General features: G+C 60.3%; 55 protein-coding genes (1 of these 55 cut by a window edge). 21 read left to right on the plus strand and 34 right to left on the minus strand.

Annotated features, from left to right (window positions below):
- Window positions 1-2: 2 nt before the first annotated feature.
- Complete coding sequence (locus ACR0E6_RS13700) at window positions 3-1271, minus strand: sulfotransferase family protein (protein WP_480584308.1); 1269 nt, start codon at window positions 1269-1271, stop codon at window positions 3-5.
- A gap of 190 nt (window positions 1272-1461) precedes the next feature.
- Here ACR0E6_RS13700 and ACR0E6_RS13705 point away from each other — a divergent pair, with 190 nt between their 5' ends.
- On the plus strand, window positions 1462-2196 hold the full coding sequence (locus ACR0E6_RS13705; RefSeq protein ID WP_480584494.1) for a sulfotransferase family protein: 735 nt from the start codon (window positions 1462-1464) through the stop codon (window positions 2194-2196).
- 59 nt (window positions 2197-2255) lie between these two features.
- On the opposite strand, the gene ACR0E6_RS13710 is transcribed toward ACR0E6_RS13705, so the two are convergent.
- Window positions 2256-3173 carry a LysR family transcriptional regulator gene (locus ACR0E6_RS13710; RefSeq protein ID WP_480584310.1) on the minus strand — a complete coding sequence of 306 codons (918 nt, stop codon included), beginning with the start codon at window positions 3171-3173 and terminating at the stop codon, window positions 2256-2258.
- 85 nt (window positions 3174-3258) lie between these two features.
- Here ACR0E6_RS13710 and ACR0E6_RS13715 point away from each other — a divergent pair, with 85 nt between their 5' ends.
- Window positions 3259-3906 (plus strand): class I SAM-dependent methyltransferase, encoded by a 648-nt coding sequence (locus tag ACR0E6_RS13715; RefSeq protein ID WP_480584312.1) that lies wholly within the window; start codon window positions 3259-3261, stop codon window positions 3904-3906.
- 85 nt (window positions 3907-3991) lie between these two features.
- On the opposite strand, the gene ACR0E6_RS13720 is transcribed toward ACR0E6_RS13715, so the two are convergent.
- The 20 genes from ACR0E6_RS13720 to ACR0E6_RS13815 form a co-directional block, all read right to left on the minus strand.
- Window positions 3992-4894, minus strand: coding sequence for an FAD:protein FMN transferase (locus tag ACR0E6_RS13720; RefSeq protein WP_480584314.1), 903 nt, complete (start codon window positions 4892-4894; stop codon window positions 3992-3994).
- The gene (locus ACR0E6_RS13725) at window positions 4891-5406 is read right to left on the minus strand and encodes a nitrous oxide reductase accessory protein NosL (RefSeq protein WP_480584316.1); all 516 of its coding nucleotides are present in this window, start codon (window positions 5404-5406) and stop codon (window positions 4891-4893) included. Before ACR0E6_RS13725 ends, ACR0E6_RS13720 begins: the two co-directional genes overlap by 4 nt.
- Window positions 5403-6224 carry an ABC transporter permease gene (locus tag ACR0E6_RS13730; RefSeq protein WP_480584318.1) on the minus strand — a complete coding sequence of 274 codons (822 nt, stop codon included), beginning with the start codon at window positions 6222-6224 and terminating at the stop codon, window positions 5403-5405. The genes ACR0E6_RS13725 and ACR0E6_RS13730 overlap by 4 nt, the downstream gene beginning before the upstream one ends.
- Window positions 6221-7114 carry an ABC transporter ATP-binding protein gene (locus ACR0E6_RS13735; protein WP_480584320.1) on the minus strand — a complete coding sequence of 298 codons (894 nt, stop codon included), beginning with the start codon at window positions 7112-7114 and terminating at the stop codon, window positions 6221-6223. The genes ACR0E6_RS13730 and ACR0E6_RS13735 overlap by 4 nt, the downstream gene beginning before the upstream one ends.
- Complete coding sequence (locus ACR0E6_RS13740) at window positions 7104-8360, minus strand: nitrous oxide reductase family maturation protein NosD (RefSeq protein WP_480584322.1); 1257 nt, start codon at window positions 8358-8360, stop codon at window positions 7104-7106. Before ACR0E6_RS13740 ends, ACR0E6_RS13735 begins: the two co-directional genes overlap by 11 nt.
- Window positions 8361-8362: 2 nt before the next feature.
- Window positions 8363-10270 carry a TAT-dependent nitrous-oxide reductase gene (gene nosZ, locus ACR0E6_RS13745; protein ID WP_480584324.1) on the minus strand — a complete coding sequence of 636 codons (1908 nt, stop codon included), beginning with the start codon at window positions 10268-10270 and terminating at the stop codon, window positions 8363-8365.
- A 14-nt stretch (window positions 10271-10284) separates the two neighbouring features.
- Window positions 10285-12408: a 4Fe-4S binding protein gene (locus tag ACR0E6_RS13750; protein ID WP_480584496.1), complete on the minus strand. Its 2124-nt coding sequence runs from the start codon at window positions 12406-12408 to the stop codon at window positions 10285-10287.
- Window positions 12409-12452: 44 nt separating this feature from the next.
- Window positions 12453-12914 carry a DUF2946 family protein gene (locus ACR0E6_RS13755; protein WP_480584326.1) on the minus strand — a complete coding sequence of 154 codons (462 nt, stop codon included), beginning with the start codon at window positions 12912-12914 and terminating at the stop codon, window positions 12453-12455.
- Window positions 12915-13004: 90 nt separating this feature from the next.
- A complete protein-coding gene (locus tag ACR0E6_RS13760) occupies window positions 13005-13268 on the minus strand; it encodes a hypothetical protein (protein WP_480584328.1) in 264 nt (87 codons plus the stop codon).
- A complete protein-coding gene (locus ACR0E6_RS13765) occupies window positions 13225-14748 on the minus strand; it encodes a cytochrome D1 domain-containing protein (RefSeq protein ID WP_480584330.1) in 1524 nt (507 codons plus the stop codon). Before ACR0E6_RS13765 ends, ACR0E6_RS13760 begins: the two co-directional genes overlap by 44 nt.
- Window positions 14749-14824: 76 nt before the next feature.
- Window positions 14825-16039 (minus strand): heme d1 biosynthesis radical SAM protein NirJ, encoded by a 1215-nt coding sequence (nirJ, locus tag ACR0E6_RS13770; RefSeq protein ID WP_480584332.1) that lies wholly within the window; start codon window positions 16037-16039, stop codon window positions 14825-14827.
- Window positions 16040-16042: 3 nt separating this feature from the next.
- Complete coding sequence (gene ahbB / locus ACR0E6_RS13775; RefSeq protein WP_480584334.1) at window positions 16043-16525, minus strand: siroheme decarboxylase subunit beta; 483 nt, start codon at window positions 16523-16525, stop codon at window positions 16043-16045.
- Window positions 16522-16971 carry an Lrp/AsnC family transcriptional regulator gene (locus tag ACR0E6_RS13780; RefSeq protein ID WP_170622473.1) on the minus strand — a complete coding sequence of 150 codons (450 nt, stop codon included), beginning with the start codon at window positions 16969-16971 and terminating at the stop codon, window positions 16522-16524. Before ACR0E6_RS13780 ends, ahbB (ACR0E6_RS13775) begins: the two co-directional genes overlap by 4 nt.
- Entirely contained in the window at window positions 16968-17957 is a 990-nt protein-coding gene (gene ahbB / locus ACR0E6_RS13785) for a siroheme decarboxylase subunit beta (RefSeq protein WP_170622472.1), read from the minus strand. The genes ACR0E6_RS13780 and ahbB (ACR0E6_RS13785) overlap by 4 nt, the downstream gene beginning before the upstream one ends.
- A 3-nt stretch (window positions 17958-17960) precedes the next feature.
- On the minus strand, window positions 17961-19106 hold the full coding sequence (locus ACR0E6_RS13790) for a cytochrome D1 domain-containing protein (protein WP_480584337.1): 1146 nt from the start codon (window positions 19104-19106) through the stop codon (window positions 17961-17963).
- Window positions 19106-19384, minus strand: coding sequence for a c-type cytochrome (locus ACR0E6_RS13795; protein ID WP_480584498.1), 279 nt, complete (start codon window positions 19382-19384; stop codon window positions 19106-19108). The genes ACR0E6_RS13790 and ACR0E6_RS13795 overlap by 1 nt, the downstream gene beginning before the upstream one ends.
- Window positions 19385-19505: 121 nt before the next feature.
- Window positions 19506-20267 (minus strand): uroporphyrinogen-III C-methyltransferase, encoded by a 762-nt coding sequence (cobA, locus tag ACR0E6_RS13800; RefSeq protein ID WP_480584339.1) that lies wholly within the window; start codon window positions 20265-20267, stop codon window positions 19506-19508.
- Window positions 20268-20452: 185 nt separating this feature from the next.
- Window positions 20453-20854 (minus strand): plastocyanin/azurin family copper-binding protein, encoded by a 402-nt coding sequence (locus ACR0E6_RS13805; protein ID WP_170622469.1) that lies wholly within the window; start codon window positions 20852-20854, stop codon window positions 20453-20455.
- Window positions 20855-20908: 54 nt separating this feature from the next.
- On the minus strand, window positions 20909-22693 hold the full coding sequence (locus tag ACR0E6_RS13810) for a NapC/NirT family cytochrome c (protein WP_480584341.1): 1785 nt from the start codon (window positions 22691-22693) through the stop codon (window positions 20909-20911).
- 122 nt (window positions 22694-22815) lie between these two features.
- Window positions 22816-24492 (minus strand): cytochrome D1 domain-containing protein, encoded by a 1677-nt coding sequence (locus tag ACR0E6_RS13815; RefSeq protein WP_480584343.1) that lies wholly within the window; start codon window positions 24490-24492, stop codon window positions 22816-22818.
- A 235-nt stretch (window positions 24493-24727) separates the two neighbouring features.
- Here ACR0E6_RS13815 and ACR0E6_RS13820 point away from each other — a divergent pair, with 235 nt between their 5' ends.
- The 7 genes from ACR0E6_RS13820 (at window position 24728) to ACR0E6_RS13850 (ending at window position 31423) form a co-directional block, all read left to right on the plus strand.
- Window positions 24728-25909, plus strand: a complete 1182-nt coding sequence (locus ACR0E6_RS13820; RefSeq protein ID WP_480584345.1) for an NnrS family protein — start codon at window positions 24728-24730, stop codon at window positions 25907-25909.
- A 98-nt stretch (window positions 25910-26007) separates the two neighbouring features.
- Complete coding sequence (locus ACR0E6_RS13825; RefSeq protein WP_170622465.1) at window positions 26008-26457, plus strand: c-type cytochrome; 450 nt, start codon at window positions 26008-26010, stop codon at window positions 26455-26457.
- A 16-nt stretch (window positions 26458-26473) separates the two neighbouring features.
- Window positions 26474-27841: a cbb3-type cytochrome c oxidase subunit I gene (locus ACR0E6_RS13830; RefSeq protein ID WP_170630743.1), complete on the plus strand. Its 1368-nt coding sequence runs from the start codon at window positions 26474-26476 to the stop codon at window positions 27839-27841.
- Between the two features lie 5 nt (window positions 27842-27846).
- The gene (locus tag ACR0E6_RS13835; RefSeq protein ID WP_480584348.1) at window positions 27847-28656 is read left to right on the plus strand and encodes an AAA family ATPase; all 810 of its coding nucleotides are present in this window, start codon (window positions 27847-27849) and stop codon (window positions 28654-28656) included.
- 9 nt (window positions 28657-28665) lie between these two features.
- Window positions 28666-30588 carry a nitric oxide reductase activation protein NorD gene (locus ACR0E6_RS13840; RefSeq protein ID WP_480584350.1) on the plus strand — a complete coding sequence of 641 codons (1923 nt, stop codon included), beginning with the start codon at window positions 28666-28668 and terminating at the stop codon, window positions 30586-30588.
- The gene (locus ACR0E6_RS13845; RefSeq protein ID WP_480584352.1) at window positions 30585-31133 is read left to right on the plus strand and encodes a cytochrome c oxidase subunit 3; all 549 of its coding nucleotides are present in this window, start codon (window positions 30585-30587) and stop codon (window positions 31131-31133) included. The genes ACR0E6_RS13840 and ACR0E6_RS13845 overlap by 4 nt, the downstream gene beginning before the upstream one ends.
- A gap of 5 nt (window positions 31134-31138) precedes the next feature.
- Complete coding sequence (locus tag ACR0E6_RS13850) at window positions 31139-31423, plus strand: cytochrome C oxidase subunit IV family protein (RefSeq protein ID WP_480584354.1); 285 nt, start codon at window positions 31139-31141, stop codon at window positions 31421-31423.
- 53 nt (window positions 31424-31476) lie between these two features.
- On the opposite strand, the gene hemA is transcribed toward ACR0E6_RS13850, so the two are convergent.
- On the minus strand, window positions 31477-32700 hold the full coding sequence (hemA, locus tag ACR0E6_RS13855; RefSeq protein ID WP_480584356.1) for a 5-aminolevulinate synthase: 1224 nt from the start codon (window positions 32698-32700) through the stop codon (window positions 31477-31479).
- 183 nt (window positions 32701-32883) lie between these two features.
- Here hemA and ACR0E6_RS13860 point away from each other — a divergent pair, with 183 nt between their 5' ends.
- The gene (locus ACR0E6_RS13860) at window positions 32884-33585 is read left to right on the plus strand and encodes a Crp/Fnr family transcriptional regulator (protein ID WP_170622458.1); all 702 of its coding nucleotides are present in this window, start codon (window positions 32884-32886) and stop codon (window positions 33583-33585) included.
- 47 nt (window positions 33586-33632) lie between these two features.
- On the opposite strand, the gene ACR0E6_RS13865 is transcribed toward ACR0E6_RS13860, so the two are convergent.
- Window positions 33633-34460, minus strand: a complete 828-nt coding sequence (locus tag ACR0E6_RS13865; RefSeq protein WP_480584358.1) for an ion transporter — start codon at window positions 34458-34460, stop codon at window positions 33633-33635.
- Between the two features lie 228 nt (window positions 34461-34688).
- On the opposite strand from ACR0E6_RS13865, the gene ACR0E6_RS13870 reads away from it, so the two are divergent.
- The 3 genes from ACR0E6_RS13870 to ACR0E6_RS13880 are packed head-to-tail and all read left to right on the plus strand — an operon-like array spanning window position 34689 to window position 40161.
- Window positions 34689-35876 carry a POTRA domain-containing protein gene (locus ACR0E6_RS13870; RefSeq protein ID WP_480584360.1) on the plus strand — a complete coding sequence of 396 codons (1188 nt, stop codon included), beginning with the start codon at window positions 34689-34691 and terminating at the stop codon, window positions 35874-35876.
- The gene (locus tag ACR0E6_RS13875; RefSeq protein WP_480584362.1) at window positions 35837-36916 is read left to right on the plus strand and encodes a hypothetical protein; all 1080 of its coding nucleotides are present in this window, start codon (window positions 35837-35839) and stop codon (window positions 36914-36916) included. The genes ACR0E6_RS13870 and ACR0E6_RS13875 overlap by 40 nt, the downstream gene beginning before the upstream one ends.
- Before the next feature lie 41 nt (window positions 36917-36957).
- Complete coding sequence (locus ACR0E6_RS13880; protein WP_480584364.1) at window positions 36958-40161, plus strand: hypothetical protein; 3204 nt, start codon at window positions 36958-36960, stop codon at window positions 40159-40161.
- A gap of 67 nt (window positions 40162-40228) precedes the next feature.
- Here ACR0E6_RS13880 and ACR0E6_RS13885 read toward each other — a convergent pair whose 3' ends face one another.
- Window positions 40229-42553 carry a fatty acid cis/trans isomerase gene (locus ACR0E6_RS13885; protein WP_480584366.1) on the minus strand — a complete coding sequence of 775 codons (2325 nt, stop codon included), beginning with the start codon at window positions 42551-42553 and terminating at the stop codon, window positions 40229-40231.
- A 130-nt stretch (window positions 42554-42683) separates the two neighbouring features.
- Window positions 42684-43520: a nitroreductase family protein gene (locus tag ACR0E6_RS13890; protein ID WP_480584368.1), complete on the minus strand. Its 837-nt coding sequence runs from the start codon at window positions 43518-43520 to the stop codon at window positions 42684-42686.
- Between the two features lie 117 nt (window positions 43521-43637).
- On the opposite strand from ACR0E6_RS13890, the gene ACR0E6_RS13895 reads away from it, so the two are divergent.
- From ACR0E6_RS13895 to ACR0E6_RS13930, 8 genes are read left to right on the plus strand one after another with little or no spacing between them, the layout of a single operon-like run.
- Window positions 43638-44354: a succinate dehydrogenase/fumarate reductase iron-sulfur subunit gene (locus tag ACR0E6_RS13895; protein WP_480584370.1), complete on the plus strand. Its 717-nt coding sequence runs from the start codon at window positions 43638-43640 to the stop codon at window positions 44352-44354.
- Window positions 44354-44701: a succinate dehydrogenase gene (locus tag ACR0E6_RS13900; protein ID WP_480584372.1), complete on the plus strand. Its 348-nt coding sequence runs from the start codon at window positions 44354-44356 to the stop codon at window positions 44699-44701. The genes ACR0E6_RS13895 and ACR0E6_RS13900 overlap by 1 nt, the downstream gene beginning before the upstream one ends.
- A complete protein-coding gene (gene sdhC, locus ACR0E6_RS13905) occupies window positions 44698-45051 on the plus strand; it encodes a succinate dehydrogenase, cytochrome b556 subunit (protein WP_480584374.1) in 354 nt (117 codons plus the stop codon). Before ACR0E6_RS13900 ends, sdhC begins: the two co-directional genes overlap by 4 nt.
- Before the next feature lie 2 nt (window positions 45052-45053).
- Entirely contained in the window at window positions 45054-46808 is a 1755-nt protein-coding gene (locus tag ACR0E6_RS13910) for an L-aspartate oxidase (protein ID WP_480584376.1), read from the plus strand.
- A gap of 14 nt (window positions 46809-46822) precedes the next feature.
- Window positions 46823-47227, plus strand: coding sequence for a hypothetical protein (locus ACR0E6_RS13915; protein ID WP_170622447.1), 405 nt, complete (start codon window positions 46823-46825; stop codon window positions 47225-47227).
- Entirely contained in the window at window positions 47224-48180 is a 957-nt protein-coding gene (locus ACR0E6_RS13920) for a fumarate hydratase (RefSeq protein ID WP_480584378.1), read from the plus strand. The genes ACR0E6_RS13915 and ACR0E6_RS13920 overlap by 4 nt, the downstream gene beginning before the upstream one ends.
- Window positions 48177-48401 carry a DUF6434 domain-containing protein gene (locus ACR0E6_RS13925; RefSeq protein WP_480584380.1) on the plus strand — a complete coding sequence of 75 codons (225 nt, stop codon included), beginning with the start codon at window positions 48177-48179 and terminating at the stop codon, window positions 48399-48401. The genes ACR0E6_RS13920 and ACR0E6_RS13925 overlap by 4 nt, the downstream gene beginning before the upstream one ends.
- Window positions 48398-49063: a fumarate hydratase C-terminal domain-containing protein gene (locus ACR0E6_RS13930; RefSeq protein ID WP_480584382.1), complete on the plus strand. Its 666-nt coding sequence runs from the start codon at window positions 48398-48400 to the stop codon at window positions 49061-49063. Before ACR0E6_RS13925 ends, ACR0E6_RS13930 begins: the two co-directional genes overlap by 4 nt.
- A 7-nt stretch (window positions 49064-49070) precedes the next feature.
- Here ACR0E6_RS13930 and ACR0E6_RS13935 read toward each other — a convergent pair whose 3' ends face one another.
- From ACR0E6_RS13935 to bhcA, 8 genes are all read right to left on the minus strand, one after another.
- Window positions 49071-49691: a glutathione S-transferase family protein gene (locus ACR0E6_RS13935; RefSeq protein ID WP_480584384.1), complete on the minus strand. Its 621-nt coding sequence runs from the start codon at window positions 49689-49691 to the stop codon at window positions 49071-49073.
- Window positions 49692-49726: 35 nt separating this feature from the next.
- Window positions 49727-50470: a sulfite exporter TauE/SafE family protein gene (locus ACR0E6_RS13940; protein ID WP_480584386.1), complete on the minus strand. Its 744-nt coding sequence runs from the start codon at window positions 50468-50470 to the stop codon at window positions 49727-49729.
- Window positions 50460-51356: a LysR family transcriptional regulator gene (locus tag ACR0E6_RS13945; protein WP_480584388.1), complete on the minus strand. Its 897-nt coding sequence runs from the start codon at window positions 51354-51356 to the stop codon at window positions 50460-50462. Before ACR0E6_RS13945 ends, ACR0E6_RS13940 begins: the two co-directional genes overlap by 11 nt.
- A gap of 100 nt (window positions 51357-51456) precedes the next feature.
- A complete protein-coding gene (locus ACR0E6_RS13950; protein ID WP_480584391.1) occupies window positions 51457-52299 on the minus strand; it encodes a fumarylacetoacetate hydrolase family protein in 843 nt (280 codons plus the stop codon).
- Between the two features lie 151 nt (window positions 52300-52450).
- Entirely contained in the window at window positions 52451-53431 is a 981-nt protein-coding gene (gene bhcD, locus ACR0E6_RS13955) for an iminosuccinate reductase BhcD (protein ID WP_480584393.1), read from the minus strand.
- Between the two features lie 24 nt (window positions 53432-53455).
- Window positions 53456-54619 carry a 3-hydroxy-D-aspartate aldolase BhcC gene (gene bhcC / locus ACR0E6_RS13960; RefSeq protein ID WP_480584395.1) on the minus strand — a complete coding sequence of 388 codons (1164 nt, stop codon included), beginning with the start codon at window positions 54617-54619 and terminating at the stop codon, window positions 53456-53458.
- 10 nt (window positions 54620-54629) lie between these two features.
- Window positions 54630-55604, minus strand: coding sequence for a beta-hydroxyaspartate dehydratase BhcB (gene bhcB / locus ACR0E6_RS13965; RefSeq protein WP_480584397.1), 975 nt, complete (start codon window positions 55602-55604; stop codon window positions 54630-54632).
- 10 nt (window positions 55605-55614) lie between these two features.
- Window positions 55615-56652 carry the 3' portion of an L-aspartate--glyoxylate aminotransferase BhcA gene (gene bhcA / locus ACR0E6_RS13970; protein WP_480584399.1) on the minus strand. The gene runs 153 nt beyond the window's last position, so the window shows 1038 of its 1191 coding nt (coding positions 154-1191); the start codon falls outside the window, past its right edge — the gene reads right to left on this strand; it ends in the stop codon at window positions 55615-55617.

The following is a 56652-nucleotide window of genomic DNA, read 5'->3' on the forward strand; positions in this document are numbered from 1 at the left end:
CGCTAGGCCTTACCAACGCGCTTTTTGAGAGACTTTCTGATCTTGCGTAACCGATCCCGAAGAGATCGTCGATTTACCTTGATCGAAGATGCAACCACTTTCGTCAGCGGTTGTTCCAGTTGCTCGCGCAGTAGATTTACCTGCTCTGTCTTCAGGTCCAGCGCGGCGGTCAACGACGCGACGCGACGGTTCAACTCGCTGCATTCCCGGTCGTAATTGCCAACGATGAAGTTCAGCATCGGTGATGCTTCATCAAGCTCTTGCCGGACACGGGCAATTGTCGCCAGCGCTGTGGGTGCATTCGGGTCGTGTTTCAGCAACCGCAGTGCCTCGTAGACATCGCTGGTCCATCCGTGGGTCAGATCGTTGTGAATGACATCTTCGGGCGTGCGGGTGTGGTTGCGCAGGGAGGTGCTTAGAAATTCATCAATTTCCGGGACAACTGTCTGCAGATCGTTTGGATAGGAAAGTTGCGAATGTTCTGCCGCCATCGTCAGGGTTGTGACCGGGTCCGAGATACAGTCTTCATATGCAATAAAGGCGCGCTGCATCCCATCCGTGTCAGACACCGCATCCAACATATATCTCAGCCAAAGCAGACAAGCATTGGTTTCCGAAAGCGCGTTGCGCTTGACCAAAGACGCGATGACCTCCAGCGGGTTGCGAACCGTTATCACGGCGGTCATCGGAACCTGATTTTCCAACGCTGCGCGGTAATGAGGCACCAGCCTGCAAATCCTGGGTTCTTTCAGAACGACAGGTTGACCCGCAGGAAACTCATCGGCGAGCAGTGCCCTGATATCCTGCTCGAAATTCTGACGGTCTTCCGCGCTGACCGTTTTCAGCTTGCCAGGGCTCCAGTCCGCCCATGTCAGGTCAGCACCGTTCAGATAACGGTCGTTCAATCTGGCGACGGGTTGGCTTTCCCAATGTCCGCGTCTGTTCGATGCATTTCCTTTGATCAGCGTTTTCGGCAATGCATACCCCAAGAGGTTGAGCACCCTGGTCACAGAGGAACTGCCGCTGCGATGCATACCTAGAACCAGTACAATATGTGAAGGAAGCGGTGCGTCGGTCATTCTGAGTAAACTCGCTTGAGATTCTGAGCTTCGTTGGGGTGGATGCGTCGGCCCGACAGGGTTACCTTGATACCTGAATTGAGGAAATAGGGTGCCATGCTTGGTTATTTTGCCGTCCGGGACTGCTTCCGAATTTTGGTCGGTACTGATCTGAGCACATCGGCCTCGAAAATACCGGCTGACCTTAATCATCAAAGGTAAACCAAATCAAGCGGTGGATGATGTTGCGGCGCTGGCCGTATCACAACGTGATTTGATCCTGTTGCTTTGGTTGCTTTTGCCTCTGGGCCTACAGATAACGCAGACGTAGAACAGTTGTGAAACCGTCCTGCCATCGCCTTCAGCAAAAAGTGGGGTTCTTTTGAAAAGTTCATCAACGCGGTTGCCAAACCTTCTTTTAGTCGGTGTTCAAAAGTCAGGCTCGACCTGGATGCATGAAGTGCTGTCTTCGTCACGGCATATATTCGGGTCCGCCAAGAAAGAGGTGAATTTCTGGGGGCGGGCCGACTGCGCTTCGCGGCTTGATGAATACCGCGCGCATTTTCCCGTCCGCGAAAAGCCCGGTGCCGCATATTATCTTGAAAGCACGCCACATTATTTTCAGGCACCCAATGTCTTTGTGGATATTGCCAGTCAGATAAAAGGTGCAGTCCCGGATGTGCGTCCAGTGGTTATTCTACGCAATCCAATTGATCGCTACCGGTCGGCCTTCACGCATCACATTCACAAGGGTCGGCTGGACTACACACCCGAAATCGATCTGATGACAGATGACCACATTATGCTGTCAATTGGTTTGTACGGACGTATCCTAAGTCATTGGAAAACGGTGTTTCCTGACATAATAGTTTGCCGCTATGATGATCTGAAAGATAACCCGGCTGCCGCGATCAGGCATCTTTTTTCCAAGCTGAAGATCCCGTGTGACATCTCGCTCGACACGCTGTCGGATCCGATTCACACCAGTGCGCACAAAGTCAAAAAGTCCGGCTGGCCCGCGCCACCGCGTCTTACACCCGGGCTGCACAACAGGCTTGTGGATTTTTATCGCGAAGACATTCTGACCCTGCAAAGCCTTGTGCATTTTGACGTAACAAGTTGGCTAAAGACGGCCTAGAAATGGCGTCGTCCTTGAGAGATGTAGTACGCGTTTCTCAGAACCGTCAATAGTTTCAATCACACCTTCCTACCTGCCTTGCCGCCGAGTTGCTCGGCAAGCAGGTCAAAGACAAACCGGATGCGTCGTGCGGTGTGCAATTCGGAATGCGTGGCCAGCCAGATTGGAAAAGTGAAGGGGTCCCGATCAGGAAGTACGCGTTCAACTCCGGGCGTCATGGCGGCGACGTCGTCTGACATGACACTCACGCCCAGCCCCTGACGCACCAGTTCCCAGGACACAACACCGGTTTTTGACCCCATCTGAAAGTTCTTTTCGGTAACCGGAACCCCGGCCGGATTGAGGAAGCCGATCATTGTGCGCACTTCGCCGAACCCGACGAAGTCCAGCTTGGCAAGTTCTGCTTCGGTTTTGGGCCGACCCACCTGATCCAGGTAGGAAGGCGCTGCATAGAAATGCGCTGTCGCCTCGGCCACCAGTTTCGCGATCAGGTCCGGCTGCATTGGGCGTACATGTCGGATCGCAATGTCGGCCTCGCGTCGCTGTATGTCTCGCAGGTCATTTGCGGCGACCACATCGATCTGCAGCCGCGGCGCAAGTTTGCGTATCTGTTTGAGGATAGGCGGAAGCTGGTAGGCGGACATGACGTCCGACGCGGTAATCCTGACCTGACCTTCAATGGTTTTGGACTGGCTAGTTGCCGTTATCGAAATCCGGTTTGCGACATCGGCCATCTCTCGCACATGCACCAGCAATTCTTCACCGGCGCTGGTCAGGTTCAGCGTTTTGCCGACCCGTTCGAACAGGGTGACGCCAAGGGATTGCTCAAGCGCTGCAACCTGACGGCCCACGGTGGGTTGGGTTTGTTCAAGCACGCGCGCCGCCGCCGAGAAAGACCCCATTTCAGCCGTCGCCAGAAATGAGCGCACCTGGTTCCAATCGAAATTGATCGCCGTCCAGTTCATGCAATAATGCATAACACTTCTGCAATTCGAGGCAATTCCATATATCTGTGTTTAAGTTTAGCAGGCGCAAAACACCCTTTTACGAAAGAGACGCATTATGGCCGCACGAACCACAGATGCCGCATTCTGGAGCAGGATATCCCGCAAATACGCATCCGATCCAATTCGGAACATGGACGGGTATCTTAAGACGCTGGAACGCACGAAATCCTACCTGAAACCCGATGACACCGTGCTTGAGATCGGCTGCGGCACCGGGTCGACGGCGCTGTTGCTCGCCCCTCATGTCGCCCACATAACCGCCACGGATGTGGCACCGGGAATGATCGAGATCGCCGGGGAAAAGCTTGAACGCGAACGCTTGCAGAACGTCACATTCCAAGTGGCCGAGGTTCTTGATCATCCCTCGGACCATGCGACATATGACGCGGTCCTGGCGCACAACCTGCTTCACCTGCTGCCGGATCTGGACACGGCGCTGGAGCATATTTCGTCACTGATAAAACCCGGTGGTCTTTTCGTTTCCAAAACGGTCTGCGCGCCAAGTGGTGGCGGGTTCAAATACGCGATGATCCGACGCGTCGCGATCCCGTTGATGCAGGCCGTCGGAAAAGCGCCGTTTGTAGAGTTCTTGCCAGCGGCGACCCTTGAACAAAAGATGGCCGCCGCGGGGTTTGAGGTAATCGAGACCGCAGATCAATTCGGAACGTTGCCAAGCCGCTACATTGTCGCGCGAAAGCGCTGATTGCGTTGCGGCTTTCAACCACAAGGCAAAAGCGACTGGGTGGGCGACGGTGCTGTTCTGTTAGGGATGTGTTAAGCCCATCAAATCAAATCTGCATCTCTAGCCTTGCGCCCGGAAACTGTGACAGAACCGCGTCGATCATGTTTTCGGGAAGCGCGCACAATGCCGTCGATAATCCGTCGGCCATCGCCGCACTGGGCGCGGACACCGAAATGGCGCGGTGAACCAAACCTTCGCCCGTTGGGTTCAGGATATGCCCGTGCCCCCCGGACAGCGCCATTGTCGAAGGGGCCGAGGTTGCGACGGCGCGGTCCTGCAGACCGATTTGGCGGTGCACACTCCCTTCCGGGCCCGCCAGCCCAACTTGCCATGGGCGGCCATCGCCGCGTTGCCCCTCGGCGCGGATTTCGCCCATGTTGACCAGAACATCCCGTAGACCGAATGATTTCAGAAGGTTGGCCACGCGATCCGTAACCTCTCCTTGCGCCACGCCGTTTAATGTCAGCGCGGAAAGACCGGGGGAAGGCAAGTGTATCTCTGTCGCATTGACCGAGACCTTGTGCCAGCCAATCGCGCGCCAAGCAGCCTCGCGCGTGGATGCGTCTGCGTTGTTGGCCAAGGCCACCCACAGCGGTTGAACGGTGGGGTCAAATGCGCCGTCGGACGCAGTGTGCAGGGCCGTACACAAGCCGAGCAATTGCAGCATCTCGGGCGATGGGGCCGACAGGCGCCCGTCCTTGTTCAGACGGCTCAGTTCCGCCTCGGGGCGGTACAGGCTGAAGATATTTTCAAGCCGGGCGACTTCGGCGGTGACAGCGGCGAAGATGGGGGCGGCGTCGGCCTTGTCCAGCCCGTTCAGGCGCATACTGGCCTGCGCCCCCATTGCGATGCCGCGCCATTCGGCGAAACGATCGGTCGCAGCCTTTGCCGGAAACGCGGCGCAAGCGGCTGAGATGGTCAGAAAGCGGCGACGGGTCAGGGTAGTCATGCGGGTGTCTCCAGCGCGAGGTCCAGATCGACAGGCCCCAGAACTTCGGTGTCAGGAATGTCGGACAGCGGGAGCGCAGTGCCGCCATATTCTGCAATAAAGCCCTGGGCAGCGGCGGGATCGCCAAAGGGCACCACTTCGCGCGCGCCCATGCCGCCAGCGACGTTGGCCCCGACCACAAAGCTGGCACCCTCGGCGTCGATCCAGTTGGAAATTCCGGGTTGCCGCCAGCTGGGGGCGACGCTCATGTCGCTGACATAGACGGCGGTGATTCTGGCGTCCCGTTCCGGGCTTTTGAGATAGGCCACCATGTCGCGTACCTGGGCAAAGAACAGCGGTGTGGGGTAGCCTTCCAGATGGATCTGCCCCTTGGGGCCGCCATGTTCGGCGATGTTCATCTGGCAGAAAAAGCTCAGCGCGTCCGGGGTCAGATCGACCGGGTCGGAGGCCTCGGCCACCTCTTCCTTGCAGGCGGTCAGGGCGATCAGGGCGATCAGGGCAAGGCGTTTCATGGCTCAACCCTCCGGAAGGCAAGGCGGGCGAGGGCGAAGGCGATCACCGGCCAGATCAGCAAGGATGCGGGTGCGGCCCAGACGGGCAAGGCCTGCGCGGCCCCGGTCATGCCAGATGCCATGGCGACGCCCTCGGTCGCGGCGATGTTCCACAGTCGGAAAGCGTCGGCCGGGTTGGCTACCATCACCCAGGGAAAGACGGATTGGGTGAAGCTGCCGCCCTTGTCCATGACGACGGCCCCCAACAGGCCCAGATCATAGAGGACGACAAAGACCAGCCAAAGCCCGGCCGACAGACCCGCCGCCGCCGTGGCCCCCTTCGCCAGGGCGGACAGCAGGTATCCCAGCGCCAGAAAGACAGCGCCCAGAAGGATGGAAGTAAGGATCAGGCGCACCAGCGCCATCAGGCTTTCCGGCCCCGCACCGCCAAAGAAGGCTGCCACCGCGCCTGCGGTGCCGAAACCGATGGTCATGGCAAAGGCCAGCGCCGCCAGATGGGCGGAGAATTTGCCCAACAGGATTTCTCCGCGGCCCGCCGGGTAGGACAGCAGCAGCGACAGGCTGCCCCGGTCCACGTCTCCGGCGATGGCGTCGAAGGAAATCATCAGCGCCAGCAAGGGGGCCAGATACACCGACAGTGTGGTCATCGATGCGACCGAGACTGTCAGCATGTCGACGCCCAGCGTGCCGGTTGGGGCGCTGCCCGCGAAGGTCAAGGCCAGTGCAAACAGCACCATGATCAGCGTGGCGACCAGCAGCCAGCGGTTGCGGCGCAGGATCAGCATCTCGGTGCGGGTGATGGCGAGGAAGCGGGTCATTGCAAATCCTCCTGTGCGTAATGGCGATAGAGGTCTTCCAGCTTGGGCGGAGTCATCTCGACATCCGCCACCGCATCACCCAGACCGGCGATCCGGCGCAGGGCTTTCATCTTGTCGTCGGGGGTGCAGAGCAGTTCGACCGACGCGCCATTTATCCGGTTGCCGCCCAGTTCGGCGGCCAAGGCGTCTGGGTTCGCGCTGGCGCGCACCTTCAGGCGGATCGGCAGACCGGCCAGCGCCGACAGGTTGTTCAGTGTGTCGTCGGCCACCATCCGGCCCTTGCGCATGATCGCTATGCGGTCGGTTCGGGCCTCGACCTCGGTCAGTGCGTGGGACGCGATCAGGACGGCGGTGCCCTGTGCGGCCAACTCGTCGATAATGGCATAGAGGTCCTGTCGCGAAATCGGATCAAGGCCGGAGGTCGGCTCATCCAGCAGCGCCACTTTCGGCTGGCCCAGCAGAACCTGCGCCAGACCCAGACGTTGGCGCATTCCTTTGGAATAGGTGCCGATCCGGCGATCCAGTGCATCGCTGAGGCCAACCCGCTCCAACAGGCCGGGTACATCCGCCTTCGCGCCTGAAAGCTGCGCGAACAGTGTCAGTTGCTCGCGTCCCGTCAGCGCCGGGTGGAATGACACTGCCTCGGGCAGATAGGCCGTCTCGCGCCGCGCCTGAGCACTGCCAGGGGTGGCGTCCCCGATCCGAATTGCTCCGCCATGGATCGGCGTCAGGCCGAGGATGGATTTGATCAGGGTCGACTTGCCCGCGCCGTTATGGCCCAGCAGCGCAACGCGCTGACCGGCGGCAAGAGACAGGGTGATGTCGTCAAGAACGCGGGTCTTGCCACGGTCCTTGCAGACTTGGTCAATCGTCAGGGCCTTATCCGTCATGAGGCACCTTTTTCATAGCTGGGGGTTCAGGGGCTTGCATCAAAGGGTTGCTGTCCATCACACCGCCCGGCAGCAGCGCCGGGAAGGCTGATTGCGACCAGCGCACCAGCTGCACGGCGGGCGAGCCGAGCAGCAATTTGGCTGCGGGTTGGGTCCACAGCACATGGTCCATTGAATCGTTGGGGCGATACGGGGCATCGGCCACGCCGTTGCCATCCACATCATAGGCGGCGAAATCGGACCAATAGTTTCCACGCCCGTCTTCTGACCACTCGACCCATTTGGTCGAGACATATTTCACCTGCGTCCGGTTCCCGACAAAGGCATTGCCGACGATCCGGTTGCGTTCACTGCCGGCGGTAAAGTGGATGCCGATGCCGCAGCCCTGGAACCAGTTATCGGTGAAATCGTTCTTGTTCGAATTATACAGGAAGGTGCACTTCTCTTTCGCACCTTTCACAACATTGCCGGTGATGACGCTCTTGTTGGCATAGTTCAGCATCACGCCATGTTCGCGGTCGTCAATCGAGACGTTGTCGGTGACTTTGACGTTCGATGTGAACATCACCGCATAGCCCAGATCGTTGCCGATCGAGACATTGTTGCTGACCTCGGAATTGTCGGCATACATATAATGCACGGCAAAGCGCAGATCGCGGAACAGGTTGCCGGTGAACAAGTTCATCTTCGAAGAATTCACGAAAATCCCATCGCGGCCAAACTGAATGTCATTGTCGGCGACAACGGCACCCGGTGCGTTCCAGACATAGACCCCATTGCCGCGCGCGTTCATGTGGCGGTCCTGCCGCCCCTCGATCCGGTTGCGGCGCACGATGCTGTCCTTGGCCCCATGGATGTCGATGCCATAAAGATTGCCCAGCAGCACATTGTCCTCGACCACCGGCGCGTGGGCCGTTTTGGTCAGCTGGATGCCGCTGTCGATCCCGTCATGGTCCGAGCCAGAGCCGATCACCGTCAGCCCCCGCAGGGTCACGCCCGGTCCGGTCACGGTGATGACGCTGCCCTCATCCTGTCCGTCAATGGTGGCCAAGCCCTGCCCGTCGATTGTGACGGGCCGGTCCAGAACAAGCGTCTCGGTGTATACACCGGGGCTCAGGCGGAGGGTGTCCCCATCCGCCGCCTGCGCCAGTATTTCGTTGATGGCCCCCGCCCGGTTGGGCACATCCCAGTCCGCCGCCCAAAGGGGCGAGCCGAGCAGGAGCGGTATGAGCAGGGACCAACGCATGATTACGCGCTCCGCGGCTCAACGAACATCCGGCCGCGCATTTCCATGTGCAGCGCGTGGCAGAACCACTGGCAATAGAACCAGTGCACGCCCGGGCGGTCGGCAATGAACGTGACCGAGGCGGTGGCCTGCGGCGCAACCTCCATCGCGATGCCGAAGTTCGACAGGCAGAAGCCGTGGGTCACATCGTCCACATCATCCAGGTTGGTGACATAGACCGTCACTTCATCGCCCTGCTTGACGGTGAACTTCTCAAGGCTGAACACCGGCGCGGTCGAGGTCATGTAGACCCGCACCTTGTTGCCATCCCGGATCGGCTCCTCGGCGCCTTCATCCAGATCGACACCATCGGCGGCGGCCTGCTGGCGTGCCTCTTCCCACATCGGGTCGTTGCGATCCCAGACATTGACCGGGTTAACCTTGGACCGGTGCACAAGGATCGAATCGTGCGGCTCGGCGAAGGTCGGGCCGTCATGGACCACCTTCATCTTGTCGCCCGAGATGTCGATCAACTGCTCGTTTTCGGGCTTCAGCGGACCCACGTTCAGGAAGCGGTCTTTCGAGAACTTGTTCATCGAAATCAGCCACTTGCCGTCGGCTTCCGCAGTCTCACCCATCGAGGTCGAGTTGTGGCCCGGCTGATACTGCACGTCCACCTTGTCGAGGATCGGATCAACGTCGGCACCACCAAAGGCTTCAATCGCTTTGGCGATGTCCCATTTCACCACCTGGCTGTCCAGGAACAGGGTGGTATAGGCATTGCCCTTGCCGTCAAACGCGGTGTGAAGCGGGCCAAGACCCAGCTGCGGTTCGGCCACGATGGCCGAGCGCGGATCGGCGTTGTCGGCAAACAGCGCGTCGACTTTTTCCACATCGATCACGGATACCGTCGGCGACAGCTTACCATTGATCATGATGTGTTTTTTGTCGGGTGCTGCGTTCACACCGTGCGGCGAGTTGGGGATCGGGATATAGCGGGTCAGGTTGCCACCTGCCTCCTTGCGCCCGTCCACGACCTTGACACCGTTCAGCTCCTGATAGTTGCCCGCAGCAATCGCCTCTTCGATGCCTTTGAGGTTGAACACGACCACATGGTCCAGCTCATTCTCGGTCATCTCGGCCAGGTTCATACCCATTTCCGAGTTATACGAGGTCGAGAACGCATATTTGCCCTGATAGTCGCAGTCGGTGTTGTCGAGGTTGCCCGACACCATCACCTGCCATGCGACTTCCATCGTGTCACCGTCAATGGCGGTAAAGATGTTCACATATTGCGACGGATCGTCGAGGATCTGACCGTCATTCACCAGCGGTGCTTCGTGTTCGCCATTGGCGAAGACATAACCAGTGCGCGGGAATTTCTGCGGACGCAGGCCGTGGATGTCATGCGCGTTCGGGATCTCGATGATCTTGTCGCATTTCATCACGTCACAGCGCACACGGGCTACGCGGGTGTTGGCCTTGTCGTTCATGAACAGATAGCGGCCGTCATAGGTGCCATCGGTGAACGACATATGCGGGTGGTGCAGGTCGCCATTGTCATAGGTGACCTTGCCGTTTGCGGCCAGAAACTCCTTGGTTTCGGGCAGCAGACCTTCGGTCAGAACCTTCAGCGATTCATTGGTCTGACCCCAGCCGGTGGCCGAGCAGCGGTTGAACACCGGCACCCGCATCAGCTCGCGCATCGAGGGCACACCCAGAATGCGCAGCTCACCGGTCTGACCCGAGGACCAGAAGCCGTAATATTCGTCCAGCTCACCCGGCTCAAGATGCGCATTCGCGGCGGCACTCGCCTCGCGCGCGGTCATCAGGGTCGAGCCCAGCCCGGTCCCGGCAATCACGGCACCGGTTGCGGTTGCGCCCAGCATCCCGCGGCGTGTGATGTTCAGTTTCTTGTCATGTTCCGACATGATCGTCCCTCCTTTTAGGAAACGGTTTGCGGTTTGGCGTTCGGATGGTTCGCCGGTGGTTGTCCGAGTGGGGTCTTCATCTGGACCGACCCTGTCTTGGCCCGCCGTTTCAGCTGGCGGATAACGACGGGACATTTGTCCTCGGACTGATAGAGCACCTGACAATGCAGGCAGGTGACGCACTCGTTCGGATTGATCTCACCTGTGGGGTGGATCGCCTGAACGGGGCATTCATTGGCGCAGGTTTGACAGGGGCTGCCGCAATCGGGATAGCGGCGCAGCCAGTCGAACATGCGGATACGGGCGGGGATCGCCAGCGCCCCGCCCAGCGGGCAGAGGTAGCGGCAGTAGAACCGTTCGATGAACAGCCCGATCCCCAGCAGCAGCAGCGCAAAGACGACAAAGGGCCAGTCGCGCATGAATTTCAGGATGATCGCGGTCTTGAACGGCTCGATCTCGGCATATTTCTCGGCCAGCGGGATCGAGACAAAGCTGAGGCCGAAAAGACCAAGGAAGATCATGTATTTCGCAGGCCACAGGCGTTCGTTCAGGCCCCAGGGCAGGGTCCATTGCGGCACCTTCAGCGCACGTGCGCTCTTGTTGGTCAGTTCCTGCAACGCGCCGAACGGGCAGAGCCAGCCGCAATAAGCACCCCGGCCCCAGAACAACAGCGCGGCGGCGACGGCGAACCATTGGATAAAGACCAGCGGATCCAGCAGGAAGGCATCCCAGCTGAACCCGGTGCGCAGGCTGCCTGCCAGCGCCATCAGGTTGACCACGCTCAGCTGTGCATTGGCGTACCAGCCGATGAAGAACAGGGTCATAGTCAGGTATCCGATGCGGAACCAGTAGAAGACCCGTGCATTCATGGTCGCGTGGAACTGGAAGAAGAAGGTGGCCGTCAGCACCAGCAGCATGACGCCCAGAACCGCGATTTCGACCGTGCGGTCCTTCCAGATACGCTGCCACAGGGCGGCTTTGGCGGCAGCCTCGCCGGTGGCGTCATCGACCACGACAGGGGTGGCGACCGGCAGCAGATACTGTTCCGGCAGTTTGTAGCCCAGATCGAAGGTCAGAAAGGTCTTTTCAACCGCGCCTACGGCGCGCTGGACCAGCAGTTGCAGGCGGAAGGGTTCAGCCGGGTCAAATTCGGCATCCGCAGGGATTTTGAAGATGTCGAGTTCAGTAAAGCTGGGTGCATCTGGCGCGGCCACTTCACCCAACCGGCGCTGCTGGCGGTCGAAGAACCGCACCGAACTGTCGCCCTGGATCAGTTGAATCCGGTCGAAAATCCCGCCCCGAACATAGCCCGAGCCTTTGAAACTGTACGCTCCGCGCCCCAGCACCAGAATGGCCTGTTCGCCTTCGTCCAGCCAGTTCACAAGGTTCTGGTATTCGGCCTCACCCAGCAGCGATTTGCCGATGGACGGGACCGAGACCAACGCCATGTGCATGTCGATGAAAGTGTCATCCGGTTCGCCCGGTTCGGGGCGTTTGATGGCGCGCTGATCGCCCGTGGCCTCAAACGCCGCGTTGACTTGCCCGATATCCAGCGTCAGCCGCCGAACCGAGCCGTCGCCGGACAGCGTGGTCCAGTCGTAAACCGCATCCTGCGCCATATCGACTTCGCGCTTCGGCCCATCGGCCAGCACGGGGGACAATCCACCCAGACCCAACGCACGGGCCACTTTGATCCCGCCGCGCACAAGGCTGTCGTCGATCACCATGATCGTGACGGTCGCGCCCGAGATGATGTCGAGGTCATGCCCCTCACCCCCGGTCTCGGCCTCAACCTTGAGGTCCAGACCGGCATAGCCTTCGGTCAGCTCAACCATGCGCGAATTTGGGATGCCGATCAGAACGATGGGTTCCGAGTGTTTGACAAGTTTCACACCGGTCAGAACCGCGTCAGTGTCGATGGCGGCGACCACGTGGATGGGCTTGCCGGAATAGCCGGTTGTGCCCACGAAATCGGATGTCAGGAAAGCCCAGGCAACGGTCTCACCGCCCTTCAGAACCGGGGCAACGGGCACGTCATCGCGGACCGGGCCAAAGGCATCGGCACCGGGAACCAGATCGGCAGGCGTGACATCGGGCAGGAAACTGGCAAGGCTGTCGGCATGGGCGCTGATCGCCATCAGGCAGGACAGGGAAAAGGCCAGCAGGGCATGGATTGCGCGACTTACGACCACGGCGCACCTCCGGTAACTTGGGTGAACGCCATGGGCGCGCGCAGGGCGCGTTCAGTTGTGTCTTGGGGCGCCAACGGGGGGCCGCGGGTTTCGGGCCACAATCGTTTCACATCGTATACAAAGACCTGATCGGGGTTTTCGCAGCGCGCGGTTTGAACAATCCCGAACCGTGTCACGGCAGGCAGTTCGGGCACAGGAGCCCCCGAGGTGACGGCGCACAGGGCGCAGTCAGCGCATTTCGGGCAGGGCGCGGTCGGGTCATCGGTTTCTTCAAGATCCACCTCAACCCAAACCGCGCCGCCCTCCGAGCAGATTTCGATCCATGTGCTGTCCCCGGCGCTCGCCAGCGCCGGGCCAAGCATTTGCAAAAGCAACAGGAAAATGCCCACCACACCGCACGCCGCACGGGACACGCGATCAAGAAAGGTATGCGGGGGGCGGCAGATGAGCATTGAGAATCCAACTCGGCGTTCGTTCCCAAAACCTATGAGATTCTCTCAGGCCGACACTTGACTTAGGTCAGGTGTCTGAAAAATTCTGACCTACCCATCCGCCTCATCCATCAACCCGCGCACCCAGCGCCCGGCCAGCCAACTTGCCGGAATACCAAGCGGAATCGACCACAGGATCGCCGGTACCGGTTCGATTGCGCTGAAGCCCGCGCTGTGCAGGATCAGGCCCAACAGAAACAGGTTGATGGCCACGGTCAGCAACGTGGCCGGGTAAAGCAGAATGGCCAGTTTCCAGACCGGCCATCGCCCTTCAGTGGCTGGTGCCTTCCGAGAAGGTGATTTTGTTCCAGACATTGTATTTCCCAGACGGTTTGCGCATCGGCAGGCGGCGAACCTCTTCCAGCGTCTGCGCGTCATAAACGATCACCGCGCCGTCATCTTCCCAGATCGACACCAGCGCATGACTGCCATCTTTGGTGAACTCCACATGGGCCACGGTCTTGCCGGGGGCGGGGCGCAGAGTCCTTACGATCTCAAGGCTTTGCTTGTCGATCACATGCATCGCGTCCTTGTTGGGGCCAAAGAACACATCGGCCCAGACATAAGGCGAATTCTCATGGCTACGCATGAAGAAACCCGGCCCTTCGGTCTTGATCCGTTTAACAGTTTCCCAGCTTTCCATATCGATCACCGACACGGTGCCATCGGTCAGATGCGGTGTTGCCATCACGGTCGTATCACCATGTTTCCACGTGATGCCCGAGCCCAGATGCGGCATCCCCGGCAGGTCCAAATCTGCCACCTTGTGCCCGATAACCAGATCAATCACCTGCCCGCCCTTGCCGTCGCGGGATGCGCCCATCACGTATTCATAGCTCTGGTCGAAAAAGAAATCGTCCAGATAGTCGAGCGTGGTGATCTTGCGCACCGGGAAGGGGTCGGGGTTCTTGAACTGACCTTCGATGCGAAAGTCATGACCCAAACCGAATTGCGGCGGATTGGCCCCGTAAAAGACCTCCCAAATCTCGGGCACGTCCTTCAGGGCCAGCACAAAGCTTTCGCGCGGAGGTGCCTGATACACGGCCGAGACGCGGCTGGGCTGGCCCTTCTTGCTTTTGACCTCGATGACCTTGGCGACCGAGAGGTCTTCGGTCGACAGCAGGGTCAGGCTGTTTGGCAGGTAATTCGCCACCGCCACCCATTTGCCATCCCCCGACATGGCGATGTTGCGGCTGTTCAGGCCCGCACGCACGCGGCCCACCTGATGCAGCGCCCAGATGTCGTATTTCTGCACCCAGCCATCGCGGGACATGATGAACACAAAACGCCCATCGGGGCTGAATTTCGGCCCGCCATGCACGGCAAACGGGGTCTCGAACCGGTCCAAAACCTCGAACGTATCGCCGTCCAATACGCTGACGTGATGATCCCCGGTCTCGACCGCCAGAGTGATGTTCATCGGGTCGCTGTCCCAGACGGGCGCATCCACCGGCGCATAATCCTCGTCCAGAGACCGGCTGGCCATGATGTCGGCCTCGCCCCATTCCGGGTCGGTCTCCAGCGGAGATTTCAACCAGCCCGCCAGTTCCTCAATCTGCAAGGCGTCCAACTCATGCGAGAACCCCGGCATCTGCGTGGCCGCGCGCCCTTCGGCGATCACCGCCGCTACCCGTGGGCCCCGCATCCGCTTCAACGTTTCAGGGATCAGCGCAGGCCCAACCCCGCCCAGCCTGTTTTCCCCATGGCACGAGGCACAATGTTCCGCATAATCCGCAGGCGCATCAGCCCAGGCCGCGCCCACGCTCAGGATCGAACACAAAACCCCGATCTTCATCTTTTCAAAAATACTCCCGCCGGAGGCTCCTGCACGCACCACCCGCGCAGGGGCCGGGCGAGCAGAGAAAACGGTATCAAAAGAACTGATGTGCCGGATCATGACGTTTCCCCCGGAACGGTGTGACCTGCAGACGTTCACCTGCATCATCCACACCGATTTCTTGATTTGACAGATAGCAGGCCGGATCTTCGGCCCAGGGATCGCCGGTCAGTTGCAGGGCGCGGATACGGGTGTTGCCGCCGCAGACATCCTTCAACTGACACGCCCCACACCGCCCTTTCAGCGGGCGCGGGCGGGTGCGCAGCATCGCCAGCATCGGATCGTCGCTGGTCCAAAGTTCGGAAAATGGCTGGGTCTTCACATTGCCGACCGTGTAATCGGACCAGTAGGTATCGGGATGCACCCGCCCCAGATTGTCGATATTGGCCACACCCAACCCGCTGGAATTCCCACCCCAGGCGGCCAGATGTTCGCGCACATGGGCGGCCTTGGCGTCATCGAAATGCGCCCGAACCCAGTTCAGGAAATACCCAGCATCGGCGTCGTTATTGCCGGTCACGATGTCCAGCGGACGCCCGCCCGAGGCCGCCTCCCAAGCACGCTCCAGCAACAGGTCCAGCCCTTTGCGGGTGCGCAGATGTTCCGCATCCTCGCCCCGGTTCTTGTCACCGCGCCCGGCATAGACCAGATGGGACAGATAGAACTTGTCCACACCTTCGTCATCGCACAGCTGCAGCAGATCGGGAAGGTGATGCTGCGTGCCCTCGGTCAGACAGAACCGCAGCCCCACCTTGATGCCGCGTTTCTTGCATTCGCGCACGCCGCGCAGGGCGTCGGCAAAGGCACCTTCGACCCCGCGAAACCAGTCATTCGTGGCCCCGATCCCGTCCAGCGAAATACCGACATAGCTGAAGCCCACATCGGCGATCATATCTGCGGTTTCGTCGTAAATCCGTGTGCCGTTGGTTGACAGCGCCAGCATCGGTACCAACTCGCGCGCGCGTCTGGCGATGTCAAAGAAATCGAACCGGTCCAGCGGTTCTCCACCCGACAGGATCAGGGCCGGAACGCGAAACTGACCCAGATCCTCAAGCGTGACCATGGCTTGCTCATGGCTCAGCTCGCCCGGAAAGGCCACATCCGCCGAGACGGTGTAGCAATGGCGGCATTTCAGATTACAGCGCCGCGTCAGGTTCCAGATCACCACCGGTTTCACCGGTCCGGGGCGGCGTTTGCGCACCGGGGTCGGTTTGACCAGCTGGTGCATGTATTCGGTCAGGCGGAACATGTCTCAGCCTTTCTTTTTCAGGCGCAGTCCGGTTTTTTTCAGGATGCGCGTGGAATAGAGTATGTCTTTGGCCCGGCAGGCATCACCCAGAATCGCGGCGATCTGCGCGCGCTTTTCCTCGACCTCGTCCCGGTCGACGCCGTGGACCATGGCAAACAGGTTATAAGGCCAGCCCGGCAGGGCGCGCGGGCGTTCGTAGCAATGGGTGACAAAGGGCAACGCGCCGATATGAGCGCCCAGTTCAGCGATGCAGCCGTCGTCAACATCCCAAACAGTCATGCCGTTCGATGTCATCCCCAGCTTGTAGTGGTTCGGAGCGGCAGCGATACGGCGGATTACGCCGCGCGATTTCATGTCGGCAAGGCGGGCCAACAAGGCGTTCTCGTCGATGCCAAGATCTGCCGCGACCTGCGCATATGGCGCGGACACAAGAGGCAGACCGCCTTGCAGCGCCTCGATAATCTCTCTGTCTGATGCGTCAATCATGCCGCCACCCGGAAGCCGATGAAGAATTCCTGCAATTTGGGGAAGCGGAGCACTTCGATCCCCGTTTCCCGTTCAATCGCATCGGCGACGGCTCCGATCCCCTCGGGCGTTTCGGTGGCCAGCACGAACCACATGTTCAGCCGGTGCGTGCGTTCATAATTATGCGCCACCTCAGGATGCGCATTGACTTTGGTCAGGACGGTTTCGAAATCCTTGGGCGGGACGGCCATGGCGCACAGGCAGAACGCGCCACCCATGGCAGCCGCGTCGAAGAAGGGGCCAAAGCGGGTGATGATGCGGTCTTCTTTCATCCGCGACAGGCGGGCCAGAAGATCGCTTTCTGCAATCCCCAACTCGTCGGCGACGGCGGCATAGGGGTGCGAGGTCAACGGCAGGTCGTCCTGCATCCGGTTCAGGATCGCGCGGTCTGTTTCGTCCAGCGTCATGCGGCGGCCTCTTTCGGTTGGATCAATGCGCCGGTCTGTTTGAAGCAGCGGGTCGAGAACAGCACTTTGCGTTGCGCACCAAATAGTTCCGGCAGGGCGGCGGCCCCTGCCAAGACCTCCATTGCTTCTGGGCGCGAGCGCGCGTGGATCATGGAATAGAGGCGATAGGGCCAGACATCCTCGACCGGGTTACGCTCATAACACAGCGTGACACCGGGATGCGCTGCCAGCGCCGGGCCTGCGGTGCTGACCTGCTCGGCCGGCATATCCCAAACCACCATCGCATTGGCGGACCATCCCAGCGCCCGATGCCGCACGATGACCCCAAGGCGCGAGATAATTCCGGCGCCGTGCAGGGCCTCAATCCGGGCCATCACCTCGCCCATATCGCGGTTCAGGGTCCGGGCCAGCGCGGCGTAAGGTTCAGCGACCAGCGACAGGCCAGAGCTAAGCGCCTGCAACAAGGGGCGGTCCCCGTCGCGCATGGCCGCGCGATCCACTTTTCGCGGGCCGGGAACATTGCGGGTTTTGCCGGACATGCGGAACCCAAGATCGACGTTGAATGGCCGCACCAGACGCAGGTCCAGAACCCGCAATCCGGTTTGGTTGCTGATCCGGGCCAGCGTGTCGTTGACATGCGCTCGGTCCGGGCCGGTGGCCACGAACCACAGGTTCCAGTCATCCTCGCGCTGGTAATTGTGGTTCACGCCGGGTTCCGCGTCGATCAGGGCGGCGATGTCTTCCAGACGTTCCTCGGGCGCGGCCACGGCGGCCAGGGTGCTGGCCGAAACCGCGCCCGGCGCAATGGTTGCGCCAACCCGCGTGATGCGCCCGGTCTTGCGCATCCGCGCCAGACGGTCGAGCACTTCGGCCTCGTCGAGCCCCAGAGCGTCGGCCAGAACCTGAAACGGGCGTTCGGTGATGGGAAAATCGCGCTGGAAATCGTCCAGCAGGCGGCAATCAATCGGATCGGTGATATGTTGCATCGCTTACAGCCCCGTTCTGTGCGCGCGGGCGGTGAAGAAGATGCCGGATGGACTGTCGGCCTCGATTTCCCGCAGTTTTTCAAACGTTTGCGTGTCATAGACCATGACCTTGCCCGCATCGCGCACGCTAAGCCAGACTTCGTGCCCGCGCGGTGTGAACTCCATATGCAGCACCGCCGGGCCGGGTTTGAATTCGTGGACGATCTCTTTGGTCACGGAATCGATCACCTGAATTGTGTCGTTCAGCGGGTGGGCGAAGTTCACCCAAACCTGCCGCCCGTCAGGCCGCGCCATGGCAAAGACCGGCTGGCCGTGGGTTTTGGTGCGCCCGGTTTCGGTCAGGGTGTCGGCGTCGATCCACAGAACCTCGTGATGGCCGACCGCAGGCAAAGCGAACTCGCGCCCGGTCAGGGCCCAGCCTTCCAGATGGGGCATTTTGTAAACCGGCATTTCCTCTTGCCCGCGCCCATAATCGGGCAGCACGCGAATTGGCTCGGGGCTATCGGCCCACAGATCCAGCGCGGTCAGGCCGTCCTCGCCAAACAGGCCGGTGATATAGGTGCGGCCATTGGCGGTGATCAGCGCGTCATAGGGGTTCTTGCCCATCTCGGGGATTTTGGTGATCGCGGGGTTGCCCTTGGCAAAATCGGCAATCCAGGTTTCGCCCGTGTCCCACATGGTGAACACGAACCGGCGGCCCGGCGCATCGACCAGACCGATGGTTTTGCCGCCCGTGGGAATGTCGGCGACCATCTCAAGCGTCTCGGCATCGAACACGCGCACGCCGCCGGGTTCATAATTCGACACGGCGACCAGCTTACCATCGTCCGAGATCGCGCCGCCAATGGCATTTCCGGCCTGCACGACACGGTTTGCAATCTGGCGAGTGACGATATCGACTTTGGTCAATCCGCCGTCGCGCCCGAACACATAGGCAAACCGTTCATCGGGCGAATAAACCAGAGAGGCATGGGACAGATCGCCCAGCCCTTCGATCCGCGCCAGCGCCGCGCGGTCGGACTGATCCACCAACAGGACCGAGCCTTTGGCGCGTTCGATCACCAACCCTAGATCTCCGGTTGCGGTGGGTTCCGCCTGCGCGGTGGTCATCATGAGGGTGGCGGCGAGGGTCAGGATCAAATGTCTCATTATTCCTCCTGTTCCAGCAGATAGCGGGCGATCCATTCGGCCTCTTCTTCGCTGATCAGGGGCCGCCAGGGGGGCATCGCAGTGTCGGGGATGCCGTCGAGGATCACACCGGTCAGGACCTCAGGGTCGTAGTGGTCCAGCGTTTCCGAACGCAGATCCGGGCCAAGGCCGCCCTTTAGCGACAGCCCGTGGCAGGAACCGCAATCCTGATGGACAAGGCGTTTCAGAGCGTTCGGGTCGAGCGTGTCAGCAGCGAATGCTGTCGTGGCCACAAGCACGACAGATGTAAGTAGAACTGAAGGCAGCGACCGGCCGCGGGTGGGCGAGAAGCGCCCGCCCGGGGGGGCGGTCGGGCGCTGCCCGGCGGCGCCACCGGGCGCAACGTTTCTGCGTCCAAACTTAGCCATGGGCCTGCTCCAACAACTCCGCCACAGGCCGTTCCGCATAGAGCGAAACCACCTTGCCGATGATGAACAGCGTGGGGGCTTGCAGCCCGGCCTCGCGCACATCTGCGGCCAGCCGATCCAGCCGGGATACAAGACGGCGTTCATCGGGCAGGGTCGCTTTGCCAACGGCCAGAACAGGGGTTGATCCGGGCAGATTCTCGGTCATCAGCCCCATGGCGATCTGGCCGATATTGGCCACGCCCATATAGACAACCAGCGTTGTCTCGGGGTCGGCCAGACGTTTCCAATCCAGATCCAGCACCTTGTCGGCCTGCCGGTGCCCGGTGACATATTGCACCGAGGTCGCCAGCCCGCGATGGGTTAGCGGCACACCGGTGGAACACGACGCCCCCTGTGCTGCCGTGATGCCGGGCGCGTATTCCACCGCGATGCCATGGGCCATCAGATAGGCGGCCTCTTCCGAGCCGCGCCCGAAGATCATCGGGTCGCCGCCTTTCAGCCGTGCAACCGTGTGGCCCGCGCGGGCTTCGTGAACCAGGATTTCATTGATACGGTCCTGCGGCACCGTATGGCATTTGGGCGCTTTGCCGACCGGGATCAGCTGCGCACCAAAAGCGTGCAAATCGAGGATATCGGCCGAGACCAGACGGTCATAAACCACCACATCTGCCTCTTGCAGCATCCGCAGCGCACGCAGGGTCATCAGTTCGGGGTCGCCGGGGCCTGCGCCAATCAGAAAAACCTTACCGCTCATGTGCAAACTCGCTTGGTCTGAATGTCTTCGGAACCCAGGTTTTCCTGCGCGATCTGGTGACGTTGCTGGGTCAGCCGGGCGTGTCATGCGCCAAGACTGCCGCAACCAAAAAAGAACCTCCTTGACTAAAGTTAAGGAGCGCGGGATTTGCGCCCGCGCTCCTTTCTCTTGCCTGTAGTCCTGCCTTAGGGTTCGACGGTGATCATTCCGATCATGTTCTGCGTCTCCCAATGCGGGCCGCACAGATAGTCCCGCGGACCGGGGGTTAAGAAGGTCAGATCAACCGATTCCTCAGGGAACAAACGATCGCTTTCAGGCGCGCTGCCGTCTTTGAGCAACACGGAATGGCTGGTCCTTTTGTCCACATTCACCCAGCGCACCGTTGTGCCTGCCTTGACCGTCAACTCGACCGGGCAGAACGTGTATTTATACATCAGCACCACCTCGGCATCCTCGACAGCGGAAGAGGGCTGACCGAACAGCTCGACATAGCGGTCTTCGGCCTCGGCACACAGTTCGGCAGTGTCATCGGCCCAGGCGGGCGCAGCCAAAAGCAGCAGCGCGGGAAGAAGGTGTTGGGGTTTCATCGTCCAAATCTCCTCTTCTAAGCGGAAGGGGCCGGATTATCCGGCCCCTGTCCATTATTGTTTGACCACGTTGATGAAGGCGCTGTCGTCGTCCAGCGCAAGGCTGGTATCCAGCGTCACGTGGTGGAACCGTGCGGCGGCAAAGTCATCATGGATGGCAAAGCCGACGGTATAGGTCTGCCCGGCCTCAAGCGGCACATCACCGGCTGCGCCCGAGTTCAGCGGACGGGTGAAGACCACGGTCCACATACCTGCATCAAGGCTGGCCGAGGCGGCGATGTCACCGTCATTGACCACACGCTGTTCCAGCAGATAGCCATTGTTGGCGCTGCCGTCCGCATAAACCCGCATCAGGTCCAGATAGGTGCCGTCTGCCAGGTATTGCTCGATCTGCTCTGCCGCTTGCAGTTTGTCCCAACCACCCAGCGCCTTGCCGCGACGGCCTTTGATTTCGACCTCGGTCCGGCTTTCGCTGATGTATTTGGTCACCGTGTCCTGTGCGGCCAGACGCCCCGAGACATCCCCGTTGGCGGCAATCGCCTCGGCACCCGGATCAAAGGGCATATAGCTGTTGTCGGCGTGGCACGAGGCCCAGCAACCCACCTGATCGCCCAACTCGATCCCGGTGCCGGTGATCATCATGGCAACCTTGATCTGGTTGTCGGGGTCCATCTTGCCACCGTCGACAAACGGCGCCGGGTTGTGACCTGCATCCGGCCATTGCAGGCGGATGTAGAGGCTTTCATCATCATGCGCTGCCTGAACGGTTGCGTCGATCACACCGCGTTTGCCGGGGATCGGCGTTGGTTCAAGCTCGCCACCAGCCACGATCTTGTTGCCGATCGCATCCAGTTCGGCGGCGTGACAGGTGGTGCATTTGTCCCCACCTTTGGTCAGAGGCCGTGCGCCGCCGTGGGATCTGCCGTTCTGGACCCATTCGAACGAGGCCTGACCGGGATAGAACAGCTTCATATCCGCAGTTGGCACCGCAGCCCAATCGACATTCGTGCCGACATCGCTACCGCCACCGGCCGGTGCAGCCGCTACTTCGCCCGAAGCTTTGGCCCGTTCTTCCGCAACCGCCGCGTCAACCGCTGCCGCGATCTGAGCCTGCACAGCTTCCTGCTGAGCCACACGCGCGGCTTTTTCGGCCTCGGCTTCGGCGGCTTCCTTGGCTTCGATCCGCTCAAGGCTGGCCAGGTATTCGGCCGGGATTTCGCGAATGAACGCGGGGTTCGGGGCTTCCAGTTCTTCCAGATACTCTTCGTCGGCCCGGTCGCGGGCGTCCGAATGTGCGATCCCCTTGTGACAGTCGATACAGGTCTGGCCAACGGACATGGCGTTCAGGTGCTGCTGACGGGCGCGGGGTTTCTGGAACTCGGGCATCATCGATTCGAAATCGTGACAGTTGCGACACTCGCGCGAGTCGGTGGCCTTCATCCGTTCCCATTCGTTCATCGCCAGATGCACGCGCTTGGCTTCGAACTTTTCGCGTGTGTTGATGGTGCCGACCATCTTGCCATACAGCTCTTTCGAGGCCTTGATCTTGCGGATGATCTTGTGGGTCCAGTCCTTGGGCACGTGGCAGTCGGAACAGACCGCGCCGACGCCGGATCGGTTCACGTCGTGAATCGTGCCGGTGTATTCCTCATAGACGAAATCGCGCATCTCGTGGCACGAGACACAGAATTCCTTGGTGTTGGTCGCTTCCATGGCGGTGTTGAATCCGCCCCAGAAGATAATGCCAGCGGCAAAGGCCGCAGCGAGACCGGCCACGGGCATCCCCCACAGGAAATACCGGCGCCAGATCGGTGGTTTTTTATCAGGTTCGGAGGTCATATCCGGGCTCCGTTGGCTGTTCTAACTGGCCCGGCGTGTCAGGCCGGCGCGTTTAGCTGATGGGGAAAACGAAGAAAGGGCGGGCGAGGGGCCCGCCCTTTCCGATTTGGGCTGCGAACCCGTCAGGTGACGTGGTTCGAGCGGTTGTAGACGTTGAACTTCCCGGTCGGAGCAAACAGCCCCTTCACGCGGCCGATCTCTTCCAGCGTCTTGGCGTCGTAGATCACGATCTCACCGTTCGGTTCTTTCGAGGTCGAGCGGTTCCACTTGGAAACCCAAACCTCGGATCCGTCCTGGTTGAACTCGAAGTGGACGGCGACGTTGCCTTCCTCTTCGGTGATCTGGATCGTTTTCACGATCTCACCGGTTGCCTTGTCGATGACCTGCACCGATTGCTGGATCTCAGGCTCGGGGTGCTTGGTCTGGTCGGCCCAGATGTAATCTGATTCCGGGTGCGTCCGGATGAACAGACCGGGTCCGTCGGTTTCGACCTCATAACAGGTCTGCCATGCCTGATCTGGGTGGCCTTCGGGGTCGTTGCCCCAAACGGTGACCGTGCCTTCGCCCAGGTGGGTTGTTCCGGCAACAGGACCGCAGTTCGGGTCATCCCAGTTGGCGCCCGGGCCGGGGTGCGGCAGCGGCGCGGTGTCGATCAGAGCTTCCAGCTTGTGGGTCTCGGTATCGACCACAACCATCTTGTTCGACGCGTTTGCGGCGATCTGGAAGTAACGGCCGGTTGGATCGAAGAACCCGTCATGCAGGAACTTGGCGCTGTCGATCTTGTCGATCCGCAGGTTGTCCAGGTCGGTATAGTCCACCTGCCACAACTGACCGAGTTCCTTGACCGCCACGATCCATGTGGGCTCGTTCGGGGTGGTGTAGATTGCGGCCACGCGGGCCTCTTCCACATAATCCCCGTCCACGTTGTAGCCACGGGTCGAGACGACCTTTTTCGGCTCCATCGTGTGGGCGTCGACGATCGCGAAATGCGGCGGCCAATAGGCCCCACCGATCACGTATTTACCGTCACCCGACACGGCCACGTCGCGGGCGTCATAGCCAATGGTCACTTCGGCCACCAGCATGTTTTCCGGGTTCTGCCACAGGTCGATCTTGGTCATCTTGCCGTCGCGGCCCATGGTGTACCAGAAGCGGCCCGGGTTTTCCGGCTCTTCCAGTTTGTGGTGCTCGGACGCTTTCAGCACGTGCACCGCGTAACCGGTCGGAATATGCGCCAGCACTTCCTTGGTGTCGCCGTCGATCACGGCCACCTTGCCCACGTCACGTTCGATGACCACGAAGAAGTTTTCCCAGTTGCGGCCATGCAGCGGCTCGGTCGGGTAATCTTCGGGTTCGACATAGACCTTGCGGGTCGCCATCATCTGTTCAAGCGACATCTCGGGCGGCTTGGGCGGCTCCATCTGGATATAGGTCGCCATATCGCGGATCTCATCCTCGGACATCACGTCCGAGAAGTTGTTCATCCCGCCCTCGGTGCCCCATGCGATGATCTTTTCAAGCCGGTCCTGACCCAGTTTCAGGGTCCCGGATTCGGTCACGGTACCATCGGCATTCTTTGTTTCCACCAACGGTTCAAGGCTTTTACCGGTGGCACCCTTGCGCAACACGCCGTGGCAACCGGCGCAGCGTTCAAAGTAAAGTTGCTTGGAAGACTCGAAGGCTTCGTCGCTAAGTGTCGGGTCTTCAGCGAAGGTTGGCGCGGCGACGCTGCCCAGCAGCATCGCCAAACCGACCCCGAAGGCGCGGCCAGTTTTGTTGTAGCTGATTCCAAGTGACATGATCACTCTCCATTTGCTGGTGAGGCAGGTCCAAGGGTGGGACATCACGCGTTTGTCATCCTTGACGAAAGTCAACGCTGTCCCGGCATTTCGTAAACAAAAGCGGAAAAAGGGGCCCCTCAGGCACTTTGAAAAACCTGTGTCTGAGGGTCATATTTTCCGCAGCTTTTGATTTTGGTTAAGTCGCGGTCAGGTGCGCATTGCTAGGGCTTGGAAAACACCAAGGAGAGCAGCAATGCCCGCAATCATCACACGCGTATTTGGTGAAGGGTTCCGTGTATTTTTTCTGTCGGCCGGTCTTTATGGCCTGTTTGTCGGTCTGGTCTGGGGCCTGTGGCTGACAGTGCCCTATCTGGCGCCGGAATACGGCATGACGCCGCCCATGTGGCACGCGCATGAGATGATCTTTGGCTATGCAACGGCGGCGCTTGGCGGGTTTTTCCTGACCGCCGTCCCGAACTGGACCGGCGCGCCGGACGCGCGCGCGCGGTTCATAACGCTGGCCGCAGGTCTGTGGCTGGCCGGTCGGATGGCGATGTGGTTTTCGGGGGCTCTGCCTGCGGCACTGGTGGCTGTGGTCGATCTGGCCTTTGTACCGATTCTGGCCGCCAAGATCCTGACGCAGCTGATCAAACGTCCGAAACCGCAGAACATGGTCTTTCTGGTTTTGCTCAGCCTGATCTGGGTGGCCGATCTGATGACTCATCTGGAATGGATGGGGATCACCAACGACACGCTGCAAACTGGGCTTCGGGCCGGGCTTCTGACCCTGTGTGCGATGATCGCCATATTGGGCGGGCGTATCACGCCGGCCTTCACGCGCAACGCGATGAAGCGCGCAGGCGTGCCCGAGGTCAACTGGCCGGTCTCGGCCCCGGCATTCGACAAGGCGGGAATGGCCTTGGCCTTTCTGGTGCCGCTCTGTGCCTTGATCCTGGGGGTCGGGCCGGTGGCGGGCGGGTTGGCGCTGGTTTTGGGCGTTGTGCAGATTCTGCGCATGGCCCGCTGGCGCGCGGTCTGGGCGGCCCGGCAACCGATTCTGCTGGCGCTGCATCTGGGGCTGGCCATGCTGGCGCTGGGTCTGATCCTTTGGGGGCTGGCGGTTGTGGGTCTTGGGAACGAGGTCGCAGCCCTGCATGTTCTGGGCATCGGCTGCGTCGGTGGCATGACCCTTGCGGTCATGAGCCGCGCCGCGCTGGGGCATAGCGGGCGGGCGCTGGTTGCGCCTGCGCCGATGGTTGTGGCCTATGGGCTGATGGCGGTGGCTGCTTTGTCGCGCTGGGTCGGGGCCGAGCTGAACGCCGGGTATCTGGTGGCGATGCTTTTGTCCGACGGTCTCTGGGTCGCGGCTTTTGCGCTGTATCTTGTCGCCATGTGGCCCGCACTGACCGGCCCGAAGGCCGCCAAATCAGGCTGATCCGACTTCCTTTCCATAGTCTTGACTTTCGTTAAGGAGCCACCGCGCCCTTACCGCCATTGTGACCAGACTAGCTAATCTGCGCAAAGGAGAGCGCGATGCGAGAAGTCATGACAAAGAGCATGGCCCGCAATATTTTCTATGGCGGGTCCCTGTTCTTCATCCTCATCTTTCTGGCCCTGTCGGCCCATTCCCACCTGTATATCGTGCGATCCGAAAACGCGGCGAAGCTTGATGAAAGCGTGGTGCGGGGCAAGCACGTCTGGGAAAAACACGCCTGTATCAACTGTCACACGATCCTGGGTGAAGGCGCTTACTTTGCGCCCGAAGTTGCGAACGTGATGACCCGATGGGGCGTGCTGGACGACCCGGAATCAGCCTTTGAGGCGCTCAAGGGCTGGATGGAGGCGCAGCCGACCGGAATTCCCGGTCGTCGGCAGATGCCCAATTTCAACCTCAGCGACGAAGAGCTTCGTGACCTGACCAACTTCCTGATCTGGACGGACAATATCGACGCTCAGGGCTGGCCGCCCAACGAGGCGGGCTGAGAAAGGGAACGGAGCAATGAAATACGAAACCCAAAAAATCGCCTATGCCTACTTTGCAGTAGCCATGGCCCTGTTTGCGATACAGGTTCTGGGCGGCCTTCTGGCCGGTCTGATCTATGTGTCGCCCAACTTCCTGAGCGAGCTTCTGCCGTTCAACATCGTGCGGATGCTGCACACCAACTCTCTGATCGTCTGGTTGATCCTGGGCTTCTTCGGGGCGGCCTACTTTCTGATCCCGGAAGAAGCCGAACGCGAGATCCATTCGCCCAAGCTGGCCTATCTGCAGCTGATCATCCTTGTGGTCGGTACACTGGGCGTGGTTGTGACCTATGTGTTCAACCTGTTCGAAGGCAACTGGCTGCTGGGCAAAGAGGGGCGCGAGTTCCTTGAACAGCCCAAATGGGTCAAGGCCGGTATCGTCGTGGCGGCGCTGATCTTCCTTTACAACGTGTCGATGACCGTTCTGAAAGGCAAGAAAACCGCAATTACCAACATCCTTCTGTTGGGTCTTTGGGGTCTGGCGCTGCTGTTCCTGTTTGCCTTCTACAACCCCGGCAACCTGTCCCTGGACAAGCAATACTGGTGGTATGTCGTCCACCTGTGGGTCGAAGGCGTGTGGGAGCTGATCATGGCCTCGATCCTGGCCTACCTGATGCTGAAACTGACCGGTGTTGACCGTGAGGTGGTCGAAAAATGGCTGTACGTCATCGTCGCCGCCGCGCTGTTCTCGGGCATCCTTGGGACGGGCCACCACTACTACTGGATTGGTACGCCTGCGTACTGGCAGTGGATCGGGTCCATCTTCTCAAGCCTCGAAGTGATCCCGTTCTTCGCGATGATGGCCTTTGCCTTCGTCATGGTCTGGAAGGGGCGCCGGGACCACCCCAACAAGGCCGCGTTGCTGTGGTCGCTGGGCTGTGCCACGCTCGCCTTCTTTGGGGCCGGTGTCTGGGGCTTCCTGCACACGCTGCACGGGGTGAACTACTATACCCACGGCACGCAGATCACTGCCGCACACGGTCACCTGGCCTTCTATGGTGCCTATGTCTGCCTCAACCTGGCGATCTTCAGCTATGCCATGCCGATCCTCAAGAACCGTGATCCGTATAATCAGGTGCTGAACATGGGCTCGTTCTGGCTGATGACCAGCGGCATGGTCTTCATGACCTTTGTCCTGACCTTCGGCGGAACCGTGCAGACCCATATGCAGCGCGTGGTCGGAGATTACTTCATGGATGTCCAGGACCAGATCGCGATCTTCTACTGGATGCGCTTTGGCTCTGGTGTGGTGGTCGTCTTGGGTGCGCTGCTGTTCATCTACTCGATCTGGGTCCCCCGGAAAGAGATCATTGAACCCGGCGCAGCCGAAACCCCTGCGGAGTGATGGATATGGACGGCTCCATGAAACTGAACGAGGGGGCGGCAAACGCCCCCTTCTACCTCGCTCAAGGCGATGAATGCGATGTGTTCTGCGCTGCTTACAAGAATGATCTGCCGGTCTTGCTGAAAGGCCCGACAGGTTGCGGCAAGACCCGGTTTGTGGCCCATATGGCCGCCCGTCTCGGTCGCCCGCTTTACACTGTGGCCTGCCACGATGACCTTGCCGCCGCCGACCTGATCGGACGCTACCTTCTGAAAGGCGGAGAAACCGTCTGGGTCGATGGCCCCCTGACCCGCGCGGTGCGCGAAGGTGCGATCTGCTACCTTGATGAGGTGGTAGAGGCCCGCAAGGACGTGACCGTTGTGCTGCACCCGCTGACCGACGACCGGCGCATCCTGCCGATCGACCGCACCGGCGAAGAACTTGAGGCCGCGCCTGGCTTTATGCTGGTGGCCTCATACAACCCCGGATATCAGAATATCCTGAAAACCCTGAAACCCTCGACCCGGCAGCGGTTCATCTCGCTGGAGTTCGACTTCCCCTCGCCTCAGATGGAGGCCGAGGTCGTCGCCCAGGAAAGCGGCCTGCCGCTGGAACGCTGCAAGCCGCTGGTCCGACTGGCCGGCAAGTTGCGCGGGCTGAAGGGTCAGGACCTTGAGGAAGGCGTCTCCACCCGTTTGGTCGTTTATGCCGCGACGCTTATTGCGCAAGGCATGTCCACCGACCGCGCCATCCTTGCCGCCATGATTGAACCTCTGACTGATGACGAGGACATCAAACGCGGGCTCCTCGATCTTGTCACGGCTGTCTTTGGGTGAGGCCGGCCGATGGTCAAGATCGATTTTGAGCCATGGGAACCCGAAGAAACGATCGGGAAACTGTGGCACACCCTTGCCAGCCGCCTCGATGCACCCCAGGTGCATGTTGGAGCCGCGGTCGACCTCTCAGAGGTCGCGGGGCGGCTGGCCGTCCTCTTTCGGGGACTTGGGGGTAGCCCGGGCGTTGAATTGCGCCCGGTCTCACCCGAAATTTCACACCACCGTCTGAACTGGCGCCGCCGTCTGGCGACCGAGGCCGAGATGATGCCGCGCGCCTCATTCGACGGTGAGGTTCTGCGCCTGCCCGACAGCCTGTCGGTTTTCCCCGCGCGCGAGGCCAATGGCGCGCTCTATGTCTGGCTGGCCGCCGCGGCGGCCCATGCCGGAACCCGCATTGACGAGGAAGATCCGCTGCGCGCCGATCTGCGCGCATTGACCGCTGCACAACAGATGATTGACGCGACACTGGAGGACGCGCCGGGCCTGCGCCCGCTTTACGTTGAGCTTTGCAAAGGTCTGCTGCATCACCGCGACGTCCCCGACCTGCCGCCTGTTGAAGCCGCAGTCGAAGACCTGATCCGCAACATGCTGGGCGATCCCGCACCCCTGTCCGACAGGGCCAAGGAATTGCTGGCGCTGGACGCCGATCTGACCGCCCCGCGCGGTTACCAGTCGTTCCGCCCTGTCCCGTTATGGCCGGAACTGCGCGCTGTCGGCTTCTCTGAACACAATGAGGTCGAAAACCCCGAAACCGAAGGCCCGCCCGAGGAATCGGGCGAGAAAACCCACCGCGCCCGCCGCCGCAAATCCGATCAGGCGAGCCGCAGTGACAGTTTTATCCTGCACAAGTTCGAAGCCATCCTAAGCTGGGCCGAGTTCCTGAACATCAACCGGCGCATCGACGATGACGACCCCGACAACGCCAAAAAGGCCGCCGACGATCAGGAAGAGATCGGGCTGGGCCAGATCTCCAAAGCGCCGCCGACGCGGTTGAAACTGCATCTGGATTTGGCTCCGGAGGATGTGAATCGCGAGCGTCTGTCGGGCCGTATCCTGTACCCTGAATGGGATGTACGCACCGGCCAGTACCTGCCGGATCACGTCAACGTCCTGCTCTCGGACGCCGATATTCGCGAGGATGCCGCCGAGTTTGGCAAAGACCCAGCCACCGCCCGTCGCATTCGCGCCGTCAAACGCCAGTTCGAAGCGCTGCGCCCCGGTCGCGTGATGAAACGCGGCCATCTGGACGGCGATCAGCTGGACATCGAAGCCGCAGTGCGTGCGCAAGCGGACCGGCATGCCAGTGGCGAAGGCAACGAACGTGTCTGGATGCAATCCCGCCCCGAGGCACGCGATCTGGCAGTGTCCATCCTGCTGGATGTCAGCCGATCCACTGAAAGCGCCGTCACGGGCCGCGCCGTGATCGACATCGAGCGTGAAGCACTGGCCGCGCTTGCCTGGGGCCTGAATGCCTGCGGCGACGATTTCGCCATCCATGCCTTCAGCTCGCTGAAACGCCAGCGCGTCTATGTGCAGCGCTGCAAACGGTTTGACGAGCCGATGGGCACCAAGGTTGAACAACGCATCGCGTCGCTGCGCCCGGGCCACTACACCAGGCTGGGCGCGGCGATCCGCCATTGCTCTGCCGATCTGGCGGCGCAGTCGCGCAAACGCCGCTTGCTGCTGGTCATCACCGACGGCAAGCCCAACGATCTGGACCATTACGAAGGCCGCCACGGGATCGAAGACACCTGCATGGCCGTTCGCGAGGCGCGCCGGACCGGGCATTCGGTCTTTGGCGTCACCATCGACAAGACCGGCAAAAGCTGGTTCCCACGCATGTTCGGACAGGGTGGTTTCGCGGTCATCCCCGACCCGCACCGCCTGACCATGGCGTTGCCGCAGATCTACCGCCAACTGGTCGGCGCATGAGCGACGCCTCTCTGATCGACGAGCTTCCGGGCGAGTTGCTGATGTGGGTGCTGATTATCTCGGAACTGCTGGTGTTCGGCGCGGGCCTGATCGCCTTCATGGGCGTCCGCCTGACCGACCCGGCAGGATTTGCCGAGGCGCAATCGCATCTCTATCGCACTGGCGCGGCTTTCAATACCGTGGTCCTTGTGACCTCAGGCTATCTTGCCGCGCTAGCGTTGCGCTGGCGCCGCGCCGAACGCCGCCTCAAATCCCGGCTCGCCCTGACCGGGGCCGCGGCGCTGGGGATCGTGTTCCTGATTATCAAAGGCGTGGAATACACCGGCAAGGCCGCGCAGGGTATCACCTATGAAACCCACTCGTTCTTCCTGTTCTACTATCTGCTGACCGGCTTTCACGCCGCCCATGTGCTAGCCGGGGTTGGTATCCTGCTACTGGTCACCTGGCGCGACGATCCAAACAATATCGAAGCAGGCGCGCAGTTCTGGCACATGGTCGATCTGGTCTGGATCATGCTGTTCCCCGTAATCTACCTGCTGGGATAATCGCCATGCTCGCCCCTTCATCTTTTCCCAAATACTCCCGCCGGAGGCGTCCTGACCCGCTCACACGTGCCTGGCTTGGCCTGCTGGCGCTCAGCCTGACGTCAGCGCTGATAACGCTTCTGCATTCCCCCCAGATAGCGGCTGCCGGTGTGCTGGTTCTCGCCCTGATCAAAACGCGGCTGATCCTCGCGCAATACCTGGATCTGGCCCACAGCCCAAACTGGTTGCGGGGGTTCACCATGGTTCTCACCATCTTCTCGGTACTGATCTTCGGCCTCTACCTGATCTGAAAAAAGCCGCCCCCGAAAGGGACGGCAGTCTGCAAAGCAAAGGGAGGCTTTGTTTATTGGGCTGCCATCGGCATCCTCGCGATCTGACAGCGTTGCCACAGGGCCGACAACGCCCCCACAAGATGGTCGATATCTTCATCGGTATGAACCGGTGACGGCGTGATCCGCAGACGTTCGGTTCCTTTCGGGACCGTGGGATAGTTGATCGGTTGGATATAGATGCCAAACTCCTCCAGCAGCGTGTCCGAGATGAACTTGCACTTTACCGGATCGCCCACCATCACCGGGATGATATGGCTGGGGTTGGGAAGATGTGGAATGCCCTCGGCATCCAGCCGGGCGCGGACCTGGGCCACGCGGGCTTTTTGCAGGTCTCGCTCGGCATTCGACTGTTTCAAATGCCGGATCGAGGCCGCAGCCCCGGCAGCAATCGACGGGGGCAAAGCGGTTGTAAAGATGAACCCGCTGGCAAAACTGCGCACGAAATCGCACAGCGCGGCTGAGGCCGCAATGTATCCGCCGACCACACCAAAGGCTTTGCCCAGCGTCCCTTCGATCACGGTCAGGCGATCCATCAGGCCTTCGCGTTCAGCTATTCCGCCGCCGCGCGGACCGTACAAACCAACGGCGTGCACCTCGTCCAGATAGGTCATCGCGCCGTATTTGTCGGCCAGATCGCAAATCTCTTTGATCGGGGCGATGTCGCCATCCATCGAATACACCGACTCAAAGGCAATCATCTTTGGCGCATCCGGATCAGCGGCGGCCAGTTTCGCCTCGAGATCCTCCAGATCGTTATGTTTCCAAATCACCTTTTGCGCCCGTGAATGGCGGATGCCTTCGATCATCGAAGCGTGGTTCAACGCGTCCGAAAACACGATCAGACCGGGGATTTTCGCCGCCAGCGTCCCCAGCGCGGCCCAGTTTGACACATAGCCCGAGGTAAACAGCAGCGCGGCTTCCTTGCCGTGCAGATCGGCCAGTTCGGCCTCAAGCAGCACATGATCATGGGTGGTGCCGGATATGTTCCGCGTCCCGCCCGCGCCCGCGCCGCAGCGGTCCAGGGCATCGTGCATTGCCGAAATCACTGCCGGGTGCTGGCCCATTCCAAGATAATCGTTCGAACACCAGATCCGTACGTCCCGCTGGACCGGCCCATCGGTTTGGCGCGCATTCGGGAAAGACCCGCAGCGGCGTTGCAAATCGATGAAGACGCGATAGTTGCCTTCGTCCCGAAGGTCATCAAGGCTCTGGGTAAAGAATCGCTCGTAGTCCATGTTGCGGGCTCCCCGGATTACTGGCTTTGGATCAAGCGTAAGGCAGCGTCGCGTACCGCAACATGACAATTGTCAAGTGGCGCAGGCTTTAACAGAGCAGACCCGCGCCCAGTTTGATATAGCTTAAGGACAGGGTGATCTGGCCGTGCTTGAAGGGCGGCGGGAAAGACACGGAGTATATTCATGTCGCATGAGCCACAAAAGGCAATCGCGCGCCAGTCGCTGCTGCTGCGCAGTTTACCGGATCAGCATGTGGAAACACTGCTGAGCCACGCGATCTGGCGTCAGTATGATCGGGGTGAGACGATATTTTTGCAGGAAGAGACGGCGCAGGCCGTTCACGTGGTACTGGCCGGATGGGTCAAACTGTTCCGCATGACCCCCACCGGCGCCGAGGCGGTCGTGAGCGTCTTCAAACGCGGCGACAGTTTTGGCGAGGCCGTCGCCCTGCGCAACGTGCCGTACCCGGTCTCGGCCGAGGCTGTTTCGACCTGCGAGGTGATGCATATTCCCAGCCCGATCCTGATCTCATTGATGAAAGAGGATCCCGAAATCGGAATCTCGATTCTGGCGTCAACCTTTACGCATCTGCATTCACTGGTGGCCCAGCTTGAACAACTGAAGGCGCAGACCGGCGCGCAGCGCGTGGCCGAATTTCTGCTGAACCTGTGTGATTGCGATGCCAGCGAATGTGATGTGTCCTTGCCCTATGACAAAATGCTGATCGCGGGCCGTCTGGGAATGAAGCCCGAAAGCCTGAGCCGCGCCTTTTCGCGGCTCAAGACAGTGGGCGTAAAAATCAATCGCAACCACGCCGAGATCTCGGACATCGACGCTTTGCGAAAATATGTTGAAGACGAGCCTTACAGCGGGAAGTCCTGGTAAGCGGATTTCCCTCGCGGGATCGGGATTACCGAACTGAGTCACCCAATCTATTTGCCGTCATCTTTCAGTGCCGCGACCTCTGTGCGCAGTTTCTTCACCTCAGCCAGCAGCTCGATCACGTTCCTGTCGACGATGTCGGTTTCACTGCGGACCAGCTCGCGCAGGCGCGAGAATTCCTGGCCTGCTTCGTCTTCAACCGCCGACTGCATGGTGTTGACCAGCAGACCGATGAACAGGTTCAGAACCGAAAACGCGGTGATGACGATGAAGGGCACAAAGAAAATCCAGGCGATCGGGTGTTCTTCCATCACCGGTCGCACGATGCCCATGGACCAGCTTTCCAGCGTCATGATCTGGAACAGCGTGTAAAGAGACCGCCCCAACGTTCCGAACCATTCCGGGAAATCCGGTCCATACATCAGTGTTGCCATGACCGCGAAGACATAGAACACAATCGAGATCATGATGATCACCGCGCCCATACCCGGCAGCGCGTCCAAAAGGGCTTTCACCACGGCCCGCATCTGCGGAATGACTGACAGCAGACGCATCGCCCGGATGACGCGCAGCCCCCGCAGGGCGGACAGGCCCTCGCGTTCCGGCAGCAGTCCGACGCAGACCACAACCAGGTCAAAGATGTTCCAGGCGTTTCGGAAAAATTCCAGCCGATAGGCAAAGAGTTTCAGCACCAATTCGGCCACGAATATGAACAGGACGATCTTGTCCAGCAGCGCCAGCGCCGGGCCGACACTGTCCTTGACCCAGTCAGACGTGGACAACCCTAGCGTGATCGCGTTGAAAATGATCAGGCCGAGAATGACATTCGTGACCACCGGCAATTCGACAAATATACGGGCTTTGTCGCGCAGGCTCATTGTCGATGTAGCTTCCACCTTACCAGGACTCCTGAAACTTGTACCGGGATGCGTATATCCAAAGCTTTGGGTCGATTGTCGATCAGATGAAAGACGCCTGACGTGGTCGTGATTGGCGGTTACCGTCTTTGGATTTCAGCAAGGGTCAATTGTGACAACTCGCTCTCGGCGTGTTGATCTTGCGAGGGTTGCAACCGGTGTGCGATCCGCGCGATTGGGTCATTCATGATGATGTTTTTAACAAGTATACAGGCGTTGCGCCTTTGGGTGATCAGGCGACGGTCCTCGGTTTTGGGGGCTGCGGCCCTGGGTTTGATGGTGGCTTGGGTGGGCGGTACCGCGCTGGCGCAGACTGCATCCAACCTTGCCCCATCCACTTTTCAGCCGCAGAATCAGCGCAGCACGGGGCCGGTCACCGTTGCCCGCGATCCCGGAGCCCCGGCACCGGCGGGTGCGGATCAGTTGTTTGTCACAATTGGGCAGGTTGAGATCGAAGGGGCGTTGCCTCAGCTATCCGGCGCGAATGAGGCCTTCGTCGAAAACCTGCGCGGGAAGCGTGTTGCCGTATCCGAGATATTCGGTGCCACCCGACGTTTGGAAAACGCCTATACAACTGCAGGTTATGCGCTTAGCCGCGTGGTCCTGCCGCAGCAAACCCTGCTGGATGGTGGAACGTTGCGGATCGTGGTGATCGACGGTTTTGTCGAGCGTATCGATGCATCCCGCGTTCCAGAGCCCGCCCGCGCGCGGGTTCAGGCGGTGACAAACCCGCTGATCGGACAGCGCGGTATCCTGCTGAACGACATCGAACGCGCCTTGTTGCTGGCCGGGGATACCTTTGGCATCCGTTTGTCTTCAACCCTGTCACAAGGCGACAGCCGGGGCGGCACTGTTCTGACGCTGGACGGTGAGTTTCGCACCTTCACCGGGTCTTTCGGGTTCGACAATTCCCTGTCGGACACGCTGGGACCGGTCAATCTGAATGCAGGGGTCGAGGCCAACGGCCTGCTGGGTCTGGGTGAGACCTTCTATTTCCGCGCGGGCGGCGCGCCGGATCGGTTTTTCTCGACCGATTCGCAATATCGGATTCTGGCCGCCGGGGCGGTTATCCCAATCGGGATCAATGGTCTGACCTTCAACGCCGAGGTGACGACAAGCGACACCCTTCCGGACGCGGATCTTCTGCCCAGCAGCAGCAATTTTGACCGCCTGTCGCTGCGGCTTTTCTATCCGTGGATACGCTCGCGCCGGGTCAACCTGTCGTCGCAGCTTGTTCTGGACCGGGTAAGCGATTCGCAGGATCTGGTCATCGGCGCGGCGTCCCTGCCGATCTTTGAAGATGATCTGAGCATTCTGCGCGCCTCGCTGGACGGCACGTGGCAGTTCGAGAACGGGTCAGGGTCGCGGCGCTTGTGAATGATGATCTGGTTTCAAAGATCCGGGCGGTTCTACCGCATGACAAGATCCCATTCTTCGAACGGCTCGCAAAGTCCAAAGGTGCAGGACCGCTGAAGGTCGAGCATGAAGACCTGCTTGAACTGGCAAAAAATGCGCTGACCAAAGAGGATATGTCCGACGCCCTTTCAAAGATGGGCGACCTTAAGAAGAAAACCGCCCGGCAGGCTGAAATCCTCTATGATCTTGCGCGATTGAAGCAGACGTCTGATTTGAACCACCACGATCAGCAGAAACTGGACCAGATCACATCAGATTATCTCAAGGATCAGGAAGACCGGCGGAACAACAAGGACAGGGCCAAGGAATTTGCGGCCATGGCCAAACCGCTGAAAGATGAACTGGACGCGATGCTGCGCGACAAGGTCAGCCTCAAGCGCATTCTGGACAAGTTCAAAGGCCATTCCCGCGTCGATCCCGAAACCTTTGATCTGTCCCGGCTGCGGGATCTTCGGGATGAGCTGACGGTTCTGGAAAAGCGTTCGATCACCAAGGATGAATTCGCCAGGAACAAAGAGCGTTTCAACGACCTGCAACAAAGCATGGACTTCATCCGCAGCGAGATCACCGGTTTCCGGGACGACCTGGCGCAGGGTCTGACCACCTATGCCGAACGGTGCATCGGAACCCTTCAGGATGCCGCCGATTTTGTTCGGAACGATTTTGTCGGTCAGGTCGATGCGTTGAAAGGCGACGGGCAGAATGTGGTGGATCAGGCGGCCTTGCAGCGGTTTGCGAACAACATCTCCTCGCAACTGGTTCTGCAGGGTCTGAAGACCCATACGGACATCATTGCGGACCGGGATCAGGATCTTGCCGCCCGCAAACAGGCGCGCGAACAAGCCCTGCGGCAGGTGCGCCCGCTGCTGGCTCAGATCCGGGGCAATGCGGGCATTCAGCATTACCTCAACCACCCGTTCCCCAGCGTTCAGAACAAACTTCACATCGCCGTTGCCGAACTGACCCAACTGGAAGTCCGGCTGCTGCAACTGGCGTCCTGAATTTGATGAGACCGGCATAAAGACCGGAACAAGGAATAGACATGGCTTTTACAGACATTCAGATCAAATGGCTGGAAACCGCGCAGGGCAAGGCCGAAGACTTTGAAAAAAGCGCCGAGGCGACGGCCCAGAAAGCGGCGGCTTTGGCCGATATCCTGACGAAACTGGATGCGGACAAGCAGGGCATCAAAGAGGCGCAGGATTTCAAGGTCTCGATGGCGCGTCATGCGGGCGTGTTCAAACTGCCGGGCAAGGGCAAGATGGATTGGCTGAACGGCAAGATGATGTCCGAGGTGGACAGCTATGCCGACCTGCCAGACGCAACCGGTGTCACCCCCGAGGTGATGAAGGCGGCAAGTGAATCGCTGGCCAAGATTCTGGACCGCCAGCACGAGATGCAGGACAGCGGCCTGTTCAGCGACGAAGACATCGCCCGCGAATTGTGGGCCCCCCTGGTGCGCGAGGGCATCATCCCGTCGAACATCGTGCCCGACGCCTACAGCGAATTCAAAAAGATGTTCGACGGTGCCTCGGAAATATACGATGCCAAGCTGGATGAATATTCCGACACCGCCTCGAAATTCGAGGATGTTTTCAGGGTCATGGGCGTTGCCAAGGACACGATCACAATGGCCTCGACCATCGCCGCGTCCTCGATGACATTTGCCGAATTCGACATCACCAGCAGCAGCCGGGCGGATGGGCGCGAATTGGAGGCCAAGAACGCCGCTCTGGGTGCAAAGCAAAACGCGCTGATCGACGATACACGCACCAAGCTGGAACTGCCGGACGACGCAGGCACGTTAACCGTGTTGGCAAAGGCAAAGGAAAACCCCGAACTTGCCAGCGTCGTGACCGAGTTCAACGACATTGACGCCGCCCGCGCCGCCCTGTCCGCAGAGCAATTTTCCGATCCGCGCTGGGTTGCCGGGAAACAGTTGCTTCGCGTGGCCGCCACCAGCCTTGCAACGACCAGTCTGACCGTTACCGAAAAGGGCGTTCGCTTTGCCGAAAAGCCCGAGAAAGACGTGGGCAAAACCCTGCATTTCGCATCCGACGCCGCAAATGACGTGCTGAGCGGTGTCGTCACCGCCGCACTCAGCGCGGCGGCCACTGCGGACCGGTCGCAGAATGAAGACAGCGGCAATACCCATGATCACCGTCAGGGCTTCAGCGCCGGTCAGGGGGCCTTGGCGGCCCTGATCAACGGCAACAAGCTGGCGGACAAGATCCTTCTGGCCGCGCAGGCCAAGACGCCCGAGGCGCGCGAAAAGGCGGTCATGAGCATCCTGTCATCGCTGGGTGACACTCTGGCCGAAGCCGCCGCCGCCACGAACCAGGTGGGCGGCGAGGTAAATTCGGGACTGGCGGATTCCGATCTGACCAAGCACCGCGACGAAAGCATCGGCAGTCATGAAGTCGACAAGGAATTCGACGAACGCCCTTATCTGTCCGGGGTTGTTTCCGAAAGCATCCGCGCCTTTTTCATCATGACCGCAAACGTCGGCGGTGCCTGCAAGGAACTGGCCAAGCCGAACCCGGATTTCAAACTGCTTGCAGGTCATCTGACCGCCGGTCTGGCGCATATCGGGGCCTCGTCCGCGACTGTGAATGGCGAGATGGCGCTTTACCCGGAAAAGGCCTTGCTGTCGGACTCGGAAACCGAGGATTTGCAGGACAAGTCCATCGAGGAACTGTTGCAACAGCGGCTGGATGTGTCCGGTTCAGCCTTCCAGCTTTCTCCGGGCGAGGCGGGCTTTGCGCCCTTCAGCTATGCCAGCTATTTCGCCGACGTCAATTCGTCGATCAAATCGATGGTCGAGGCGCTGAATGAAAACCATGCCAAACCGGGGGCCAATGAAGCCATCGCCCGCAAGACCAAAGAGGCCACTGAAAAGCTTGAAGCCGAAAAGACCGGCAAGGAACTGGACGCGCTGAAAGCTAAACTGGCCGACAAGGGCAGCCGCGAAGAGTTTCTGGCCAGCATCGAAGAAGAGGCCGATGCCGAGTTTCAGCATCTGAAGGACGTAATTGCCGCCGCCAACCCGCCTGCGGATCCGCAGGATAAGGCGGCGGTTGAAAAATCGATGAAGGCGGTGGATGCGCTGATCGCTGATATCAAGGCGTCGGAGATGAAGATCAAGCTGATCGAGACCATTGCGGCCGGTGGCACCAAGGTTCTGACCCGCCTGTTCCCGGTCACCGGTCTGGCGGATTCGCTCCGCCAACTCAGCGTCGATGCTGTTGCCCTGTTGCGGAAAGGCGATGAGCTGAACACATGGCGCAAGAACGCGGCCCTGGCCTCGGCCAGCGGGTCGGTCTATGAGGCTGCGGTGAAGGAACGGTTGGAAAACTCCAGCGTTCAACTCAGCCAGAAATCCTTCAATGCGTTCTTCTCGGTTCTGGGGGTTGTGTCTCAGGGCACGCGTCTTGGGGATGTAACGGGCGCGGCAACGGGCATTGCGGCGGGAACCTCGATGGCCAAGGCGCTGACGGATTATGGCTATAAGATGTATGATCAGGCCAAAATCCTGCGGGGCTGGAAGCTGTATGTCGATGCCCGCAACAATCCCGGAAACCGCAAGGCGGCCAGAACCGCGATTGCGTGGAACTCGACCCTGGCCAAATGTGTTCTGGCCTATGGCATCGCCATTGTCGGGGATCCCGTGGCCGCTCAGGTCGGGCGGAACTGCGGCCTGACGCCGGAAATCCTGGCCTCGGACAAGGATGTGTGCCTGAAGGTGGTGAAGTATTTCGAGACGCTTTACAGCGAAGACCCCGTGGTCCTGCGCAGCGTCCCCAAAGTGTCGGACTGGCATCCCGGAACCCCGGATCTGACGCTGACCTCGTGGCTGAAATTCAAACGTGCCGCCGCAACCAAGGCCTATCCGCGCCTGTCTAAGGAGAGTTGCCTGACACCGGACATCGATACCCCGATGAAAGCGTTGCACGGCCTGTGCAAATCCGATCCCTTCAAGTTTGAAGAGATCATCGAGGCCCTGCCCGAACAGGAGAAGCCGCAATTTGCCAAGGACGTGCAAAAGCATCTGCAAGACCTGCATGGCGGGCTGTCGGCTTACCGGCCCAAAACATCGAAGCCGGAAAAGCCCGAGGACCAAAGGTGGGAGGAAGGTGCCCGGCATTACGCCATGGAGGATGTGGCGGATGCGCTAAAGGCGCAGGTGTCGCTGATCCTGCGCGAAGTGAATATTCACGCGGGTCAGCCGGAAACCGAGGCTGCCTGAATTCAAACATCACGCTGAATGAAAAAGACCCGGTGAGGCAGATCATCGGGTCTTTGCATTTCAGCGGTCAGGTCGGGTCCTGATCAGACCGGGGATCCTTGTAGCGATTAAGGTCAAAGAGTCCGGCCTGAATCGGAGCCTGCCGCAGAAACTCGGCACTCATCCTGTCGCTGAGTGCCCAGAATTCGGGGCTGGTTCTGCGGATGCCGAATTGGGTGACAAACGCGATATAATCCAACTGGGACCGGATGGCGGTCATGCCGTCGATGAATGCAGGTAGCTCATCTGATTGGACGCGGAAAAAGAAATTCGGATAGCTGCCGAAGAACCCCGGAATGATCGTCAGCACATCGGCGGCAGGGTCGCGCCGGGCGGCCTCGTGAAACAGGAAGGCCACGTTGTCGTGGGCCTTGTCATGCGCGAGGGTGAAATACGCGACCTCGTCATCCGGGCCTTCCAGCGCAAGCACGGACAGGTCGGGCAGGTAGCGGACCCAGTCGCCGCGCTGACTTGCCAGCGCACGCAGGGCGCCGTCTGTTCCCTGCGCGCAGGTGTCATTGGTGCATCGGTTGATCGGATCCTGCAGGGGCCATAACCCGTTGCCGCGGGCCAGTAAGGTCTCGAAGAACTCCTGCTTCGGGGTGTCGGTCTTATACGCGATACCCGTGGGGAAGCTGTCATCGACCCGGCGCTGGTGCCAATAGGTGTGCACCTTGGCCAACGCGCCCCGGTACCAGCTGTCGTGCATCTGCCGCCGGTCGTCTTTGGGCATGAAGGCCAGAAACGTATCTTCACCCTCCATCCGCAATTCATCCATATACAACCGAGTGGCGAGTTGGTGTTCGACCCGGCCGAACACGTCATAGCCTGCAACGAGGTCATAATAGATACGTTCAAAAATGGGATAATCGATCACCCAGGCCGTTTCCGGAATGTCACCATGCAGGCCCGTCATGGCCGAGGCATTGTCGAAGTGACGAAACACCGTGATCAACGCGTTGGGGCTGGTCCCGTCCCCGTCCCAGATGGCGTCGTACCCGAACCCGGTCTGATGCGCCGGGCTGTTGCGGTATCGGGCGTCTCGGAACTCAAGATATCTGATCTGGTTTTGGTGCGAGAAACCTTGCAGATCGCCAAGCGCACCATCGTCCACCTTTGACACCGGCAGATCGAGCGCGGCGGCACCGTCCTGCAAGTAGCTGGGGTCAGTAATCGACAGATCGGCGTCGGGGTCCAGAAAGCTGACCCAGAACCGGTCTTCGATCACATCCACTGCGGTTTCGCCGTGACAGACCGGGCCGCGAATGAAACTGCGGACGAAGAACAGCGCCTCGTCCAGCAGAAACTGATAGCGGCTGCGGGCGGGTATCCGGGCGAATGCGGTGAAGGGATCGCCGCCTTCGACATCTCCGAACGGGGGCAGGCTGTCCAGCGTCCAGTCGGGCGTCAGAAAAAGTTGGCTGTAGCGCTCCATCCGTGCGGGGTTCAGCGCGTAGACCAGATGTTCTTTATGCACGATGGTTTCGGTGATTTGCTGGAGGCGGTAAAAAAACCGGTCGCTGCCCGGATCGTCGAAGGGACGTCGGGTGGCGATTACGTCGATCTCTTGCCCCGAAGGCGTGGTGGATCGCACCATCTGAAAAAACAGCCTGTCCGGCCCGTCGCTGAAATGCAGCCGCGCCAGAAAGAGATGTTCATAGAGATACCTGCTCATCAACTGGTGGCGCAGATCGTCGGAGTTCAGAAACGCCTCCCACGCGGTAATCTGGTCCGCAATATCGTCAGGGATTTCGGTGGTTGCGGCTGGCAGGGCATCACCGCTGCGCGCCCAGGTGATCAGCGTTTCATATTCGGCGTCGTTCAGCGCTGCGGCGGCGTAAGGCATACCGGCAAGCGGGTTTGTGTCCCGGTATTGGGCGAACTCACCGGGCGTCGGACAGGCCAAAGCGCGATCCAGCGCGAGGCCCAGAACCTCGGGCACCGGCCCATCGGCAGGCAGCGGGTTCTGGCGACCGAGTTCGAGATACCGCTCTAACAGGCTTGGACCATCTGCTGGTTCTGACGGGTCATCCATGACCGGGTGAAACCCCAGCGCACGCCATTCGGGAACCGTCTGGGCATCGATGCCAAGGCGTGTGGGCTGCGCATTTTTCAGCCGTTCGGTGTGATAAACGGCCAGCTTGCTGCCACCGCGTGCCAACCCCTCGGGCGAGGTGAGTTTCAACTGGCAGGGGGCGTCATAGCAGCTATGGCAGACAACGCAGCGGTGATCGACGATGCGTTTCACCTCTTGCGGGTTCGGGGCAGTCTGGGCGTGCAAAGGCAGGCTGAGCAGCACAAACAGAAGGGCGCAAAGTGCCGTGATCCTGCATGTCTGGCGATATTCGGTCATCCCTTCCCCCTGCTTCGGTCCGAACGCTGTGCCCAAGCTTGGCCCGCCCTGAGCGGTTTGTCGATGCTTGGATGAGGTGTTGAATCCCCTGTGGCCCAACGGCCCACAAACACGGGGAAACGGATTGCATTTAGGTCAGTCGAAACCCCTGCGCGCGGATATAGTCGCCAAATTCTTCGCGTTCCGGCTTGCCGTACTGCCGGGTCTTGTCGTCGATCCACGTATAACCCGGTTTCGTACTTTGGTGATCCGGGTCCCTTTGGCTGGCGTAGGGCTGCGCAACCGCGCGTTCCTGCGCATAGGTTTCAATCGCCTCCCGCAGGTTGGTTTCGCGGTATTCATCCTCATGACATGTCACGCGCAAGGGCAGTCGCTTGGAAATGGGGGCAGGGGATGCCGGATAGCCCAGTGCCAGACCGGCCAGCGGGAACACATGCTGCGGCAGGTTCAGTAGGTCGCTGACCGCCCGGGCCTGATTGCGCACCGCGCTGATCGGGCAGCAGCCTAGCCCTGTGGCCTCGGCCGCTGTGACAAAGGCCCCAAGCGCGATGGCGGCGTCCGCGACCGCGTTGAAGAACGCATCCAGATGATCATTGGCAAAAGGGGTCTCTGACCAATCATGCAGTAGCCTCTGACGTCGATTGTTGCCGCAGAAGATCAGGATCATCGGGGCACTTGCAATCCAATCCTGACCGGGGATCAGTTCGGCCAGTTTCCGGCGCTGAGAGGGTGAGCGCAGCAGGATGATATCCCGCTGTTGCAGGTCGCTTTTGGTCGGCGCGGCCAAGGCAATGGCGCAGAGTGTTTCCAGCAGGTCAGCGGGAATGTCCTGATCGCGGAAACTGCGGCACGACCCTCGGGCCGCTATGGGGTACAACGGCGCTGCCGCATCGGGCACCGTTTCAGGCGCATCCGAGAACCGGGCGCGCAGGGCGGCTTGCAGATCGGAAGTTGGGAGATCGGCCACGGCGGTACCTCTTTTGAAACTATTTCTAACACAAAGCTTAAGATTTTTTCGCGTTCATTAAGGCAAACTGTCGGTTAAGCTTTGATCCAGCCATACAGCATCTGGACACGCTTGAGTATGAATTCAGCGGTACAGCTAAACATTCGGATCGAACGGGGCGCGGATCGCGTTGATGCGTTCAAGGTCCCGGCCCACGACAATCAGACCGTGCTGGACGTTGTCTCGTGGATTCAGCAGAACGCTGACCCCACGCTCAGCTATCGCTTTGCTTGCCGCGTGGGGATGTGCGGGTCCTGTGCCATGATGGTCAATGGGGTGCCGCGCTGGACGTGCCGAACCCATATCTCAAAGGTGCTGGATGGGGATGGCGTCACCATCGGCCCGCTGCGCAACCTTCCGGTCATCAAGGATCTGGTCGTGGACATGGATCCGTTCTTTGACAAATGGATCGCGGCCGAAGGCGTTCACCATGGCACATCGACGCGCAACGATCCGATTACTCCGGTCGACGAAACCTCCCCCGAACGGGCCACGGCCAATGCCGGGATCGAGTGTATCAACTGCGCGGTCTGCTATGCGGCCTGCGATACGGTGTCGGCGCATCCGGATTATCTGGGACCCGCCGCGCTGCAACGGGCCTGGACCCTTGTGAATGACAGCCGGGATGCCGGGCGTACCGAGATACTGCAGGCAGCCTCAGGGCAGGGCGGGTGCCACAATTGCCACTCGATAGGATCCTGCGCGGCCTACTGCCCGAACGATCTGGACCCGATGTCAGCAATCGCCGGTCTGAAACGCGAGACGCTGAGATCCTTGTTTCGAAAGGGACGCTGATGCTGGATTTTCGCCTTTACATGCTGCAACGGGTGACGGCGCTGGTGATGGCCCCGCTTGTGCTGGGGCATCTGGCGGTGATGATCTACGCCATTCAGGGCGGGCTGACCGCTGCCGAGATTTTGGGGCGAACGCAGGGTTCGCTGATCTGGTTCCTGTTCTACGGGCTTTTTGCTGTTGCGGTATCCATTCACGGGGCCATTGGTCTGCGGGTCATTGCCTTTGAATGGGGTGGCCTGACGGGTCGGGCACTGGACGTCTTTATGTGGGCGACCGGGCTGGCGCTATTTGCTTTGGGTGCACGCGCGGTATGGGCGGTCACGTTTGCGGTGGGGGCCGCGTCATGAGGGCGGCGCGCGGTATCCAGTCTCGGGCCCATCCGCTGTGGCTGGCCTATATTCTGCATCGTTTGTCCGGGATTGCCCTGGCGCTGTTTCTGCCGATCCATTTCTGGGTTCTGGCCATGGCGCTGACCGGTCCCGCGCGGTTGGACGCGGCCATGGCAATGACCGAGTCCGGCGCGGTGAAGCTAGCCGAATTCGGCCTCGTCTTCCTGCTGGCCGTGCATATGTTCGGCGGCCTGCGCCTGATGGCGCTGGAATGGCTGCCTTGGCGCCCATCGCAGAAAACACTCGCAGCCGGGGCGGCAGCGATGTCGTTCCTCGTGGCCGGGCTGTTTTTCATGCGGGCGATTTAGCGATGCGGCACTCCGAGATCGACCGGCACGATACCGACATTCTGATCCTCGGCAGCGGGGGCGCGGGGCTGTTTGCCGCGCTGCATGCCCAACAAACCGCGCCCGAGGGCACCAGGATCACCATCGCCGTCAAAGGCTTGATCGGGAAATGCGGCTGCACGCGGATGGTGCAGGGTGGCTACAATGTCGCCTTGGGTGGCGGCGATACGGTCGAGCGGCATTTTATGGACACCATCCATGGCGGTAAATGGCTGCCCAACCAAGACATGGCGTGGCGGCTTTGCGAACAGGCGGTGGTCCGCATTCGCGAGTTGGAAAACGAGGTCGGGTGTTTCTTTGACCGCAATCCCGACGGCTCGCTGCACCAGAAAGCCTTCGCCGGTCAGACTGCGGACCGAACGGTTCACAAGGGTGATCTGACCGGGATCGAGATCATCAACCGGCTGATGGAGAAGGTGCTGGCAAGCGGCGTCGAAAAACTGCAGGAACATCGCGCAATCGGGCTGGTCCCCAGCAAGGACGGCGGCGCCTTGTCGGGTGTTCTGATGATCGACATGCGTACGGGTCGCTTCCGTTTTGTCCGCGCCAAATGCGTGTTGATGGCCACCGGCGGCGGTCCGACCATGTACCGCTATCACACCCCATCCGGGGATAAGACAATGGACGGGCTGGCCATGGCGCTGCGCGCGGGCCTCCCGCTGCGCGATATGGAAATGGTGCAGTTTCACCCAACCGGCCTGCTGGCGGGGGATCATACGCGGATGACCGGCACAGTGCTAGAGGAAGGCTTGCGGGGCGCGGGCGGGCAATTGCTGAACCACGCGGGTCAGCGGTTCATGTTCGACTATGACCCTAAGGGTGAGCGGGCCACGCGGGATGTGGTCAGCCGCGGCATCTATGCCGAGATGCGCAAGAATAACGATCCGGGACAGGAGGGGGTGTTTATCTCGATGTCCCATCTGGGCCCCGAGACCGTGCGCCAGAAGTTCAAAGGCATGGTGAAACGCTGTGCTGACAGCGGCTTCGATCTGGCGGCTGGCAAGGTCGAGGTTGTGCCCACCGCGCATTATTTCATGGGCGGTGTGGTTGTCGATGTAGACACGCGCACGGCAATGGAAGGATTGTATGTTGCGGGTGAGGACGCCGGGGGCGCGCATGGGTCGAACCGATTGGGCGGCAATGGCGTGGCCAATTCAACGGTTTATGGCGGTATTGCAGGGGATGTGATGGGCGCGGATGTAAGGGCCATGTCCCTGCGTGAGCCCGATGAGGCAGCCCTGACCGCCGAGCTTGACCGCGCCACCCATCCTCTGTCACGCAAACCCGACCTTGTTCTACCGCTGCGCAAACGATTGCAGGACCTGATGTGGGAGGATGTGGGCGTGATGCGCACCAAACCGGGCCTGACACGTGGCCTGCAAGGGATTGCGCAGGTGTCCGACGCGCTGATGGATGTGGGGGTCGAGGGCAGCAATCTGGCCTTCAACCTGACCTGGCATGACTGGCTGAACCTGCGCTCGCTTTGTGATATATCCGAGGTCATCACCCGGGCCGGGCTGGCGCGCGAAAACTCTCGCGGGGCGCATTACCGCGAAGATTTCCCCGAGCCGGGCGCGATGGAAGACAGCGCATTCACGGTTGCCAAACAGGTCGATGGGGCTGTGGAAGTTTCGCAGGAGCCTGTTCAATTCACAATTGTGAAGCCCGGAGAAACGATCCTGCCAAAGGGCGAGCCCGAGACTTTGGTGGCGCAGTAGCAGAAGGTGAACACATGGATTTGCTAAACACCGTTTGGGAGTGGCTTTCGAAAAATCAATGGTTCGTCGCGATCCTTGCTTCGATCGTCGTTGCCTATCTCACCGCGCATTACCAATCGCGGCACGAGCATGTCAGAATACGCGAAGAGTTGAAGCTTGAAACCTCGACCGAGGCGGCGATCATCCATTTGCTGGATCGCCAGGGCTGGGAGTTGCGAAGCTTCTACACCATCAAGTCGCATATCCGGGGGTTCGAGGATGACGAGCTGCGCCGACTGCTTGTGCGGTCCGGTGCCATCGCATTCCAACAATCCCCGTCCGAGCGCGACGCCAACGACCCCCATAGGGAAAACCCGGATAAACTGGAACGCTGGGGGTTGCTTGAGAAGAACACACATCGATTGGTGAAGAAAACATGATCCCCATTTCTCTTATCCAATCCACGGCCGAAACGCTGATGGACAAGGCGGCGATTGAGATCCCGCAAGATTACCTCGCTGGGCTGAAAGCGGCGTCAAAGACCGAGGATGGCGATCTGTCGTCATTTGTCCTGAAAGCCATGCTGGAGAACTACGAAGCCGCGAAAGAGGACCGCCGGGCCATGTGCGGCGACACCGGCGTGCCGCGCTGGTTCGTCAAACTGGGCAATGAGGCGCAGGTCGAAGGCGGCATGGTTGCATTGGAAGCGGCTCTCAGGCGGGCAACGGCAAATGCCACAAATGGCGTGCCTTTGCGCCCCAATAGGGTGCATCCTTTGTGGCGCACGGATCACGACAACAATGTCGGTATCGGCGCGCCCGAGATTGAATACGGGTTCGAGCCTGAAGGCGCGTGGATCGATCTGATCACCGTGCATAAAGGCGGGCTGTTCGGCACAGATTACCGGATGCTGTTCCCCTCGGACGGGATTCAGGGGATCAAGCGCTTCTACCTCGACAGCCTGATGGCCTTCGGGAAACGCGGTCTGGCCTGTCAGCCTGCGATTATCGGGATCGGTCTGGGTGGGTCCAAGGATATCTGCATGACGCTGGGCAAACGCGCCTCGACCCTGCGTGTGGTGGGCAGCCGCAATTCCGACCCGCGCATTGCCGAGATGGAGGATGAGTTCAAGGAACTGGGCAATTCCATCGGTATGGGCGCCATGGGGTTTGTGGGCAAGAACATGGTGATCGATTGCAATATCGAGGTCGGCTATTGCCACACTGGCGGGATGCCCATGTCGGTCCACGCGTTCTGCCTGTCGTCGCGCCGGGCCGTCGCGCGCATCCACGCCGATGGCCGGGTCGAGCACCGCACCGACCCGGATTGGTTCACGCCGTATCAGCGCCGCGAAACGGTGGACTGGGACCCGGTGCAGGAGGCCGCGGAATGAGTGGTAATTTGGACTGGCATTCTGCCCCGCTGAGCGACGAAACCGTCATCGATGCGAAGTACCGCAACACTCAGAACGTCAGGCGCTATTTCAAAAGCCGCTTGGGTGAGGATTTTAAGATGAACCGAAAGTTCATGGCGTGGATGAAAGACAATTCCGGCAAAACCCTCAAAACAGCCTGCGGGGTTTGGCGTGACATGCAAAACGAGACAAGCAAATGAGTTTGCGCGAGATCGAGCTATCCACCACCCCATCGGAAGAAGACATCGCCGATCTGCGGCTTGGCGACATCGTGTATCTGACCGGGCTGATGTATACCGCCCGCGAAGGTGTCTATATGCGCGCGCTGGAGGATAAGGCGAATATCCCGATGGAATTGCCCTCGGACAGTGCTGCCAATTTTCATTGCTCACCTGCGGCGCGGATCAATGCGGATGGGTCCTTTGACATGGGCGCAGTAACGGCGACCGCGTCGTTTCGCTTTGCCAAATGGTTGCCGGAATGGATTGCCAAGACCGGGGCGCGGTTGATCGTTGGCAAGGGCGGGATGTCCTCGAAGGATTACAAAGAGTATTTCGTGCCGAATGGTGCCGTATACCTGTCCACCGTGGGCTACGGCACCGGAGCATTGCTGGGGCGCGGTGTCGAGAATGTCGAGGCGGTGCATTGGAACCAGGAACTGGGTCTGGCGCAGGCGATGTGGGTGATCCGGTGCAAGCGGATGGGACCATTCATCGTGGCCTCGGACATGAACGGAGACTGTTTGTTTGAACGCGAAAACGCCAAGATCGCCGAGACTATCGAACAGGTCTATGAGGGCACGAAACCAGCCGTCATGAAGCGCTACGGCGAAAGCGATGATCGCCGGGATGAAGTGATCTAAGGCCGCTTTACAGTGACCCGTACAAGTCCAGAACAGTTTGCGTTGCTGGTCGGGCGCGCATGGCTTCGTTATGTGCGGCCAGTTTGGGATAAGGGTCCAGCGACAGATCGGCTGCGGCCATCCAGTGTTGCAACAGGAAGAGATACGGGTCGCAAAAGCTGAACTGTGCGCCCATCGCCCAAGGGGTCAACTCCAATTGTTGTTCCAACAGCTTCGCTGAGGCCGCAAGATTGCGTGGCGCGACGCGACGCATATCCTGCCGCGAGGCGTCCTGATCGGCCCACCGGCTGCCGCGTTTGAGGTGGGCAAATCCGACATGTACGGTCGAACAGAGATAGGCGCAGAGAGATCGCGCCTGTGCCTGCGCAAAGTCGCCATCGGGCATCAGACCCGCCCTTGGATGGGTGGCCGCAATATATTCCAGAATGGCTGGGTTTTCGGTCAGAAGCCCCTCGGGCGTTTCCAGAACCGGGATGCGCCCTTTTGGGGTTTTCCGCAAGAAATCCGGGCTGCGATGCGCCCCGTCGGGAATTGAGATTTCGACCGCCGTGAACTCTGCCCCGGCCTCGACCAAAAGGATATGTGCGGCCAGCGCGGAGGAGCCTTTGGAATAGTAGAATACAAGCATCCCGGTCGGCCCTTTCTATTGGTCTTGCGTTTGGACTATAGAACCTCGCTTGCCATTACGCCCAGCCCCACCAGCAGCGTCAACAAGATCAAAAGGCGTCGGAAGCCTGTGTCGCTGAGGCGGCGAAACACCATGATGCCGATTTGCGCCGCGATCAGGCCGCAAGGGACAGTCACCAGCAGCGCTTTCACGGCCGTGCTGTCATAAGCGCCTTTCAGGAACAGCAGGAAAATTGTGGTGCTGAGAATGGTCACGTTGAACGGCTGCAAAACCGCGCGCGTCTCGGATTTGGTCCAGGGCCGCAGCGACAGCCACATGGCCGGGATCGCGCCCGAGACGGCGGCGGCCCCGCCCAGAATGCCTCCGGTCAGGCCGACCCCGGTATCCAGCCAGGGCGTTCGACGCTCGAACGCGGGAAGGGTCGCGCGAAAACCGAAATAGCCGCCATAGAGGATCAGAAACCCCGCAACGCCGATCCGCAACGTGCTGGCGTCGATCTGGTTCAGCAGTGCAAGCCCAATGGGCACCCCAAGCAGGCCGGGCACGAAAAAGCGCAGCAACCTGCGGGGCTGTGCCAGAATGTCGGCCCGAACGATCCACAGCCCCTGAAGCCCCGCCAGAACCGACATGAGGGCGACAATCGCCACGGCGGTCACCGGGGGCAGCACGACGAGGTAGAACCCAAGCGCAAACAACGCGGTTCCGGTGCCCGCAAGCCCGTTGATAAAGCCACCCGCCGCCGCGCCGAGGATCAGATAGAAAACCGTTTCAAATGTCATGCGCAGGCGTGTGTCCGGTGCTTTTGGATGCAGCTATCACGCCGGCCAGCGCATTGAAAAGCGCATCCATGGCCCGCATCTTGCTTTGGGTCTCGGGATAGATCAGACCCAGCGTCCGGCGGGGCGCATCGGGACCAAGCTTTAACCGGTTGAGCGGCAACGGATCCATCGGCGGAACGGCAAGGTCCGGCACGATCGAGACGCCCAGATTGGCCTGAACCATGCTGGCTATGGCCTCAAGCCCGTCCAGCTCCATCGCCTCATTGACCCGGATGCGTTTCGACAGGATCCAGTTGTCGATCAGCGCCCCGACCACGGCGCTGCGGTTGAAGCGGATAAAGGGTCGGATCTTCAACAGGGTGATCGGGTCTAGTTCGGGTTCCTCCAGCGAGGCGATCAGTTGCATCGGTTCTTCGACCAGCTTCCGGAAGATAACGCCCGGCGGCATGACGGCGGGCTTGGTCACCAAAGCCGCATCCAGATTTCCGCGGGCCAGGTCTGCCAGCAAAGCGCCGGTCAATCCGGGTTTCAGGTGTAATCCCATGCCGGGATGATGCGCTTTCAGCTGCGCCATGGCCTGCGGCGCCAACCCGGTCAGCGTTGTACGCAGAACGCCCAGCCGGATCACGCTTTGCAATTCGCCTTCCTGCATCACCGAAGGCACCAGATTGTCGTAATCCGCGATGATCTTGCGGGCTTTTTCGACGATCTGATGGGCAACAGGGGTCAGTTCCGGCGTTCTTGTGCTGCGATCAAACAGTGCCACGCCCAGATCCGCCTCAAGCGTCTGCATCTGCTGGCTGACAGCGGCATGGGTGACATGCACAACGTCCGCCGCCGCGCTGAAAGTTCTTGTGTCTGCAATCGCAACAAGGGTGCGCAGCATTCGGATCGTCACGGTCGGTCCCTGCAAGCTGAGATCAAGGCGTGTTGGCAGCGTACTCTGTTTGACCTGACTTCACGATGCCTAACTGCTATCGCAACCCTTATCCCGCAACAGTGACTTGTCGTTGCACACCCAGCCCGGCAATCCCGGCCTCTAAACGATCGCCGGGTTTCAGGTAGGTCGGTGGCGTCTGACCCATGCCCACACCCGGAGGCGTGCCGGTCGAGATGATATCACCGGGTTGCAGGGACATGAATTGCGACAGGTGTGCGATCACCGTGGCAACACCGAAATGCATCGTCCGGGTCGAGCCGTCCTGATAGCGATGGCCATTGACTTCAAGATACATCGGCAGGTTCTGAGGGTCCTGCACCTCATCCCGTGTCACCAGCCACGGGCCGATGGGGCCAAACGTGTCCGCCGACTTGCCTTTGACCCACTGGCCCGAGCGATGCAGTTGAAAGTCGCGCTCGGACAGGTCGTTCACCACGCAATAACCCGCCACGTGGTTCAAGGCATCGGCTTCGGAGATGTATTTGGTTTCTTTGCCGATCACGACGCCCAGTTCGACCTCCCAATCCGATTTCTCTGATCCGCGGGGGATTTCGATGGCGTCATTCGGCCCTGCAATGGCCGAGGTTGCCTTGAAGAAGATCACAGGCTCGACGGGCAGGTCCATGCCGGCTTCGGCGGCGTGGTCGGCGTAGTTGAGGCCGATACAGATGAACTTGCCAACCTGACCGACGCAAGGGCCAATGCGGGTGCCCGCGTCCACCGCTGGCAAACTGGTCGGATCGATTGCGCGCACCCGGTCCAGTTCTGCGTCGCCAAGCGTTGCCCCGGCAATGTCATCTACATGACCGCTGAGGTCGCGGATTGTGCCATTGGCATCCAGAAGGCCGGGTTTTTCAGCGCCTTTTGGCCCGTGACGTAAAAGCTTCATGCTGCGCTCCTTCTTGGCTCAGGTCGTCCGGAAGCTATTAGTGGCGCAGGTTTCGCTGTTTGTATAGCGGCTGGTTTTCACCGGAAGGCAGATCAATAAGCACCCGGCACCGACGGGAGAAATCAGTGCCGAGTGACGCGTCAGCGGGACGTTACAACGTGGCTTGGTCTGCCAACCCCGCCTCTTGTGCCAGCCGGGCTGCTACAGAGGCCACGGCCAGATCTTGCAGACCTACGCCGGTGCCGTCGAACAGGGTGATCTGGTCATCGCTGCTGCGACCCGGATGGGTTCCGTTAATCACGGCCCCGATGGGCGTGATCTGATCCTCGGTCAGGGTACCTGCTTCAACGGCGTGCTGCGCCTCGCCGATCGAGATGGATTGGGCGACCTCATCGGTGAAAACCGTGGCTTCGGTGACTAGGGCCGCGTCGACCTCTTGCTTGCCTTTGGTGTCTGTGCCCATGCAGGCCAGGTGCGTGCCGGGTTTGATCCAGTCTTTCATCAACAGCGGCTCGAAAGCCGAGGTGATGGTGATGATGACATCCGCCTGCGCGCCAAGATCCTGTTGCGAGACGGCCTCAAATTCCAACCCGAGCTCGGTCGCGACCGCGCCCAGACGCGGCAGCATTTCGGGGTGGGGGTTCCAGGCGACGACTTTTTCAAAGTCGCGCTGTTCTGCGGCGGCGCGCAGCTGGAAGGTCGATTGATGACCCGCGCCGACCATACCCAGAACCTTGGCATCTTTCCGGGCCAGATGGGCGATGGATACAGCCGAGGACGCAGCTGTGCGCACGGCGGTCAGGTAGTTGCCGCCGACCAGCGCCGACAGCCGCCCGGTATCGGGGTCGAACAGAAAGACGGTGGACTGGTGGTTGGTCAGCCCCTTGTCGATATTGCCGGGCCAGTAGCCACCGGATTTGACGCCCAGCACCTGACCAGCGCGGTCGAAACCGGATTTGAAGCCGTAAAGCGCGTCGGCATAGCCGATGGCCTCGCGAATGACCGGGAAGTTATAGGCGTCACTTCGCGCCATGGCGGCGAAGACGTTTTGCACGGCGTCGAAGGCTTCGGAGCGGCCGACCAGTTTCTGGCACAGCTCTTCTCCGACGATCAGCAGGGGTTTATCTGTCATGTCTTTCATGATCCTTCCCTCGCCTCAGTACGCCTTGCCGCGCGCGGACACGGGCCAGAGGGTTTCGACCTTGCCGCCCCGCACGCCCACATACCAGTCGTGGACATTGGCTGTCGGATCACAGTGGCCGGGCACCAGATGCAGCTTGTCATTAACCGTCAGAACCCCGTCCGGGTCCGACACGACCCCATGTTCGTCCGAGCATTTGATGTATTCCACGTCCGAGCGGCCAAAGATCACCGGCAGGCCGCTGTCGACGGATTGCGCCTTTAGCCCTGCATCTACGATGGCTTTGTCTGCCTTGGCGTGGCTCATGACGCTGGTCAGGATAAAGAAGGCGTTCTCCCACTCTCCCCGGTCGATGCGGTTGCCGTTTTGATCAAGGATGCGGCCATAATCGGCATCCATAAAGGCGTAAGAGCCGCATTGCAGTTCGTTATACACGCCCGAGGTGCTCTCGAAGTAGTATGACCCGGTGCCGCCACCGCCGACGATGTCACACTCCAGCCCTTCGGCCTTCAATCCATCCACGGCGTCTTTCACCTGCGCCACGGCGATGTCGATCTTGGCTTTGCGGTCCGCGTACAGGTCCATGTGCTGCATCGCGCCCTGATAGGCCTGAATGCCGGCGAACTTGAGACCCGGTGCCGCGTCGATGGCTTTGGCGATGGCGATGACCTCGGGCGTGGTGGTGACACCGCAACGGCCTGCGCCGCAGTCGATCTCGACCAGACATTCGATTTGGGTGCCATGACGCTGCGCGGCCTCGGACAGGTCGGCAACATTGTCGATATCGTCGACACAGCAGATCGTTCGCGCGCCCAGCTTGGGCATCCGCGCCAGACGGTCGATCTTGGCCGGGTCACGCACCTGATTGGACACAAGCACATCTTTGATACCGCCACGGGCAAAGACCTCAGCCTCCGAGACCTTCTGACAGCATATACCACAAGCCCCGCCCATCTCGACCTGCAGCCGCGCCACATCGACGGATTTGTGCATCTTGCCATGCACCCGGTGGCGCATGCCGTGGGCCTTTGCGTAATCGCCCATTTTCTTGATGTTGCGCTCCAGTGCGTCCAGATCCAGCACAAGGGCCGGGGTCTGGATCTCGGATGCGTCCATGCCGATGGCAGCGGGGATGTCGTAGCCGACTTCGAGTTGCTCGATGTTTATGGGTTTGTTCATGTTGTCCTCCTCAACCCTGTGCCCAGGGCAGTTTGTCCAGATCCACATTGCCGCCGGTGATGATCACGCCGACGCGTTTGCCCTTGAAGGCGTCGGGGTTCTTCAGAATGGTCGCCAAAGGCACCGCGCTGCTGGGTTCCATCACGATGCGCAGGTATTTCCAGGTGATCTTCATCGCGGCGATGATCTCGTCTTCGCTGGCGGTGTGGATGTCGCTCAGGAAGTTCGAGACAAAGTGCCAGGTGTTTTCCTTCAGCGACACTTTCAGCCCGTCGGCGATGGTGACCGGCGCGTCATCGGCGATGATGTGACCGGCCTTGAAACTGCGATAGGCGTCATCGGCCTGTTCCGGTTCCGCGGCATAGATCTTCACCTCGGGCGCGAGGTTCGACAGGGTCAGGCAGGTGCCCGAGATCATGCCGCCGCCGCCAATCGGCGCGACCACCGCGTCCAGACCGTCGGTCTGCTCCAGCAGTTCCGCCGAGCAGGTCGCCTGCCCCGCAATCACGCGCGGGTCGTTATAGGGGTGCACGAACTCGCCACCCGTCCGCGCCTGCACCTCGGCAAACACCGCCTCGCGCGAGGTGGTCGAAGGCTCGCATTCGGTGATGATCCCGCCATAGCGGCGCACCGCGTCTTTCTTGGCTTGTGGCGCGGTGCGCGGCATCACCACGTTGCAGGGGATGCCCCGGCGACCGGCGGCATAAGACAGGCTGAGCGCGTGATTGCCGGAAGAATGCGTACAAACACCGCGCTTGGCGACCTCGTCATTCAGACCGAATACCGCGTTGCAGGCCCCGCGCACCTTGAAGGCACCGGCCTCTTGAAAGTTCTCGCATTTGAAAAACAGCTGGGCGCCCGTCAGATCGTCCAGATAGGCCGAGCGCAGCACCGGGGTGCGGTTGATATGTGGCCTGATCCGCTCATGCGCTTCGCGCATATCGGCAAGGGTCAGGCAATCGGCTGTGGTCATTGAATCTAGCATCCTTGGGTCCTTACGCTGCGGATTGCATGGGATTGGCGTGGCCCAGACGGAAGTACTCCTGAGCCGCTGCAACACCGCTGCCCAACTCGATTGGATAATTCAGGTCGGCCATCGCCATTTCGATGGTCGCGAGGCCAGACAGAACCATCACATCCGTCAGACTGCCCAGATGGCCAATGCGGAAGGCCTTGCCGTTCATCTCGCCCAACCCGATGCCAAAGCTGACGCCATAGGCGTTGAAGGCGTGGTCGGTCAGGGCATTGCTGTCGAAGCCTTCGGGCACATAGATCGCGCTGACCGTATCCGAATAAAGATCGGGGGACTGCGCCACCAGATCCAGCCCCCATGCGGCGGTGGCTTTGCGCACGCCCTCGGCGAGACGGAAATGACGGGCATAGACGTTGTCCAAGCCTTCCTCGAACAGCATCTTCAGGCTTTCGCGCATGCCATAGATCAATTGCAGCGGCGGGGTGTAGGGAAAGCCGCCCGAGGCGTTGGCGTTCATCATGTCGCGGAAATCAAAGAAGGTGCGCGGCAGTTGGGCCGTTTCCATCGCTGCCAGCGCCTTGGGGCTGACGCACAGGATCGCCATGCCGGTCGCCAGCATGAACCCCTTCTGCGAGCCCGAAACCGCAATATCGACGCCCCAGTCATCAAAGGCAAAAGGCATTGAGGCCAGCGAACTGACGCAATCCACAAACAGCATCGCTGGGTGGTCACTGGCATCCATCGCCTTGCGCACCGCCGCAATATCCGAGCGCACGCCGGTGGCCGTCTCGTTATGCGTGACCAGAACCGCCTTGATCTCATGGCTCTTATCCGCAGCCAGAGTCTCGGCGAATTTATCCGCCGGTGCGCCACTGCCCCAGGGGCATTCGATGATCCGCACATCCAGACCGTGGCGCTGACACAGGTCGATCCAGCGATGGCTGAACATGCCATACCGCGCGACCAGGACGGTATCGCCGGGGCTGAGCGTGTTGGTGATCGACGCCTCCCACCCGCCGGTTCCGCTGGCGGGGAAGGTGATGATTTGACCTTCGGTTGT

The organism is Ruegeria sp. AP12 (assembly GCF_056540025.1).

Bases quoted from the DNA above. Each gene is read 5' to 3' on its own strand.
- ACR0E6_RS13700 (WP_480584308.1), bottom strand. From the start codon at position 1,271: ATGATTAAGGTCAGCCGGTATTTTCGAGGCCGATGTGCTCAGATCAGT.
- ACR0E6_RS13710 (WP_480584310.1), bottom strand. From the start codon at position 3,173: ATGCATTATTGCATGAACTGGACGGCGATCAATTTCGATTGGAACCAG.
- ACR0E6_RS13715 (WP_480584312.1), top strand. From the start codon at position 3,259: ATGGCCGCACGAACCACAGATGCCGCATTCTGGAGCAGGATATCCCGC.
- ACR0E6_RS13720 (WP_480584314.1), bottom strand. From the start codon at position 4,894: ATGACTACCCTGACCCGTCGCCGCTTTCTGACCATCTCAGCCGCTTGC.
- ACR0E6_RS13725 (WP_480584316.1), bottom strand. From the start codon at position 5,406: ATGAAACGCCTTGCCCTGATCGCCCTGATCGCCCTGACCGCCTGCAAG.
- ACR0E6_RS13730 (WP_480584318.1), bottom strand. From the start codon at position 6,224: ATGACCCGCTTCCTCGCCATCACCCGCACCGAGATGCTGATCCTGCGC.
- ACR0E6_RS13735 (WP_480584320.1), bottom strand. From the start codon at position 7,114: ATGACGGATAAGGCCCTGACGATTGACCAAGTCTGCAAGGACCGTGGC.
- ACR0E6_RS13740 (WP_480584322.1), bottom strand. From the start codon at position 8,360: ATGCGTTGGTCCCTGCTCATACCGCTCCTGCTCGGCTCGCCCCTTTGG.
- nosZ (WP_480584324.1), bottom strand. From the start codon at position 10,270: ATGTCGGAACATGACAAGAAACTGAACATCACACGCCGCGGGATGCTG.
- ACR0E6_RS13750 (WP_480584496.1), bottom strand. From the start codon at position 12,408: ATGGCGATCAGCGCCCATGCCGACAGCCTTGCCAGTTTCCTGCCCGAT.
- ACR0E6_RS13755 (WP_480584326.1), bottom strand. From the start codon at position 12,914: ATGCTCATCTGCCGCCCCCCGCATACCTTTCTTGATCGCGTGTCCCGT.
- ACR0E6_RS13760 (WP_480584328.1), bottom strand. From the start codon at position 13,268: ATGTCTGGAACAAAATCACCTTCTCGGAAGGCACCAGCCACTGAAGGG.
- ACR0E6_RS13765 (WP_480584330.1), bottom strand. From the start codon at position 14,748: ATGAAGATCGGGGTTTTGTGTTCGATCCTGAGCGTGGGCGCGGCCTGG.
- nirJ (WP_480584332.1), bottom strand. From the start codon at position 16,039: ATGTTCCGCCTGACCGAATACATGCACCAGCTGGTCAAACCGACCCCG.
- ahbB (WP_480584334.1), bottom strand. From the start codon at position 16,525: ATGATTGACGCATCAGACAGAGAGATTATCGAGGCGCTGCAAGGCGGT.
- ACR0E6_RS13780 (WP_170622473.1), bottom strand. From the start codon at position 16,971: ATGACGCTGGACGAAACAGACCGCGCGATCCTGAACCGGATGCAGGAC.
- ahbB (WP_170622472.1), bottom strand. From the start codon at position 17,957: ATGCAACATATCACCGATCCGATTGATTGCCGCCTGCTGGACGATTTC.
- ACR0E6_RS13790 (WP_480584337.1), bottom strand. From the start codon at position 19,106: ATGAGACATTTGATCCTGACCCTCGCCGCCACCCTCATGATGACCACC.
- cobA (WP_480584339.1), bottom strand. From the start codon at position 20,267: ATGAGCGGTAAGGTTTTTCTGATTGGCGCAGGCCCCGGCGACCCCGAA.
- ACR0E6_RS13805 (WP_170622469.1), bottom strand. From the start codon at position 20,854: ATGAAACCCCAACACCTTCTTCCCGCGCTGCTGCTTTTGGCTGCGCCC.
- ACR0E6_RS13810 (WP_480584341.1), bottom strand. From the start codon at position 22,693: ATGACCTCCGAACCTGATAAAAAACCACCGATCTGGCGCCGGTATTTC.
- ACR0E6_RS13815 (WP_480584343.1), bottom strand. From the start codon at position 24,492: ATGTCACTTGGAATCAGCTACAACAAAACTGGCCGCGCCTTCGGGGTC.
- ACR0E6_RS13820 (WP_480584345.1), top strand. From the start codon at position 24,728: ATGCCCGCAATCATCACACGCGTATTTGGTGAAGGGTTCCGTGTATTT.
- ACR0E6_RS13825 (WP_170622465.1), top strand. From the start codon at position 26,008: ATGCGAGAAGTCATGACAAAGAGCATGGCCCGCAATATTTTCTATGGC.
- ACR0E6_RS13830 (WP_170630743.1), top strand. From the start codon at position 26,474: ATGAAATACGAAACCCAAAAAATCGCCTATGCCTACTTTGCAGTAGCC.
- ACR0E6_RS13835 (WP_480584348.1), top strand. From the start codon at position 27,847: ATGGACGGCTCCATGAAACTGAACGAGGGGGCGGCAAACGCCCCCTTC.
- ACR0E6_RS13840 (WP_480584350.1), top strand. From the start codon at position 28,666: ATGGTCAAGATCGATTTTGAGCCATGGGAACCCGAAGAAACGATCGGG.
- ACR0E6_RS13845 (WP_480584352.1), top strand. From the start codon at position 30,585: ATGAGCGACGCCTCTCTGATCGACGAGCTTCCGGGCGAGTTGCTGATG.
- ACR0E6_RS13850 (WP_480584354.1), top strand. From the start codon at position 31,139: ATGCTCGCCCCTTCATCTTTTCCCAAATACTCCCGCCGGAGGCGTCCT.
- hemA (WP_480584356.1), bottom strand. From the start codon at position 32,700: ATGGACTACGAGCGATTCTTTACCCAGAGCCTTGATGACCTTCGGGAC.
- ACR0E6_RS13860 (WP_170622458.1), top strand. From the start codon at position 32,884: ATGTCGCATGAGCCACAAAAGGCAATCGCGCGCCAGTCGCTGCTGCTG.
- ACR0E6_RS13865 (WP_480584358.1), bottom strand. From the start codon at position 34,460: ATGAGCCTGCGCGACAAAGCCCGTATATTTGTCGAATTGCCGGTGGTC.
- ACR0E6_RS13870 (WP_480584360.1), top strand. From the start codon at position 34,689: ATGATGTTTTTAACAAGTATACAGGCGTTGCGCCTTTGGGTGATCAGG.
- ACR0E6_RS13880 (WP_480584364.1), top strand. From the start codon at position 36,958: ATGGCTTTTACAGACATTCAGATCAAATGGCTGGAAACCGCGCAGGGC.
- ACR0E6_RS13885 (WP_480584366.1), bottom strand. From the start codon at position 42,553: ATGACCGAATATCGCCAGACATGCAGGATCACGGCACTTTGCGCCCTT.
- ACR0E6_RS13895 (WP_480584370.1), top strand. From the start codon at position 43,638: ATGAATTCAGCGGTACAGCTAAACATTCGGATCGAACGGGGCGCGGAT.
- ACR0E6_RS13900 (WP_480584372.1), top strand. From the start codon at position 44,354: ATGCTGGATTTTCGCCTTTACATGCTGCAACGGGTGACGGCGCTGGTG.
- sdhC (WP_480584374.1), top strand. From the start codon at position 44,698: ATGAGGGCGGCGCGCGGTATCCAGTCTCGGGCCCATCCGCTGTGGCTG.
- ACR0E6_RS13910 (WP_480584376.1), top strand. From the start codon at position 45,054: ATGCGGCACTCCGAGATCGACCGGCACGATACCGACATTCTGATCCTC.
- ACR0E6_RS13915 (WP_170622447.1), top strand. From the start codon at position 46,823: ATGGATTTGCTAAACACCGTTTGGGAGTGGCTTTCGAAAAATCAATGG.
- ACR0E6_RS13920 (WP_480584378.1), top strand. From the start codon at position 47,224: ATGATCCCCATTTCTCTTATCCAATCCACGGCCGAAACGCTGATGGAC.
- ACR0E6_RS13925 (WP_480584380.1), top strand. From the start codon at position 48,177: ATGAGTGGTAATTTGGACTGGCATTCTGCCCCGCTGAGCGACGAAACC.
- ACR0E6_RS13930 (WP_480584382.1), top strand. From the start codon at position 48,398: ATGAGTTTGCGCGAGATCGAGCTATCCACCACCCCATCGGAAGAAGAC.
- ACR0E6_RS13935 (WP_480584384.1), bottom strand. From the start codon at position 49,691: ATGCTTGTATTCTACTATTCCAAAGGCTCCTCCGCGCTGGCCGCACAT.
- ACR0E6_RS13940 (WP_480584386.1), bottom strand. From the start codon at position 50,470: ATGACATTTGAAACGGTTTTCTATCTGATCCTCGGCGCGGCGGCGGGT.
- ACR0E6_RS13945 (WP_480584388.1), bottom strand. From the start codon at position 51,356: ATGCTGCGCACCCTTGTTGCGATTGCAGACACAAGAACTTTCAGCGCG.
- ACR0E6_RS13950 (WP_480584391.1), bottom strand. From the start codon at position 52,299: ATGAAGCTTTTACGTCACGGGCCAAAAGGCGCTGAAAAACCCGGCCTT.
- bhcD (WP_480584393.1), bottom strand. From the start codon at position 53,431: ATGACAGATAAACCCCTGCTGATCGTCGGAGAAGAGCTGTGCCAGAAA.
- bhcC (WP_480584395.1), bottom strand. From the start codon at position 54,619: ATGAACAAACCCATAAACATCGAGCAACTCGAAGTCGGCTACGACATC.
- bhcB (WP_480584397.1), bottom strand. From the start codon at position 55,604: ATGCTAGATTCAATGACCACAGCCGATTGCCTGACCCTTGCCGATATG.